This is a genomic window from Sulfuricaulis sp. (assembly GCF_049587675.1).
Taxonomy (GTDB): domain Bacteria; phylum Pseudomonadota; class Gammaproteobacteria; order Acidiferrobacterales; family Sulfurifustaceae; genus Sulfuricaulis.
This window is the reverse complement of the sequence record NZ_JBAVEJ010000048.1, coordinates 1-55552: the sequence shown is the minus strand read 5'-3', so window position 1 is coordinate 55552 and position 55552 is coordinate 1. Positions and strand designations below refer to the sequence as shown.

The following is a 55552-nucleotide window of genomic DNA, read 5'->3' as shown; positions in this document are numbered from 1 at the left end:
CGTTTCCTGGGCGAGCGCCACTTGCACGCGCTGCTGATCGTTTTGCGCCTTGATGCCATCCAGTTGCCGGCGCGCTCCGGCCAGATCGCCCTGCCTCGCCAGCACCACACCGATCCGTAACTGCGCCTCGAAATAATATTCACCGGCATCCACCTCGCGGTACCAATGGACGGCTTCCGCGTAACGCTTGCCTTGTTCGGCGACCTGCCCCAGATACAGTCGCGCCTGATCGTTCTCCGGGCGGAGCTCGAGAGCGCGTTTCAGATATTTCTCCGCCTCTTCCAGACGGTTGTTCTGCAGCGATAGCAGGCCCACGGCATAAATAGTGTCGGCATCGTCCGGGGCGTCCGCGGCCACGCGTTTGAACTCCACGAGCGCTTTCTGCCATTCCTTCTGGTCGATCAGGAAACGCGCATAATTGAGCCGGACGTTGGTCGCGCGCGGGTTGCGATCGAGGAACGATTCAAAAAAGGCGCGTGCCTTGTCCGGATCTTTCTGTGAGAGCAGAAGACGCGCCTTGAACAGCGCCGCCTCCTCCCAGTCCGGACGCAGTTTCAGTACCTCGTCGATGGTTGCCAGGGCTTTATCCAGGTCTCCACCACGGACCATGAGATGCGCCATGGCGAAATGCGCCGAGGCACTGCGCGGATTCAGCGCGACCAGGGATTGCATCACATCGATCGCCGCGGCTCGATTGCTGGCACGTCCCAGCACCGCGGCAGCGCGCAGGTAAGCCTGATCCAGGTTGCGGCGGGTTTCCTCCAGGCCGAAAAGCGCCTCGAACTGGCTCTTGGCCTCCGCGACCCGGTCAAGCTCGAGCAGCGCACTGATCATCGCTTCTCTGGCCTCGGCATCGCCTGGCTGCAAATCAATCCACAGTTGCGCCGACTGTATCGCCTCGTCATAACGCTTGGCATAAAGTGCGGCCAGCGTCGCGCGCTCGGCAACACGCGGATCGCGCGTCTCCTGCGCCACCTTGCCGAGGGTTGCCGCTGCCACACCGATCTGGCCCCGCTGACCGGCCATCTCGCCCACCAGGATGTCATAAAGCATTTCCTGGTCCAGGTTGACCTTGGGGAGGGTCTCTTCGGCCTTGGCGGCCGGCGGAGTCGCTTCGTGCGACGGCCCGGTCTGCGCCGTGCCGGCACAGGCCGTCAGCAAGGAAAATGTCAATAAAACCGGGATGACGTTAAAACGGGAAATGATCATATATAGTAGTTCTCGAACAGCTAAAGATGACAGGCTGAGTGTCTTTATGACCGCCGCTGCGCGCGGAGTTTCACCGCACCATCTAAAATAGTCATTACAAGTCTCTATTATCCAGAATAGGTGCGCAACCGGCGAACAGGACTGGTATCGGGATACTATTCAGATTGCGCCTAACGGCGCGGACATATCATGAATTCACTGGTTTTGCTGATCATGGTCGTGGTGGTATTTGCCTTTGGCTACCGCTTCTACTCCAAGCTTCTGAAGTTGGGCGTCTTCCGCCTTGGGGAAGATTATAGTACACCTTCGCCCGACCGGCCTGCCGAGGCCGAATCCGGCGTGTTCGGCCGCCACCTGCTCTTCGGTCACCATGTGGCTTCGCTTGCCGCCGGCGCCGCCATTACCGGCGGCATCACTTCATTAATATGGGGATGGGTTCCGGCTTTTCTATGGGCCGTGGTCGGCACCGTGGTCGCGGCCGGCACTTACGGGCTGGGCGCGCTGTGGTTGTCCCTGCATTATCCCGGCCGCAATCCGGCCGAAATCGCCGCGCGTCTGCTGGGCGCTCCGGCACACGGACTCTTTGCGCTGGTCGCGTTTCTGCTATTGCTCATCATGAATTCGGTCTGCGCCACGCTGGCGGCGCAACTCCTGTCGGCGTTTCCCGCTTCGGTGCTGCCATTCTGGATCGTCACTGCATTGGCGCTGCCCCTGGGAAATTTTCTGCGTGGCAGGGAAGACTTCGAGATTATTCCTGCCTCCCTGATCGCGCTCGCCTTGAGTCTCATGGTCGTGTGGCTGCTCGGCGATTATCCGCTGAGCTTTACCGGAGCGCTGCATCTCGAAACGGCCGAGTCGTATTTCCCGTTCGATGCCACGGTGGTCTGGGTCATGCTTCTGTTCTCCTACGGCTATTACGTCACGCGCCTGCCGATGTGGAAACTGATGCGTCCGCGCGGCTATCTCACCGCGCTGCTGCTGGGGACATCCCTTTTGATTTTTTTCACCGTAGTGATGATCGATCAGCCCAGCCTGGTGGCGCCGGAATTCCACTCAGGCCCCGGCATTCCGGATACACTTCCGTGGCTGTTCGTGACACTCACTTCCGGCGCCGTGGCGGGGTTTCACCTGCTGGTCGCCAATGCCGTCACCGTGCGCCAAATGAAACGCGAAGCCGACGCACGCTATATCGGTTACGGCGGAGCCTTGGCGCTGGGGCTGCTGGCATTGAGCGCCATCATCATCGGGAGCACCGGACTGCCGAACGTCCAGGACTGGAACCAGCGTTACACGTCATGGGAAACATTCATGGATTTGCACGCTGTCCCCGAACTATATATCAACGGATTTGCGCGTCACGCTGCGGGACTGGGATTGGACATGGAGTTCGCACGCTCGCTCATGGCAGTAGTGGTTATCGGCCTGCTTGTCGCAACTCTGGAGGCCGGGCTGCGCGCACAAAAACAGCTGCTCTCCGGGTTGACCGAGCGCTATCCCGCTTTCATCCCGGGCAATGAAAAAGCTTTGATCGCGACAGCCGTCGGTTTGTCGGCTCTGCTTGCGCTGCATGACGGTCATGGCCGCGGCGGGCTCGCGCTATGGCCGCTCTTCGGCGTGACCGACCAGTTCCTTGCCATTCTCGGATTCGCCTTGCTGGCCGTGGCACTGCGGCACCTGGAACGACCTGTGGCGGCGGTGATCGTGCCGCTGGTTTTCCTGCTGGTTGCCGCCAATTGGGGGCTGGGCGTGCTGATGATGCAGTGGTGGTCGGACAATCGCTGGATATTGCTCCTGCTGGCCATCCTATTAATAACCACGGAACTCGGGGTAACATTCCTGACCCTTAACGCATTGAAGTCGCCGCGGCCGCCCCAAACTTGACAGCGGACCCTGATGGGTCAAAATCGCAGGCAATAGCGCCTATTACCCGGTTTTCTGCATGCACCTGCTCGCCTTTGGTATCAATCATCACACAGCGCCGGTCGATATCCGCGAGAAGGCGGCGTTCGCCACCGACAAGCTGGTCAACGCCTTGCATGAAGTGACCGGCAGCGGCGGCGTCAGCGAGGCGACGATCGTCTCCACCTGCAATCGCACCGAGCTCTATTGCGGGCTCGAGCCTGCGCACGACGAACAGGTCATCGAATGGTTCTGCCACTATCACCGACTGAACCGCGGCGACATTCATCCCTATCTTTACCGTCATCCCGACCAAGAGGCGGTAAAGCATGTGTTCCGCGTCGCGGCCGGGCTCGACTCCATGATCCTGGGCGAACCGCAAATCCTCGGACAAATGAAAGAGGCCTTCGCGACCGCGCACAAGGCCGGCGTCACCGGAAAAATCCTGAATCGCCTGTTTCAGCAGACCTTCACCGTCGCCAAACAGGTGCGCACCGACACGGCGATCGGCGCGAGCGCGGTCTCGGTCGCCTCAGCCGCGGTGCGCCTGGCCGAGCAGATTTTCAACAAGCTCTCGGAACAGACGGTGCTGATGATCGGCGCGGGCGACATGATCGAACTCTGCGCGCGCCACCTCAGGGATCACGATGCCGGTCACATGATCTTCGCCAACCGCACCGTCGAGCGCGCGCAACTGCTGGCCGGCCAGTTCAACGCCGAGGGCATTTCGCTCGCGGAAATGCCGACACGTCTTGCCGACGCTGACATTGTCATTGCTTCCACCGCCAGCCAGCTACCCATCCTCGGCAAGGGCACGGTGGAACGGGCCCTGAAAGCGCGCAAGCACCGTCCGATGTTCATGCTGGACATCGCCGTGCCGCGCGATATCGAGGCTGAGGTCGGCGAACTCAATGACGTATATCTCTACACCATCGATGATCTCAAGGAAGTGGTGCAGGAGAACATGGAATCGCGCCAGGAGGCCGCGCGCGATGCGGAAAAGATCATCGATACCCAGGTCGTGGATTTCATGCACTGGGTGAAATCCCTCGATGCCGTGCCCACGATCCGCGCGCTCCGTGAATCGGCCGATGCCCTGCGTGAGGCCGAGGTGGAACGCGCGCGCCGGCGCCTCGCCCACGGCGAGGACCCGGCGAAGGTTATCGAACAGCTTGCGCGCGCGCTGACCAACAAATTCACCCACGCCCCCACCGACGTTCTGCGCAAGGCGGATCATGACGGCAACGGCGCCCTGCTCGAGGCCGCGCGCCGCCTGTTCGGCCTCCACGAAGAGTAAGGATGAACCCCTCCATCGAAACAAGGCTCACCAGCCTTGCGCAACGCTTTGAGGAAATTGAACGGCTGCTCTCCGACCCCAAAGTCATTGGCAAGCAGGACCAGTTCCGCAAGCTGTCGCAGGAATATTCCGAAATCAATCCGGTGGTGAAGCTGTATGGCGATTACCGCGCGGCCCACGAACAACTGGAAGCCGCGCAAGCCATGCTCAAGGACGAAGATCCGACCATCCGCGAGATGGCGCAGGAAGAAGTCGCGGAGGCGCGGCGGCTTATCGAAAAACTTGAAGCCGAGATCCAGGCGCTGCTACTGCCGAAAGACCCGAATGACAACCGAAACATCTTTCTCGAAATCCGCGCCGCCGCCGGTGGCGATGAATCGGCGATCTTCGCCGGCGACCTGTTCCGCATGTACAACTATTACGCCACCAACCACGGCTGGGACGTGGAAGTGATGAGCCAGAGCCCCGGTGAACACGGTGGCTACAAGGAAATCATCGCCCGCATCGCCGGGAAAGACGTGTACTCGCGTCTCAAGTTCGAGTCCGGCGCGCATCGCGTACAGCGCGTCCCCGAAACCGAGGCCCAGGGACGCATCCACACCTCGACCTGCACGGTCGCGGTGCTTCCGGAAGCGGAGGAAGTGGACGCCATCGCTCTCAACCCGGCAGAGCTCAAGGTCGATACCTTCCGCGCCTCCGGCGCCGGCGGCCAGCACGTGAACAAGACCGATTCGGCGATCCGCATCACGCACCTGCCGACGGGCATCGTGGTCGAATGCCAGGACGAGCGCTCGCAGCACAAGAACCGCTCGCGCGCCATGTCTATCCTGTCCGCGCGCCTGCTCGAGGCCGAGCAGCGCAAACAACGTGAACACGAGGCCGCCACGCGCAAGAGCCTGGTTGGCACCGGCGACCGATCGGAACGCATTCGCACCTATAACTTTCCGCAGGGGCGCGTGACTGACCACCGCATCAATCTCACGCTGTACAAACTCGATCAGGTCGTGGAAGGCAAGCTCGATGACCTCATCGATGCGCTGCGCAGCGCCGATCAGGCCGATTTGCTGGCGACGTTGAATGCCTGAACATGAAACCCGCCGCCCTGCATAAAATGCCTCCGACGATCAGTGAAATACTGCAAACCGCCACGCGTGAACTGCAAGCAACCAGTTCCACGCCGCGGCTCGATGCGGAAGTGCTTATCATGCACGCGTGCGGCTTCGACCGCAGTGGACTCTTCACGCGTGGCCATTTCGCGTTAACTGGCGAACAGCAGCAACGGCTTGAAGCGCTGCTTGCGCGGCGCAAGCAGGGAGAGCCTATCGCTTATCTCACTGGTATGCGCGAATTCTGGTCCCTGGAGTTCAACGTATCGCCTGCCACCCTGATCCCGCGTCCGGAAACCGAGCTGCTGGTGGAAAAGGCGCTGGCGTTTATTCCACGAGACGCCGAATGGACCATCGCCGATCTCGGCACCGGCTGCGGCGCGATTGCGTTGGCGCTGGCGAAGGAACGTCCGCGATGTCACCTAATTGCCACCGACATTTTGCCGGCGGCGCTCGAAGTCGCGCGCACAAACGCAGCAAAGTTTGGCCTGACCAATATTGAATTCCGTGAAGGCAGCTGGTTCGAACCTCTGAACGACATGCGGCTGGATATGATTGTGAGCAACCCGCCATACGTGCGCGCCAATGATCCGCATCTGGATCATCAGGGGGACGTGCGCTTCGAACCTGAACAAGCCCTGGCCGCCGGACCTGAGGGACTCGCTGCCATTCACCAAATCGCCTTGTCCGCCCGCGAGTACCTGAAACCCGCTGCATTGCTTATATTCGAACACGCATGGGATCAGGCTGCCGCCATCGACCAACTTTTGCATCAGCTCGGCTATCGTAATATCGTTTGCTATCCGGATCTGGGCGGGCGCGATCGCATTACCGCATGTTGCCTCTAATCCAGCCGAATCTGCCCCATTGATTTGCCATGGATGACAAACAACTCCTGCGCTACAGCCGTCATATCCTGCTCCCGCAGGTGGGCATCGACGGTCAGCAAAAACTGCTCGATGCACGCGTGCTCATCGTCGGGCTCGGAGGATTGGGTTCGCCGGTGGCGATGTATCTCGCCGCGTCGGGCGTGGGGCATCTCGTCATCGTCGACCGCGACCGCGTGGAACTGTCGAACCTCCAGCGTCAGATCGTCCACACCACGAATGCCATCGGTGTCGATAAATCGGCATCGGCCCGTCAAACGCTACAGGCACTCAATCCCGATATTCAGATCACAACCTTCAATAAAACCCTCCCTGCGGATGAACTGATCGAACAGGTGCGACAGGCGGATGCCGTCGTGGATGCGAGTGACAATTTCGCCACGCGCTTCGGCCTGAATCGCATATGTGTGGAGCAGAAAAAACCGCTGATCTCCGGCGCTGTGATTCGCATGGAAGGCCAGGTCACCACTTTCCGTGCCGATCTTCCCGGCAGCCCCTGCTATCGCTGCCTGTACAAAGACATGGATGAAATCGCCGAGACCTGTTCCGAAACCGGCGTCCTCGCGCCGGTGCCCGGCATCATCGGCAGCATCCAAGCCACGGAAACGCTGAAAGTCCTGACCGGGGTTGGTCAGTCGCTGAATGGACGCTTGCTGATTCTCGATGCCCAGACGATGGAGTGGCGCGAAATGCGGCTGCGCAAGGACCCGCTATGCCCGGTGTGCGGAGAGATATGAGCGTTGTCCGCCTACCGCGGAGCATCGTCAACCAGTTACTGCAGCTCGCGCAGAAATCGCCGGAAGAGGAAATCTGCGGTCTCATCTCCCGCGACCAACGTGGTTTCAAGAAATGTTATCCCGTCGTCAATGTCGCCGACGACAAAAAGCACTTCTTCGCGCTCGACCCCAAGGGACAGATCGAGGCCATACGCAGCATGCGCGAGCAAGGCGAAGAACTTGGCGCTATCTTTCACTCCCATCCCGACTCTCCGCCACTGCCCTCGCTCGCGGATATCGAGCAGCATGAATATCCCGGCGTGCTTTACCTTATTATTTCACTCGGCAAGAAAGGAGTGCCTGAAATGCGGGGATATCACATCCACGGCCGCGAGGCCGGAGAAGTCGTCATCACCCTACTGGACGACACGCCCCAGGGAAGCTCTGAATAAGCTCGAATCCGTTCGCCCTGAGCTTGTCGAAGGGGAGCGAATTCGAGCGTAATTAATGGATTTGCCGTTCATGCTTCGACAGGCTCAGCACGAACGGGAACTTGTTCCGCGCTTCCCTGGCAGCCGCCACCTCGGCGGCTATACTCCTTTTTAATGCCGCCTGCCGGCTGACGAAGGAGAAATCATGTCGATCGCCACTTTTGTCTTTTTGGGCATTTTTGCCGCGCTGTTCTTGTATGCCGTCACGATGTACAACAATTTCGTCCGGCTCAAGAATAATGTCGCCCAAGCGTGGTCGAACATTGACGTGCTGCTCAAGCAACGTCACGACGAGCTGCCGAAGCTGGTCGAGGCATGCAAGCAATACATGCAGCACGAACGCGGCGTACTGGAAAAAGTCACGCAGGCGCGCGCCGCCGTGCACAGCGCGCGCGAAGCGGGAGACGTGGCTGCCGTCGGGGCTGCCGAGACCCAGCTGCGGGCAGGGCTCATGAATCTCTTCGCGGTGGCGGAGAATTATCCGGAACTGCGCGCCAACGAGAACTTCCAACACCTGCAAAACCGCATCTCGCAGATCGAGGCGCAAATCGCCGACCGGCGCGAGTTCTACAATGATTCGGTCAACGCCAACAATGTCCGCATCGAGACGTTTCCGGACAATGTGATCGCCACGCTGTTCCGGTTCGAGCCGAAGTCGCTGCTTAAATTCACGGAAAGCGAAACCCGGGACGTGAACGTCAAGGCGCTGTTCAGCACCTAGAATATGTCGTCGCCCAGTCCACTGGCCCAGTGGTTCGCTGGGCTGGCTCACAGCATCCATCAAAGCGATCCGGCCGCCATCGGTCTCGTGGTGATGGTGCTGGCCGCCGGATCCGCCTATTGTTCCTGGCGCACGTGGCGTCATGTGAGCAACATCCGCCTTATCGAAGACACGCCAACCTGCAAAATCCGTTCAGCCCCACAGGGATACGTGGAATTAGAAGGTCTCGGCAAGCTCATGGATGGCCCGCCGATCATCGCCAAACTCTCCGCCCTGCCTTGCGTCTGGTTTCGCTACAAGATCGAACAACAGGTCAAAACCTATAACAAAGGCCATACGCAAACACGCTGGGAAGTCATCGACCGGGGCGAAAGCACCGAAACCTTCTGGCTGCAGGACGATACCGGCCGCGTGGTCATCGATCCTGAAGGCGCGGACGTGACCCCACGACACAAGGACAACTGGCGATCCAGTTCCAGCGTGGGTGGCATTGCCCGTCGTCCAGCTGGTGTCTCCAGCTTTTTCACATCGGACATAGGTAGCGGCACATATCGCCTTACCGAGGAACGTATCAATTCCGGCGAACGGCTCTACGCGCTCGGGCTTTTGAAAAGCGTGAGCAGCTACATCAGCCAGCCGACCGTGGACGAAGACGTGCGCGAAATGCTCAAGGACTGGAAGAATGACCAACCCACGTTGTTGCAGCGCTTCGATCTCGACAAGGACGGAAAAATCGACGAAAAGGAATGGATGCTGGCACGTTCTCAGGCGCGGCGCGATGTCATGAAAAACCGTCAGGAGCAAGTTATCCATTCCGCCGATGGCCTCAACGTGCTCGGCCCGACGCGCGACGGGTTACGGCCGTATATCCTGTCGGCCTTCACGCAAACGGAATTGACCAAACGTTACAAGCTTTGGGCGGCGTTATACGCGGGAGCATGTTTTATTCTTGGCCTGGCGGCGGTTTGGGTTTTCAACGCGAAGTTTATGTGATTATTTTAATCGGGATTATGCGCCAGCAGGCGGATCGTTTTATTTGTTAAAAACACTCTTCCGCAACATTTCCCACTGCCGCTCCCATCCCGCCACCGGCGACGACTTGAATTCGCTGCGAACAAAGCGGGTAATCGATCCCTCCACGACGGCAAGCAGAAGCACGGCGACGTCGTTGACCGGCAGGTGCAGATTCTCGTTGACCTCGGCCTCACGCAGTATCTGTTTCATCTGGGTTTCGATGCGCTCGTAGATCTGCGTCACGCGTCTGCGCAAGCGCTCGGTCTCGCCCACCAGCACATCGCCGTACAGCAGTCGCGCCATGCCGGGGTTCTTGCCGGCAAAACCGAGAAGCAGAAACAGGATATTCTGGATGCGCGCCTCGGCGCGGGTTTCTTCCGCGATAATCTTGTTGATTCGGGTGAAGAGCGTCTCTTCGATGAACTCGATCAGGCCCTCGAACATTTTCGCCTTGCTCGGAAAATGGCGGTAAAGCGCGGCCTCGGAAACCCCGACGGCGCGCGCGAGCTGCGCGGTAGTGATGTGTTCACCCTGATTGGCCTGAAGCATGTGCGCCAGCGTTTCGAGAATCAGCTGACGTCTTTCGCCACGGCGCGGTCGGGCCATGGTTCAGTCCTTTTCCCGAACGACTGTCAGGCGAGCGAAACAAATTTCGCGGGCGTAAATTTCCTTGGTTGTATGCAAATTCACGGCGGTCAGGATTTGATGAGCGTACCGACGCCTTCGTTGGTGAAAATTTCCAGCAAGACTGCGTGCTCGACACGCCCATCGATAATATGCGCGGATTTCACACCGCTGCCAACCGCGTCGAGCGCATAGTTGACCTTGGGCAGCATGCCGCCATGAATAGTCCCATCGCCGATCAAGTCCTTCACTTGGTTGATGGAAAGGCCCGTAAGCAGCTTGCCTTCCTTGTCCAACACGCCGGTGGTGTTGGTGAGCAGTATGAGCTTCTCCGCCTTGAGCGTGATTGCCAGCTTTCCGGCCACGACATCGGCATTGATGTTATACGTCTGTCCGTCCTCGCCCACGCCGATGGGGGCGATCACCGGGATGAAATCACCGGTGTCCAGCAGTGCGACCAGCCGCGGATCGATGCTGCTGACCTCGCCCACGTGCCCGATATCGATAATCTCGCTCGGCAGGTTCTCTTTCGTGGGCAGTTTCTGGAGTACCATTTTTTTGGCACGAATGAGACCGCCATCCTTTCCCGACAGCCCGACGGCCTTGCCGCCGTGCTGGCTGATGAGATTGACGATTTCCTTGTTGACGAGCCCGCCAAGTACCATTTCGACCACGTCCATGGTCTCGCGGTCGGTGACACGCATGCCCTGGATGAATTCACTTTTCTTGCCGATTTTCTCCAGCAGCTTGCCGATCTGCGGCCCTCCGCCGTGCACTACCACGGGGTTCATGCCAACGAGTTTCATCAGCACCACGTCGCGCGCGAAACTACGTTTCAGGTTCTCGTCCACCATGGCGTTGCCACCGTACTTGATGACGATGGTCTTGCCCTGGAAACGCTGAATGTACGGCAGGGCCTCGGTCAGGATGCGCGCGCGGTCGGCGGCGGATTGAGGTGTCAGCGGCATTTTTTTCCTGTTATAGCGACGGGAGCGATATATACGGAGGGAAAAGTTAGCGCATATTCACGCCAAAGTCAGCATATGCCGGACCTAAAAATAAGAAAGGCCGCGTAAGCGGCCTTTCTCTCTCCGGGAACCCTCCCGGTAATAGCGGAGTTACGCTACATCCACTGTAATCTTCTTGGGCTTCACTTCCTCGGCCTTGGGCAGGATCAGTTCCAGTATCCCGTCCTTGTAACTGGCCTTGACGGCTTTCTCGTCGATCTGCGTGCCAAGCCTCAGACTGCGAACGAACTTGCCATAACGGCGCTCCTGGCGCAGCACACGCTCGCCTTCCTTCTCTTCCTTCTCGCTCTTGCTCTCGCCGGTAATGGTCAATACGCCATTCTCCAGCGTAATGCTGACATCATCCTTGTTCACGCCCGGCATTTCCGTCTTGATGACATACGCGTCATCGCGTTCCTTGACGTCCATCGCCGGCGTCAAATCCTCGCCGGTTGCCTCTTCGACCCAGCGCATCGGGCTCAAAAATCCTTGGAATACACGGTTAATGTCGTCATCCCACAGACCCCAGCGGTTCAGTGGGGCCCGGTCTTCGCGTCGCATAAGCCTGTTCATCATGATCATCTCCATACAATTAATCGGGTTGCCAGCAATTTCTGGACTGGGTCAAAAACCCATGTCCTTCCTGCTGTATCGCGTTTTTAAATGGGGACAGCGGAGGTAATTTCAAGAGCGGAAAAAATATTGAAAAATCAACAAACCACAAACGCAGCGGTACCGTCAGCTACAGGATATAGCGTGTGAGATCTTCGTTGCCGATAAGGCTGCCGAGGTGCTGGTCCACATAGGCCGCGTCCACCACGGTTTGTTCATTGCCGCGATCGGCGGCTTCAAAAGAAACGGTTTCGAGCAGGCGCTCCATGACGGTATGCAAGCGCCGTGCGCCGATATTTTCGGTGCGCTCGTTCACCTGCCACGCCACCTCGGCGATGCGGCGCACGCCGTCGGGCTGGTATTCGAGCACGTGTCCTTCCGTCGCCAGCAGCGCACTGTACTGCTCGGTGAGCGAGGCATCCGGCTCGGTCAGGATGCGCACGAAATCCTCGGCGGTGAGCGGATCGAGCTCGACGCGGATGGGAAGCCGTCCCTGCATTTCCGGTATCAGGTCCGAGGGTTTGGACAGGTGGAACGCGCCAGAGGCAATAAAAAGAATATGGTCGGTCTTGACCATGCCGTACTTGGTCGAGACCGTGCAGCCCTCCACCAGCGGCAGCAGATCGCGCTGCACACCCTCGCGCGAAACATCCGGGCCGCGACCTTCGTTGCGGCCGACGATCTTGTCGAGCTCGTCGATGAATACGATGCCATGCTGCTCGACGCGCGCGAGCGCCCCGCCCTTGATATCGTCGTCGTTGACCAGGCGTGCCGCTTCCTCCTCGGTCAGCAGCTTGCGCGCATCGCGGATTCTCAGTTTGCGCGGGCGGGCGCGCCGGCCGCCCATGTTCTGAAACAAGCTTTGCAGCTGGCTGGTCATTTCCTCCATGCCGGGTGGCGTGATGATTTCGACGCCCATGGCCGGCGCGGAGAGCTCGACCTCGATCTCCTGATCGTCGAGCAGGCCTTCACGCAGTTTCTTGCGGAACATCTGGCGCGCCGCTCCGTCGGCCGGGCGCGCGGTCTCGCCCACGGCAAAACCCATCTCGCGCGCCGGCGGAACCAGGATATCCAGAATCCGGTCCTCGGCGGCGTCTTCGGCGCGCGCGCGGACCTTGGCCATCTCCTCGACACGCGTCATCTTGACCGCCATGTCCATGAGGTCGCGGATGATCGAGTCGACGTCGCGACCGACATAACCCACTTCCGTGAACTTGGTCGCCTCGACCTTGATGAAAGGCGCGTTGGCGAGCCGGGCGAGGCGCCGCGCGATCTCGGTCTTGCCGACGCCCGTCGGACCGATCATCAGGATGTTCTTGGGCGTGATCTCGGTGCGCAGCGTTTCATCCTTGACCTGGGCGCGGCGCCAGCGGTTGCGCAGCGCGATTGCCACGGCGCGCTTGGCGGCCGCCTGGCCGATGATGTGCTTGTCCAGTTCCTGGACGATCTCCCGCGGGGTCATTTCCGACATGATCAGCCCTGAAGCTCCTCGATGGTAAGGTTTCGATTGGTATATATGCAGATGTCCGCGGCGATATTCAATGCCCGCTCGGCAATGGCGCGCGCGTCCAGTTCGGTGTTCTCCATCAGGGCCAGCGCCGCGGCCTGGGCATACGGCCCGCCGGAGCCGATGGCGATGAGCCCACCCTCCGGCTCGATGACATCTCCCTGACCGGTGATGACGAGCGAGGCGGTTTTGTCCGCCACCGCCAGCAGCGCCTCGAGGCGGCGCAGAATGCGGTCGGTGCGCCAGTCTTTGGCCAGTTCCACCGCAGAACGCACCAAATGGCCCTGATGTTTTTCCAGCTTGCCTTCGAAACGTTCGAACAGCGTGAAGGCATCGGCGGTGCCGCCGGCAAAGCCGGCAATCACCTGATCCTTGTACAAGCGGCGGACCTTGCGCGCGTTCGCCTTCATGACGGTGTTGCCCATGGTCACCTGGCCGTCGCCGCCGATAACGACAAGTCCGTTGCGACGTACCGATAAAATCGTTGTTCCGTGAAGTGGTTGCAAATCATGCTCCTCTCTCGACATTGATTTTCGGCGATGCCGGGGCTGTGGTGACGAAATATCGCTGGAGAAAAAATGCAATGACCGATCAGACCGCCGGCAACGCTGAGACAGCGCGCGCCGTTTCGCGCGCGGCGGGACGCGGGACCAGAAAACCAAGCACTTGTTCCAGCAAGGCTGTGCGCTCGCTAGCCAGGGGATAAACCGCGTAGACCTGCCGGTCGATCACCGGGGCATCGTCCACGCGGTGCAGACGGCCGGATTGCAGAGATTCACTGGCCATCTGTTCCGCGAGATAAGTCGCCCCGCCGTTGCGCAGGAGAAAAGACTGGGCCATGCGCCCGAGGCCCATGCGCACCGCGGGCGGCGGCATGTCGGGGAAATGGCGTGCGTGGGCGATGGCAAATGAGGTGCCCCAATCGGCCATAATGTAGCCGCAGCCCACGGCTTCGCGCGCGCTGAGACCGGGACGATCCGCCACCATGATCAATTTGATCTGAGTTATTTCGCGCACCTGGAGTTCCGCCATCTGCGGCGGCTCGAACATGAAGCCGATATCGAGCGCACGGTCATGCAGCCGTCGGATCAGCACCTCCGGCCCCAGGGCCTCCGCTTGCAGGGCCACACCGGGTAATTCGCGGTAAATGGCATGCGTCCACTCCTGCAACAAGATGTCCCACAGACTGTAGGAAGCGCCGATGGCCAGCGAAACCTTGTCTTCCTCACCGAGCGCCGTATCCTGACGCGCCCGGCTCCAGGCGTTCAAAATCGACTCGGCATACTTCAGCAGCCGCGTCCCGGCGGGGGTAAGCTGGATGTCGTTACGCGTGCGCGTAAAGAGCGGCACCCCCAGCGTCTCTTCGAGCAAACGGATACGGGCGCTGACCGCCGACTGGGTCAGGTAGAGATTCTCCGCGGTTCGTCCGAAATGACGGGTACGATAGACTTCGAGGAAGGTTTTAAGGAGGTCGATATCCATCTCGTTCCAGCAAATTCTTTTATCGAGTCAATCATTTCATTTCGCTTTATTGGTGGCAAGCCCACCCCTATAAAGATGCCAGCCAAGCCACGCTCGATTTTCAACTGATTGTTTCTGAAAGCCAATCCCGCTTTGCGCTCGCTTCCATCAACCATGTCGATGGATAGCCCGATTTGCTCCGTTTTACGGCAGCGTCCATGGCATTGGCACCGGGTTTCGTGCCGACGCTGTCGCTCCCATCCCTGTTTCCCAGCCTTGTGCGGCGTCGCATCACGCGCTGGCGATCTATCGAGGAGAAATAAGTGCTGAGCCAGAACGAAGAACCTCCGCCAAGCCTGACGGAAAAACATATTACCGACCGCCTCGTGCCCGCGCCGGTACTCACGCTGCACAGCAACGAACTGCTTCCGCGACATTATCTCGCCGTCGAAAATCACCGGCTCTATCCTTTCACGATCGATGCCAAGCCCCTGTTCGACCATTACGTACGGCACATCCCGACACCGCTCTCCGATTACACCTTCGCCAATAACATCATCTGGCTGTCGCAGAAAAGCGGCTTCTATCAGATCATCGAGGACTGCTTCTGTCTCTTCAGCCTGAACGGCCACTGCCTGACCATGCTGCTGCCGCCGCTGGGCAAGCCGGCGCATCAGGTGGCGGCGCTCGACGCCTGTTTTCGCATCATGGACGGGTACAACCCGACAGCCTATCTCAGCGCGGTCGAATATGTGTACCGCGATTTTATGAACCTGCTCGAGGCATCCCTGGATCGCTGGCTCATCGAGCGCAGCCTGCCGGACTACATCTACCGCACGGAAGATCTGGTCCAACTCAGGGGCAATGCCTATAAAACCAAGCGCGGCGAGATCAACCAGTTCCGCCGTGTCCACCCCGATCACCGCCTCGAACGGCTCGGACCGCAACATGAGGACGGCATACGCGGGCTCATCGATACCTGGTTGCGCAACCGCCTTCAGTACATGTCGGGCGATGCCATCGCTGATTTCTTCTACACGGTCGAGCAGGAACGCCGGGCAATCGAGCGCGCGCTGACCCATTACGACACGCTCGGCCTGAAAGGCCTGTGTTTATTCATCAACGAGCGGCTGGAAGGTTTCACCTTCGGCGAGCGCATCACCCCGGATGTCGCCAACGTGCTCGTGGAAAAAACCAATTTCGCCATTCCCGGATCGGCGCAATTCCTGTTCCGCGAATTCGTCAAGGAATTCACCGACTGTACCTTCATCAACGTCGGCGACGACCTGGGCCTCGAAAATCTGCGGCGCGTGAAAATGAGCTACCGTCCGGCGCTGTTCGGCGAAAAAATCAGCCTGCGACGTGCAGGGATGCACGAGTGTCGCGAAAGACAGGACGTCGAGAGCGACCGGGACATCGCGCCCGTCTGAGCTCCGGTTGCCGAACTTGAGAATACGCCGGGCCAAAATTGACGACCTCGCCATGCTGGTGCAGCTCGAGGAACGTTTCCCCACGGACCGACTGAGCCGCACGAATCTCAGGCGTCTCCTGCGACACGGCCATGCTTCCGTGTGGATTTGTGAACAGGACGGCGTGCTTGCCGGAAATGCCGTGGTGCTCTATCGGCGCGGAACGTCCGTGGCGCGACTCTATTCGCTGGTCGTGCATCCGGACTATCTGCGCCGCGGCATCGCCCGGGCGTTGCTGGCGGCCGCCGAATCCGAGGCCGGCAATCGCGGTTGCCGTGATCTTAGATTGGAAGTGCGGCCGGACAATTTGCCGGCGATGCGGTTGTATCGAAACGGCGGCTACGCGGTGACGGGCATAGCCGGGAAATTTTATGAGGACGGGACGGACGCGCTCAGGATGCGCAAAAACCTCGATCCGGTCACGGGAGCGCCTGCCGGGCGGCAACGGCGACGGCGCCCGGCTCCCGCCACGCCCGGCGCCACAGCCTGAATCCCAGCAGCGCCGCGAGAATCGCGCCGTAAATCAGCGGTTCGCGCAGATCGGATTTCACCAGCCACAGATAATGCACGACGCCACCCACGCCAACGAGATATACCAGGCGATGCAGGGCCTGCCAGCGTCGCGCGCCCAGGCGCCGGATCATCGCATTCGTGGAGGTGGCGGCGAGCGGTATCAACATCAGCAGACAAGCGAAGCCGACGGTGATGTACGGCCGCTTGGCAACATCCTTGATAATGTCCGCGAGGACGAAATACTGATCGAGCCAGGCATAGGACAGGAAATGCAGGCAGGCGTAAAAGAACGCGAACAGTCCCAGCATCCGCCGGTAGCGCAGCAGCGCATTCCAGCCAAATAACCTCCGCAACGGCGTAACGGCCAGCGTGACCAGCAAGAACCGCAGCACCCAATCGCCGGTATAGCGGTTGATGGTTTCAATGGGATTAGCACCGAGATCGTTGTTCAACGCCCGATAGACCAGAAACGCCAGCGGCATCAACGCCAGCACAAAAAGCGTCGGCTTAACAAACCATCTGACTATTTGGTTTTTTTCCAAGATGATTTTCCTGGTGGCCCTGGCGTTCTGGCGGTAACAATTCTTAGAAATATTTCTTCAAGTCCATGCCAGCATACAACGACGCCACCTGGTCGGCATAGCCGTTGAACGGCAGCGTCTTGCGCTTGGGCGAAAACAGCGAGTCCTCCCCGATACGCCGTTCACTCGCCTGGCTCCAGCGCGGGTGGTCCACGGCCGGATTGACGTTGGAATAAAACCCGTACTCGCGCGAGTTGGCGCGCACCCAGGTCGTGAGCGGCTGTTTCTCCACGAAACGGATTTTCACGATCGACTTGATACTCTTGAAACCGTATTTCCACGGCACCACGAGCCGGATCGGCGCGCCGTTCTGGTTCGGCAGCACTTCGCCGTAAAGTCCCACGGCCAGCAGCGTCAGCGGATGCATGGCCTCGTCGAGACGCAATCCCTCGACATAGGGCCAGTCGAGCCCCGCGCCCAGCAGCCCCGGACGCTGACCGGGCATCTGCGCAGGATCGAGCAGCGTGGTGAATTCGACATACTTCGCGCGCGAGGTTGGCTCGACGCGCCGGATGAGATCGCGCAGCGGAAATCCCACCCACGGAACCACCATCGACCAGGCCTCGACGCAGCGCAGACGATAGACGCGCTCCTCCAGAGGATGATGCTTGAGCAGATCTTCCATCTGATACACAGCGGGCTTTTTCACGTCGCCCTCGATCGCCACGCTCCAGGGAAAGGTACGGAAATTCCCGGCGCGTTCCGAGGGATCGCTTTTGCCGGAACCGAATTCGTAAAAATTGTTGTAGCTCGTGATGTCCCTGTAGGATGTTGTCTTTTCGTCGAGCGAATACGGACTCTTGCGCAGGTTGGGAAATTTCTGGCCGGCTTCTCCCGGCGCGGGCAGCAGTGTTGTGCCGACACCGGCGACCGCCAGGGCACCTGCTTCACGCAGGAAGCGGCGGCGCTGCTGATAAACCTCTCTGGACGTGATTTCAGACGACGAAATGGTAACGGTTTTTTTTATCAGCATTGTTCCTCGGCAAGCGATCGGGGCAAACCTGACAATATAGACATAACCCTCTCTTAATAGTTCTTCTGCGCCGCCGGTGAACCAATCCGGCAGGGAATAGACTAATTGCCATGCCCGGGAATTTAAGGGAAAGGGAGATGAGGTGAAATACAGGCCAACTATGCGAGTTATCACTCTGATTTTGACGGCCTCGCTGCTGACAAGCCTGTCCGGCATTTCATTAGCCGCCGAGCTTTCCTGTTCCGCGCGCAGCGGGAACACCACGGTGCCATTGCTCGAATTGTACACGTCAGAAGGTTGCAGCAGCTGTCCACCGGCCGACGATTGGTTGTCCTCGCTACGGCAGAGCGGGCTGGTGCCGAACCGGGTCGTGCCGCTGGCTTTGCACGTGGATTACTGGAACGACCTTGGATGGGAAGACAGCTATTCGCAAAAGACGTTCACCGATCGCCAGTATCGCCTGGCGGATCTGAACCGGATGCGCACGGTTTTTACGCCCCAATTCGTCCTGAATGGCCGGAATCTGTCGCGCTGGCACAGCCGGGCCGATAGCGAGATCAAGCGCATCAACGCCACGGCACCGCCAGCCAGAATCACGCTGGTGCTTTCACACCATGCACGCAATATCGGCATCACGGCTGACGCCGAAACGTTAAGTCAGGCGGCACAAACGGATTTGTACCTGGCGGTTTATGAAAACAACCTCAGCCACGACATCGACGCGGGAGAAAACCAAAATCTCACCCTGCATCACGAGTATGTGGCACGGCAGCTCATCGGCCCGGTGCCGCTGAAAGATAACGGCAAGGTCCATTTCGTGCGGGATATTTCGCTGGACAAATCCTGGAAAGCATCCGACATGGGTGTCGTGGCTTTCGTGCAGAATCGCAACGACGGCGCGGTGCTGCAGTCCCTGTCGCTGCCGCTTTGCCGCTGACCGTTCACGGCTCTGGAAAAGAAAAACCCTCCGTGCCTGGGCACGGAGGGTTTTTGCGTTGAACGCTTAGCTAGCGTGTCTGCTTCAGCGCGGCAATGCGCTCGTCCAGCGGCGGGTGCGACATGAACAAGCGCTTGAGGCCACCGCCGGGCGCGCCGGAAATGCCGAAGGCGGCCATCTGATCGGGCAACTGTGCTGGCTCATGCATCGCCTTCAGCCGATTGAGCGCGGCAATCATCTTGTCGCGGCCCGCGAGTTTCGCACCGCCGGCGTCAGCACGGAATTCGCGCTGGCGGCTAAACCACATCACGATCATGCTCGCGAGGATGCCGAGCAAGATTTGCGCGACCATGCTGCTGACGAAGAAGCCGATGCCCATGGAATCGCGATCGTTCTTGAGAAGCACGCGATCCACGAAGTATCCGACCACGCGAGACAGCACGATCACAAAGGTGTTTAACACGCCCTGGATCAGCGCCAGCGTCACCATGTCGCCGTTCGACACGTGCGTGATTTCATGGCCCAGCACCGCCTCCGCCTCGTCCTTGTCCATGGCATTCAGCAAGCCGGTGCTGACCGCCACCAGCGCTGAATCGCGGCTCATGCCGGTGGCGAAGGCGTTGACATCCGGGGCCTCGTAAACCGCCACTTCGGGCATGCCGATGCCGGCCTGCTTGGCCAGACGCCGGACGGTTTCGATGAGCCACTGCTCGGTGCTGTTGCGTGGCTGTTCGATGACTGTCGCACCAGTCGCCCGCTTGGCCATCCACTTGGACATGGCGAGTGAGATAAACGATCCGCCGAAACCGATCACCGCGGCAAAGATCACTAACGCCTGCAGGTTGAGTCCTCCCGGCATTTCCTGAATGCCCAGCACTCTGATCAGGATGCTGGCCGAGATGCTGAGGACGAACAGAACGGCGATGTTGGTCGCTACAAACAGCAAAATGCGCTTCATGGATTTAGGATTCTCCTGTTAAAAAACAGTGGCATATTCGGAAACTTAGATGGGGCCGATGCCTTGCAAGTTCAATCCCCGGCAAGAATCCTCACCAACAATCGTAGCGACAGGACGCCATGCATTGGATATATTAATGAAGAGGAAGCTCCCGGGCAATGCACGTTGACCTGACACTTGCCGCCGCGGCAATTTATGCCACCAGGACACCGCGCCCGCGCCGGGCATGACAAGATGCTCAACGAAAAATCTACCGATCCGCAGCACCGCGAAGCGCTGGTCTCGATGACCGCGCTCTACTTCATCGAGGAAAACGCGCTCCTGCGCCCGGAATTGCTGGAGGAAGCCAAAAAAAGCTTGCAGGCACTGTTCCTGCACACCAGCGGCGAGGAAACCATGCTGCGCAAACTCATCGAGATCCTGAAAACCACGAAGCAGATTCATCAGTCCTTCGCCAGCATCTCCAACGTCCTTTCCGGCATCACCCGTGGCGCGCAAACCGTGAGCAACAAGGTAGCCACGTACAAACAGGCCCTGGCCACGATGACCCTCAGTGCCGAAGAAAATGCCGCCTTCGCCGGACCGTTCCTGTCGTTTTCACAAACACTGCTGCACAAGATCGATGCTTTCGACAACAATATGCGCCAGTACGTGGAGTTCAAGGAAACCGAGGCGCGCTATGCCAGCATTTACCGCATCGCCATGGAGGCGCGCGAGCGCCTGAAACTGCGCCTCGCCGGCGTGCTGGGCTCACAGACGCGCAGCGATGTCGAAACCCGGATTCGGCAGAACGTCGTCTCCTCCTTCGACTACAGCGAGTCCGAGAGCAATCTTCAGTTCGCGCAACGCGACGCTCACAACAAGGAAGAAGAAATCATGGCGCAACTCGAGGACATCCGTGTGATGTGCCAGATGGCCAAAAACCCCGCGATGCGCAACAAGACCGACGACTCCTCCAGCCCCACGATATCGTCGTATTCGGTGTTGCCCGCCACCAAGACCCCGAAGCCGAGGGCGGACTACGACGACGTCTTCGCGCTGTTCTCCCAGGCACTGCGCCAGCACCCGCGCCTTTTGCAACTCAAGGACATCGTGCTGGAGCTGTTCCGGCTGTATCAGAATTCCTACGGGATGTTCCGCCTGGACTGCGACCGCCTCAGCAAGGCGATGGAGACCATGTTCGACAACTCCGAAGCCTACTTCGAGACCAAAGAGGAGGACAAGGATATCCGCAATAAACGCGAGAAACTCATGATGATCGAAGGACTGATTCCCTTCCTCGAGCACGCGGCTGTTCTGACGACCGAAAACGAGACGGAAGATTACGGCAGATTCTCCCGCCGGCTTTCGAGCATGATTTCGGAGAAAAAGACGGCGTGGGTAAACGTCACCGAACTTTTATTGCGCGCCAAGGTTCAGGCCGAAGCCGAACTCAGCACCCGGCTCTAGCGTTTCCCCGTTAATTTCTCAAGTATCATCGTTGATACGTCCGACGCTGTTTGTTCAGCGAAGAACGCCTCCGCAGCGCCAACAGATTTCAAACGCCGGCGGATTCATCTCGCCGCAGGCGGCGCACCGTGTCGTGTCCGGCGAGGAAGGGGTCTGCTCGAACTCGACCACGATCCGTCGCGCCCGCGCCTCGTCCGCCTCCTCCATGATCCAGATCTCGGGATAGGCATGCGTGAACGGGATCTCGCCCAGTCCGCCCTGCGCATGCTCGTTGAGCACACGCGCCTCGATGCCGGCATGCGCCAGCCGGTGCAGGAGCAGATGCGCCTCCGGCAAATTCGCCGCGGTATACAGCCTGAACATGGCTGGGTTTATTGATCCGGCACGTTAACGCTGCCACGGAGGCACAGAAGCATTTGTACCGTGCGTTCCTCGATTCGGGAGGATTCGTGCCGAATCAATAATGAAAATCCTACGATCCTCGGTTTAGCGAGGCGGCAAGACGACTTGTTCCCCGGCCAAACCCCGGGATTCAGGGCAGTAACTTTACCAACGTGTTGCATACCGCCTCACTAATCCTCCATGCGGAAGCCGACCTTGATCTTGACCTGCCAGTGCGCGATTTTGCCGTTCACGAGATGGCCGCGGGTCTCGGCCACCTCGAACCAGTCTAAATTGCGCAGGGTCTTGGCGGCACGGGCGATGGCGCCCCGGATGGCTTCGTCCGAACCCTGGGGGGACGAACCCACCAGCTCCACGACTTTATAGGTATGTCCGCTCATTCCTGAATTCCTCCAGTTGGTGTATGGGCCATTCATTGTGACAGCTTCTCCCCGTCCTGTCCGCCGCCTGTGAAAAATGGTTAACCGAATATTGTCATTTCCTTGGGGGTAGGATTATTCTGACCTACAATTACGTCATATAAGCTGTTCTGCCGATATTTCGCAGAACGGCAAAATGGCGGGAAGCCGGCGGGTTAAAAAATATGAAAAGAAAACTCGACGTTCAGCAGCTCAAGGTGGGGATGTTCGTCTGCGATCTGGATCGTCCGTGGCGCGAAACGCCTTTTCTGTTCCAGGGTTTCGAAATCCGCGGCGAGGACGAGATCCTCGATCTGCAACGCTACTGCCAGTACGTCTACATCGATACCCCCGAGCTTTATCAGATACCGCCGCCGCGGAAACCGGCGGAAAAGGCCGTCGTCGAAGAAGCGCTGAACCACAAGAAAGTCGAGCGCGATCTGCTGATCAAAATCGAAAGCCATCCGCTGATAAAACCCGTCTATCACGACCAAACAAGCCTCGAAGAAGAAATCGAAGTCGTCCGCGAAATCCATCGCGAAACAAAGAATCTCGTTTACTCCATTCTGGAGGATGTGCGCCTGGGCAAAAACCTTAACAGCGTCGGCGCCAAAAAGGTCATCGGCGAGATGGTGGAAAGTATCATTCGCAACCCGGACGCATTGACCTGCTTCGCGCAATTGAAAAAGAAAGACGAGTATACCGCGCAGCACAGCATGCGCGTCTGCGTCCTGGCGCTGTCCTTGGGACGGCACTTGGGACTGGAAAAACAGGAACTGAATACGCTCGGCCTCGGTGCGCTGCTGCACGATCTCGGCAAGATGAAAGTGCCGAATGAGATACTAAACAAGCCCGGCCCGCTCAACGACTACGAATACGCCCTGATGAAAAGCCACGTGCCGCGCGGGGTGGAGATACTCGACAACACTTCGGGCATCCCGCGCGCGGCGATCGAGGTGGCGCGCTGCCATCATGAACGCTACAGCGGCAGCGGCTACATTCACGGACTGAAGGGAGATCAGATCGGCCTGTTCGGCATGATCGGCGGCATCGTGGATTGCTACGACGCCATTTCCAGCGACCGCGCCTATCACACCGGTATGTCGGCGCATGCGGCCCTGAAAAAGATGTACGAATGGCGCAACCGCGATTTCCATCCTGGTCTCGTGGAACAGTTCATCCAGTGCATGGGAATCTATCCGATCGGGAGCGTGGTGGAACTCAACACGGGTGAGATCGGCGTGGTCGTCACCATGAACCGCATGCGTCGCCTGAAACCCCGCGTGGCACTCGTTCTGCAAGCCGACTACTTCCCGCTTCCGGGAGCCAGAACCGTGGATCTGATGAATTACAATACTCGCGACGGGCGCCCGTGCGAAATCGAACGCGTTCTGGAATCGGGCGCGTACGGCATCAATCCGGTACAGTATCTCCCGGTCACCGCGGCAATCTGAATATCGCTGTACTCAGACCGTCAGCATCCGTGGCGCGGTTTCCTCGATATACATGGATGCCTCCTGCCAGCCGTTCAGCACGAACTGAATCGCCAGCGCCGCGAGAATCACGCCCAACACCCGGCTCACGACATTGGCACCGGTCTCGCCCATGAACGCCATGATGCGCACGGAAAACAGCAGTGACACCAGCGTCAGAATCAGCACCACCAGAATCACGGCCAGCACGGTACCGATGACCATCGGGTCGGCGCCCTGCTCGCCCACCATGAGGAGCACCGACGTCAGCGCGCCTGGACCGGCGATCAGGGGGATCGCCAGGGGAAATACCGAGATGTCCTTTTTCGCTTCCGCCTCTTTCTGCTCCCGCGCCGTCGGAGAACGCACCCCCGAGGGGCGGGCGAAAACCATGTCCACCGCCAGCAGGAACAACAGCAGACCGCCCGCGATCTGAAACGCCGGCATGCCGATGCCCAGCGCATTCAGCAGGGCATCGCCGGCAAGCGCGAAAACCACGAGTATCGCTCCCGCGATGAGGGTGCCGCGGATAGCGGTACGGCGCCTGACATCCGGTGACTCTCCATGCGTGAGCGCCGCGAAAATCGGCGCGATGCCCACGGGGTCGACGACCACCAGCATGATAATCAGCGAATCCACGAACAGTTCGAGCATGGCAGCGTCTCACGTCAAGAATAAGTCTAACTTTACCTCCAGCGGAGGCATCTTCAAAACAACTCATAAAGAAAGCGGCAACAAGCAGGAATCGGGGGAAGACTGGCAAAAAAAAACCGCCGTCCAATACCAGACCACCAGGGAGAAGTGGTGGCCGTGCGGAGACACCGGACGGCGGTTTGCCCTACTGAGGCCTAAACACGCGTAACTTCGCAAACATGACTGGCTGATTCAATGATCTAGGTCAAGAAATGGATGAGTTGTAACGATAGAATAAATCTAAATGTAAGGAGAGTGTCATGACGATAGGAAAAGTCTGCAACCGCGAAGTTGTCTTCATCCACGCACAAGCATCGATTCCGGAAACCGCTCGCCTGATGCGTGAGTACCACGTTGGCGATCTGGTGGTGATAAAGGAAAAAACAGGTAAACGCGTTCCTGTCGGCATCGTCACCGATCGCGATATTGTCCTCGAGGTCATCGCCGAAGGCGTGGGCATGGATGACGTCAGCGTAGGCGACATCATGAGTAACAACCTGGTCACCGCGCAAGAAAACGACGGTCTCCTCGAGACCATCAAGGTTATGCGCGCCAAGGGCATTCGGCGCTTGCCCGTAGTCAATGACGACAACGAACTGGTGGGGATCCTGTCAGTGGATGATCTTATCGACCTGCTTTCGGAGCAGATCGTCGATCTCGCGCGGCTGATCGCACGTGAGCAGGGCCGGGAGAAAGCAGTAAGGAAGTAAACCGCACGCTGCCGATCTTACTGGCTCATCTTGAGGGTAACTCCAAGCCCCCAGTCGGGACTGCCATCGGCGAAGCCCGCAATCACGTACCCCGTAAGCCGGGTTTTCGCCTCCAGCTTGCTGCTCAGAAATAGCGTCAATTCCGACTGTCCATCCACGCCGGGTAGCGGCGCCTGCTCCATATACAGCTCCACACCAGCGGCGCGGGTAGCATCGAGCCGGTGGGATGCTCCCACCGATCCGAAAAAGACATTGTCGTAATCGACTCCCGGCATATCTCCCAGCACCTTGTATCCCGCAGTACCGAAGAGCGTGTTATTGCCGTACGTCCTATCCGCCGCCAGATGAACCGAAAAATCATCCTCGCCCGTGCCCAGATTATCTTGCTCATCGGCGGTGCCGAATTTGATATAGCCACCCAGACTCACGCGCCAGCCGGCATCGCTCTGCGCGATTACATGCGAAGCCACCAGTTCGATGTCGCCCAGCCCGGAATCCGTCTGGGTCCCCTGGTTCGTCGGGTTGGGGTTGGGGCGGGGCGTGCCATGCCTGCCGCCTGACGCCACGACATTGCCGCTACCTTCCATGATAAGGTACGGAACAATCAGCGCCATCATGTAGCGATCCGTTTCGTACCTGAGCGTAACCGGGAAATACCACATCTTGGTGTTGCTGGAAGTCCCGTAATCGCCCGAAGTGTATTCCGCTCCCAGGCTGACGCTGGTCTCCCCGGCGGGAGCCGCCTGCGCCAACGGCATCACGCCACAGAATGCCGTGACGACAAGTACCAGAACCGCATAATCAAGAGATCTTTTCATCGCATGAATACCCGATGCGTGACTTTGAAGGAACATTCCAGGCGCCATCAGCCGCGGGAATGGCATTATGGCATGTAAACAACGTCACGAATCGTTGACCCCGATCAAAAAACAGCGCATGGCAGTCAAACGGCGGAAGCCAGCCGATGCTCGTGACGCACGGATTCCGGCAGCCGGCGACCGTCCTGATTTTGTCGAACCGGTCATGCGCAATAATCTTCCGATGCAACGATTCCTGAATCGCACGCGCTTCAGAGATACGAGTTGGCCCTACTTGTTTACGATGCATTCTCAATTACCGGGATTTGCCTTTTCCCGGACCGGTGGCTATTGTATTCGGGCATAATGACCCATTCAGATCAGGGGTGTGTTGCCAGACACCATGCTCTCGTCGGGACGTTAAATTTTTTAATTACACGAATCAGGGGTGGAAAGAAATGTACCAGTGTCCTCATTGCGGGCAACCGGCAATCTCTGCGCTTAGAAAAACCATATTAGGGCCGGGCGTCCCTGTCGCCTGCCAGTCCTGCGGAAAAACCATAAAAATCACCTACCCGGCCTGGATGAAGGCCGCCCTGCCGGGGGCGCTGGTCATGGTGGCCGCGCTGTTTTTCGAATCCAACCTGCTCGTTTACGGACTGAGCACCGCCGGTCTGGCGCTGATGATCGCGCTACATCTGCTGTGGGTGCCACTGGTCAAAGAGGAATAAGCGCGGCGATTCGTCGCGCCGAATAACACTGGTATTTCATCAGGTATTCCTGTATTGTTCGCGTCGGCTGAATGGTCCAGGCAGCGGTAACGCCCGATCCAGCCATAAGTTCATCGCTCTCTGACCCACCTTCTGGTTTCAGTTTCCCTGAGATTTCAGCATTATTGATCCGGTATTGATGTAACCGGAACGAAGGTAACCTGTAATAGCTTTCTTAGGTTTTCGCAGTACCGGATCAATAATAAAACCTCTTAAGATTGCTTGTTATTGCGGCGGCATGGCGTCTTTGTTCGAGACACGTCCCTGTTTATCTGGGATCACACCTCAGACATTGATGCCGCCGCAATAACCGGTTGGCGACGATGTGTTCGCGCCAGCAGTTTTGTAACTGCCGTTGCCTTTAACGGGTAAACGGTTGCGCTTTTCTGCACGCGCTATTTATCTCAATCTAAGGAAACAACGTGACTTTTGAAAAACTGACTTTACACCCGTCCATCCTCAAGGCGATCACCGAGAGCGGCTACACCACCCCGACACCGGTCCAGATACAGGCGATACCGCAAGCGCTCGAAGGCCATGACCTCATGGCCTCGGCCCAGACCGGCACCGGAAAGACCGCGGCGTTTGTGCTGCCCTCGCTGCATCGGCTGAGCACGCCGTCGACCAAAAATTCCCGCGGCCCGCGCGTGCTGGTGCTTACTCCGACGCGCGAACTAGCCAATCAGGTGACGGCGGCGGCCATCAAATACGGCAAGCACCTGCGCTTTCGCATCGGCAGCGTCGTCGGCGGCATGCCCTACCCGCCGCAGATGCGGCTGCTGTCCCAGCCGCTCGATATCCTGGTGGCGACACCCGGGCGCCTGCTCGATCACATGGAACGTGGACGCATCGACTACTCGCGCCTGGAAGTACTAGTGCTCGATGAAGCCGACCGCATGCTGGACATGGGCTTCATCCACGCCGTGGAGAAGATCGCGGCGGCCACACCGGCCACCCGCCAGACGCTGCTGTTTTCCGCCACGCTCGAAGGCAACATTGCCAAGCTCGCTGGCCGTCTGCTGAAAAATCCCAAGCGCATCCAGATCGCCACGGCACAGGAACGGCATGAACACATCGAGCAGCGTTTGCATCATGTCGACGACGGCGCGCACAAGCACCGCCTGCTGACACATCTGCTGGATGACAGCAACATGGACAAGGCGATCGTGTTCACCGCCACCAAGCGCGGCGCGGACCGCCTGGCCAAGACGCTGCATGCCAAGGGACATCCGGCGACGGCGCTGCACGGTGACATGAATCAGAATCAGCGCAACCGCGCGATCACCCACCTGCGTTCTGGCCAAGTGCGTCTGCTGGTGGCGACCGACGTCGCGGCGCGTGGCATCGACGTCTCCGGCATCACGCATGTCATCAACTTCGATCTTCCCAAGAATGCCGAAGACTACGTGCACCGCATCGGCCGCACCGGCCGCGCTGGCGCCAAAGGCATCGCCATTTCGTTCGCCGCTCCGGACAATTTCCAGCAATTGCGCGACATTGAGCGTTATACCCGCCAGACCATCCAGGCCCATGTCATTCCCGGGCTCGAGCCGACCATCCGTCCGCGGCAACAGACCTCCTCGGGTCACCGTCGAGGCGGGCCGTCCGGCCACCAAGTACGCCGTCAGGACGGTGCGCCGCGTCATTTCAATGGGAAAAACGGCGAGAATCGTCCACGGCACAGTCAGGGGCAGCGTCATGGTACGGGTGGTGCCGGCCGCGGTGCCAAATCGTACGGTTAGCTGCCGCACCACGCTCCTTGGCGGGCCAAAGACTGGGTAACATTCTTCGGGCACTTGGACGCCGGTGAAACACAGGCGTATTATCTGCGACGGATACCGATGCTGGGATATTGAAGTCCATCTTTCCTTATGTCGAGACCAAGGAGCCTGGTTCACGCCCGATCATCCGCCTATCCGGCCGCACGTTTTCAGGGATTGTTTGGAAAATATGCCGCGGTCCACGATGCTTTACCCTTTCATCTCAGGAGTTAAATATGAATATCTTTGTAGGAAATCTGTCGCGCGATGTCACTGAGGAGGATTTGCGGACGGCCTTCAGTGCCTTCGGACAAGTCAGCAAGGCCACCATTCTTAAAGACAAGTTCAGTGGCGAGCCGCGTGGCTTCGGGTTCGTCGAGATGCCGGCCAAGGCGGAAGCCCAGGCGGCCATCAATGGCATGAACCAGAAAGATCTGAAAGGGCGCGCGTTGAATGTGAATGAAGCCCGTCCCAAGACCGAACGTCCGGGCGGTGGTGGTGGCGGTGGTGGCGGTCGCGGCGGTTTTGGAAATCGTGGTGGTGGCGGCGGCGGTGGTGGCTGGGGTAACCGTGGTGGTGGTGGCGGCGGTGGCGGCGGTGGACGGCGCGGTTACTAGGTCTCCTGATCGGCCTACCCAACCTGGTAGGTTCTAGCGACTTAATCAACCGACATCATAGCGGGGCAATGCCAGACGATGGCTTGCTCCCGCGAGTCAGTATTTCAATATCTCTGAGCCTGACATGCGGCATATGCCATGGGATTTTTCTTTCATGATCCTAATGATCTTGCGACATCCCACAACTGACTCTTTACCCATAATGAAGTTACCGCGCGTAAAATAGTCGGGAATTTTATTTCAACCGACACGGCTCGGACGGCGTTAGTGGAGTCGATCCATGTCTGATCAGGAAAATAATGGCGCGCTGTTGCTGACCCTGAACCGTGCCGCGCGCCTGGTCGGCGTCTCGCGCGGGGCGCTCCAGAAAAGAATAAAAGACGGCGAATTGCCGACCTTCGAGGGCATGGTCAAGCCCGAGGACCTGTTGCGTGCCTACCCGGACACACAACTGGAAGACGCTGCTGTTCTCGAACGCTTTACTCACATCAAGGATGATGCCTTTGCGCACCGGGTTCGCGAGCGCCTGCTGCCGGAGCCCGAAGTACTGGCCGAGCGCCTTGCTGGCTTGGGACGCGAACTGGCGCAAGCCAAGGTGCTGGTGGAACACTACAAGACCATAACGGACTGGCTGTACGACAAGTTCAGCGAGCACGAAAAATCCGGCGGGCAGGAAATCAAAGGCATCATGGGTCCGCTCAAGCTGTGGCTGCGGCACGAACTGGAAAAGGAATCGAGCATCGATCATCTCCAATCGCTCGTCGTCAAGGAGAGCTTTCTAAGGCTAATGACCGCGACTGTCCGCCTGCTTCCCAACCGCCGCGAATTCTTCGTGGAGGGTTCTGATTCCATTCTCGATGCCGCACTGCGCGCCGGCGTTTCATTGCGCTACGGATGCAGCAATGGCAATTGCGGCCTGTGCAAGGCAAAAGTGGTATCCGGCAAGACGCTGCCGGTGCGCCATTACGACTACCTTTTGAGCGAGGCCGAGAAGAATCAGGGCTATGTACTGCTTTGTTCGCATACGGCGGTATCTGATCTGGAGATTGAAACGAGCGAAATCGAGGGTCCCCGGGATATACCGGCGCAGGAGATCGCCGCGCGTGTGAAAAAAATCGAGCGGCTCGGCGATGACATGGCGCTGTTGCACCTGCAAACGCCACGCACCAAGCGGCTGCAATTCCTCGCCGGCCAGTCGGCGACGCTCGAAACCGGCAATGGCGCCGAGGCGGAATATCCGGTGGCCAGCTGCCCGTGCGATGACCGCAACCTCCAGTTTCACATCCGTCGCGTCCCGGGCGAGCGTCTCTCTGAATACGTGTTCCGCAGGCTCAAGAACGGAGATATCGTCAGCCTCACCGGGCCCCAGGGCGAATTCACGCTGCGCGAGGACTCGCCGCATTCGCTTATTTTTCTCGCCTATGGCAGAGGATTCGCGCCGATCAAGAGTCTCATCGAGCATGCCATGGCGCGCGACGTGGCCGAATCCATGCATCTGTACTGGCTGGCCGGGAAAGACGGTCATTACCTCAACAACCATTGCCGTGCGTGGGCCGATGCGCTGGACAATTTTCGCTACACGCCTCTGGAAGCCGAACCGGCCAAATACGGCACGGCGCTGAAACAAGTCGGCAAGGAGCATCCCGACCTCGCCGACTTTGACGTCTATGCCGCCGGGCCCGCGCCGTTCCTGACGGCGGTGAAGAAATTCCTGCGTGACCGCCAGTTCCCCGAAAGCCAGCTCTTTACCAACCGTGTTGACGGATAAGCGTCAGAGATTGTCGATCATCAGCGGCGCAATGGCATCGGCGGGCGTAAAGCCAAAAACCCGCGAATAAAAATAGAGTTCGGTTTCGAGCGCACGCTGGATATTATCCGCGCGTCGAAAACCATGCGACTCGCCCGTCAAGGGCATGTACGCCACCGGGATGCCTTTCGTGCGCAGGGCGTTCACCATTTTTTCTGTCTGATCGGGCGGCACGACCTTGTCCTCCAGACCCTGAAAGAAAATCACCGGGCATGACAACCGGTCCAAGTGATGTATCGGTGAACGGTTGCGATACAAATCCTGTCGCAGTGGATACGGGCCGATCAGCCGGTCGAGATAGCGTGCCTCGAACTTGTGCGTGTCATGGGCGAGTGACTCCAAATCGCTCACACCGTAATAGCTGGCACCGGCGCGAAAAAGATCGTGGAAGGTCAACGCGCACAGGGTCGTGTAACCGCCGGCGCTGCCGCCGCGAATCGCGAGACACGCGGCATCCGCCAAGCCGCGTTCCACGAGATAGCGCGCGCCCGCCAGGCAATCCTCCACGTCGGCGACGCCCCACTTCCCCTCGAGCTTCAGCCGATAGTCGCGGCCGTAGCCCGTGGATCCGCGGTAGTTCACGTCGAGCACGGCAAACCCGCGGCTGGTCCAGTACTGAAGCTTGAGATTTAGCGCGCTCGAGGTGGCCGACGTCGGCCCGCCGTGACTCAGCACCAGCAGCGGCGGCTTCGCGCCGGCCGGTGCACGGAAATCACGGTTCGCGGGTGGATAATAAAACGCATGCGCTTGTTCTCCGCCAGAGACCGGATAAGTCAGTGCTTGTGGTGTCGCGAAATAGCTGGCTTCGGGCACCGCGGTGCTCGATGAACGCAGGATTTCATACCGGCGGGTCGTGAGATCGAGGTGCACCACGGCGGGCAACATCGTGGGTGACGCCGCGACAAAAACGGCTTTGCCATGATCCGCTGCGACACCGCCGATGTCGCTAAACGGCGTTTCGACGATGCCCATCCGGCGCGTTTCGGTATCGATCAGCGCCAGGCGCCATGTTGTCTCGCGGTTGAACGCGCACACGATGCGCCGCTCCGAGGCAAAGGCATAGGTGGACATGCCGAATATCCATTGTGGCTGGCCGAATTCCGCTTCCATCGGCGCCAAGGCCTCTATCTGTCCGGAACGGAATCGGTACAGATTCCACCAGTGGCTGCGGTCGGAAACAAAATAAAGCATGCCGTCCGGTGCAAAGGCCGGTTGAAAAACCGATTCGTCGCGGCTCCCGGCGACACGCCGCTGGTTACTGAGTGACCCATTCGACGCGATATCCGCCAGCCACAATTCAGTACCATCCCACGGCATGTCCGGGTGGTTCCACGTCAGCCAGGCAAGCTGCGCGCCATCCGGACTCAGGCGCGGGGAAGCATAGAAGTCATGCCCCGAAACCAGGCTGACCGGCTCGCCGCGGCCATCGAGATTAACGGCCACGATCGTATTGACCGGCTCGCCGCCGGCGCGGTGATCTTCGCACACGCAAACGAGGCGCTGACGCCGCAGGTCGATTCCCGCGTCGGCGTAACGCCGGCTGTCTTGCGGGGTAATCGGCTGTGGCACGTCTTCGGGTGGGAGACGATACAGACGCTGATCACCGTCGTTGCTGAAATAAATTACGCGATCGGCGACGGTAAACGCGCCGCCGCCGTATTCATGCACGCGGGTCCGCGCGCTGAACGGCGCGGGCAGAACTTCGGTGGTCACGCCATCGCGAAGCCGCACGATGGCATGGCGCCCGGCCTCCGCCGGGCGCATCTCACTCCAGTAAATATCCTGACCATCGAGCGCGATCTGGCCGAGGCCGATCGAGCCCGATGCAATCTGTTCCGCGGTGATCGGCGAGGACCAGGAGCCGTACGGCGCGATTTTCGGCGCGGCGCTCACGCGCCGATGTGCACGACGATACGGCGCGCTCCGCCGCGATGCCGGTGCTCCCAGAGATAAACCCCCTGCCAGGTGCCGAGCGCGAGCCGCCCCTCGCTAACGGGGATGGATATCTGTGTCGCCGTCAGGGCCGACTTGATATGCCCCGGCATATCGTCGGGGCCTTCGTTCTGGTGGGTATAAATCGGATCGTTTTCCTTGACGAGCCGGTTGAACCATTGTTCCAGATCATGCTTCGCCGACGGATCAGCGTTCTCCTGAATCAGCAGGCTCGCCGAGGTATGTTGCACAAACAGTGTGCACAGACCCTCGCGCACGCCGCAATCGCGTACCAGTGCATCAATCTTGTCGGTGAATTCATGCAGGCCTTGTCCGGGCGTGGAGACAGTGAGATAACAGATCATGTGGATTTACCGGCGGTCGCTATGGCCGAGATCTTTCCCCGGCGCGATACGGTCGCGGATGAGCTGCTTGATCTCCTTGGGTTCGGGATAACAACCGGCCTGTTTCTTGTTCCACAGTTGCTCGCCGTTCAGCCGCACCTCGAATATGCCGCCGGTGCCGGGTACCAGCGCCACCTCGCCAAGCTCGTCGGCGAAGCTCATTAGCAGTTCCTGCACCATCCACGATGCGCGCAGGATGAAGCGACATTGGCTGCAGTATTCGATTTCAACACGGGGTTTGCGGGTGCTCATGTCGGACCGTCGGGTGCAGAAAAATTACGCGTTTCAGTATAAGCATCCGCCGGCGGCTTGTCGCGCCGCGCGGAAAAACCGCTTGAACCGGGTAATGAAAAATCGTCTTGGGCGGAGACGCCGAAATACGATATAGTGGCGCGTTCTTTCCATCCTTTCAGAGGACCCCCACATGAAGGCAGCCAACGGCATGGTCGTTTCCATGCACTATACCCTTACCGACGACAGCGGTGAGACACTCGATTCCAGTCGCGGGGGCGAACCGTTCAACTATCTGCACGGACACAGCAACATCATCCCGGGTCTCGAGAAAGCACTCGAAGGCGCCCAGGCCGGTTTCAAATCCAAGGTCACCGTGGCGCCGACAGAAGGCTACGGCGAGAAAAACCCGGAAGCGGTTTTCGAAGCACCGCGCGAACATTTTCCGCCTGATATGAAACTCGAAGTCGGATCACGCGTCTATGCGGACGGTCCAAACGGGCCCATCACCCTCACCGTGGTCAATCTCACGGAAACCGGCGCGGTCCTCGACGCCAATCATCCGCTGGCCGGCAAGACCCTGCACTTCGACGTTGAGATCACCACGGTCCGCAGCGCCACCCCGGAAGAACTCGAGCATGGCCACGTGCACGGCGAGGGTGGCCACCAACACTGACTCCGGGGTCAGTCCAGGGGCGCGCCAGAAGGCTTGCGCGTGAAAATTCACAACGGTACGGGCAGGTACCCTGCATCTTGACCGAATCAGGCGAGGCGCTCGGGCTTCTCGTCCGACAGCCCGAGCACCTTGGCCGCCACCGTAAACGCTTCCTCGCAAAAAGCATCGATGTCAGCCCAACGGTCCGACGATTCGATTTCTTCAATCAGGCCATGGGTGATGACCCGCAGCCGGTGCGAACCTTCGTGTGCACGGCTCCGGGGATTCTTCTCCGCCGTCACGTAAAATCCAGGCTTACCCTCGCCCTCGCGCACGAGTGCGAGGATGTACAGGTATTTCACGGCGTCGCCGCTTTCAATTTCTCCCAGCACTACCCCGGTATACTCGCCGAACTGGTAGCGGCGCTGAGGAATGGCTGTTTGTATTTTGGGCGCCTCCATTGATCCTCTCCCGAAAAGAAACTATTCCGGCTTGCATCATCACGCCGGTCAACGGTATTCAGGGCAATACAAAAAACCGCCACGCTGAATATTAGCAATATTCTGCGTTCCGGGCGGAATCAATCCCGTTCCCGCGCAGAAACTGGCCAATCCCTGCCCCGCGAGAAGAGCGTGGCGACATGACATTTCAGGAACCGCCCGGGTTTTGTATGATGCGGCTGGTTCGCGCCGGGGGCAAACCGTGCAAGCATTACCCAGACCGCAAGGACCGGAAAAATTGGCAACGGAAAAATATTCGTTTACAGCCGGAAACAAATCATAAGCAGCCGTACCGGCGAGACCGGGACGGACGCTTTATAAATAACAATCGCACCACAGGAGGAATAATTATGACTAACCGTAAATCTTGGAGACTGGGCGTTGTCTTGCCGCTGCTTGCCGCGCCGACGCTTGCATTCGCCGCGGAAGCGCCGACGCTTAACATGGCCAACACGGCCTGGATGCTGATCTCTTCCGTGCTCGTGTTGTTCATGACGATACCCGGGCTGGCCCTGTTCTATGGCGGACTCGTGCGCACCAAGAACGTGCTTTCCATCCTGATGCAATGTTTCGCCATCACCTGCATGGTATCCATCATCTGGGTACTGTTTGCGTACAGCCTGGCCTTTGGCGACGGCAACGCCTGGCTCGGTGGGATGGGCAAGTCGCTAATGGCCGGCGTCGGCGTGAATACGCTCAAGGGTGATATTCCCGAGACCGTGTTTGCCATGTTCCAAATGACGTTTGCGATCATCACGCCGGCGCTCATCGTGGGTGCTTTCGCCGAGCGCATGAAATTCTCTGCCATGATGCTCTTCAGTTTGTTCTGGCTGCTGCTGGTCTACGTCCCGGTCTGTCACTGGGTCTGGGGCGATGGCTGGCTGCAGAAACTCGGCGTGATGGACTTTGCCGGCGGCACGGTGGTGCACGTCAACGCCGGTGTCGCCGCGCTCGTGGCGGCGCTCGTGCTTGGCAAGCGCAAGGGTTTTCCGGAAACGGCGATGCCGCCGCACAACCTCACCATGACCGTGATCGGCGCCTGCATGCTGTGGGTTGGCTGGTTTGGCTTCAATGCCGGTAGTGCGCTCGCCGCCAATGGCACCGCTGGCATGACCATGTTGGCGACTCACCTCGGCGCCGCCGCCGGTTCGCTGACGTGGATGTTCTGCGAATGGATCCGTTTCGGCAAACCTTCCGTGCTCGGCATTGTCACCGGCATGGTCGCGGGACTGGGCACCATCACGCCGGCCTCGGGTTTTGTCGGCCCACTGGGCGCGCTCGTGATCGGTGTCAGTGCCGGGCTGGTATGCTTTATGGCCACCAATTACATGAAGCGTTCACTGCACGTGGACGATTCGCTCGACGTGTTCCCCGTGCATGGCGTGGGCGGTGTTCTCGGAACCACATTGACCGGTGTATTTGCCGCCACGACGCTGGGCGGTGTCGGCTTCGCCGAAGGCATGACCATGGGCAAACAGGTGTTGACCCAAATCACCGGTGTTCTCGTCACCGCCGCCTGGTCGGGCGCGGTCTCGTATTTACTCCTCAAACTGATCGACGCCATCGTGGGACTACGTGTCTCGATCGAGCATGAGACGGAAGGTCTCGATACCGTGCTGCACAACGAGACGGGGTACAACCTCTAAAGAGCCGCAAACATAACAAATTTCACCTTACGAAATTCATTGTAAAACCACGTGAAAAACCAAGTCTGCGGCCCTCGCGGGTGATGACATCGGCTGTACACGAATATGAAACTCGTTATACTGATTCCGCAGTCATGTGCTGCCGTTTGTTGTCATGTTGGTGTTTGCGGGCTCCGCAGTATGTCCTGGCGAAATTTCCACCATCACAGCACGTATGAAATTTTCATAAATTAAATAATTGAGTGGGGTTATTCGCCATGCATAGGGGTACTGTAAAGTGGTTTAACGAGGCCAAAGGATTTGGTTTTATCGCTCCCCAGGACGGCACCGCCGATGTGTTTGTGCACTACTCCGTGATCCAGGCCGAAGGCTACAAGAAACTGGCCGAGGGACAGCGGGTGGGGTTTGAAAGTCAGATGGGACCGAAAGGTATCCAGGCTACGGTGGTGAAACCGCTCGCCTGACGCCAACTGATCGATGATTGAACGGCCGGATCACCGGTCAAAAAAAAACCCCGGCATCATGGCGGGGTTTTTTGTTTAGCGAAACGGAAATGCAGCGTCAGCGTTTGCCGATGCTGCCGGTGTCAAAGTTCACCTTTTCATTTTTTCCGAGTTCACGATCAAGCGCCCAACCACCGGCACGGTTCCGGAAAAGATAAGCGGTTTTCATCGCTTCACCGGCCGGTTCCAGCTTGTAACGTGTTTCGCACACACCGATTTTGAATTTATCACTGAACTGCGTGGTGAAGCCGGGCTCATAAATGCTTTTCTTGGGATATTTCTTCTGAATGTCCGCCTCGAACTTCTTGGCAGCGAGATAAGTCAACAGCTTCGCCGGAGTGTCCTTCGGCCCGGGGACGTGCAAGGGATGAGCCTCGTCGAGTTGGTTGGCATTAAGGGTTTTTGCAATCTTCCAGGAACCGCCGTCCTTTTCAAACTGGTACCGCTGAATCTGTGACGTTCCGCCACCGACTCTATACTCGACCTCGAGGTAACCGGTCATGTTCGGCGAGTCAGGTTGGGTATAACGCCCGTCACGCGAGGCGATAATATCCATCGTGTTGCTCGGGTCGCCCTTCAGCAACTCATGAAACGCAAGGTATTGCAGCGTGTCCACTGAATCGGCGGCGAGATCGGGCTTGCCATTGACGATACGGAATCCCTTGATATCAGCCTCGAATGTACCGGCGACATTGCTTTTCACTTCATCCGGCAGACTCAGGGAAATCTTGCCCGGGAGTTTTTTGTCCTTCTCCTGGCCAAACTCGAGCACGAGGGTATATTTGTCGGTAAACTTTTGCTCCGAAGGTGCATTCTGTCCGTCTTCTTTCCAGGCCAACACGATCTGCGGGGCGCCTGTCCCGGCCGGACCAGTGACCTTGAAATTTTTTCCTGCCGGAACCTCCCACGGCGGCGTGGAGAGCATCAGCCTGACTTCGAGATCGGCGCTCGCGTCTTTACCCAGACGCAACGTTAGGGTGCCATTTTCGATGCTGCTGCTTTCAACGACAAACGGCTTGCCGTGAATTTGGCCCTTGGCGGGCAATGCGGGAATCGCGGGAGCGTCGGCCTTGGCCTTGACGTCGACCGGCGCCGACGCGATACCGGACTTCCTGTCCGCCGCCGGCGCTTGCGATTTGGCCGCGGGTGCGCGCGTGGTGGTCGGTTTGCTCTCAAAGAAACCGGTGATGAAGCCGAAGTCGAGTCCGCCGCCACCCTGCTGCATGAAATAGGCGCCTGCACCAACCGCGATAAGCACCACCAAAACGACTATCTGGATCAAGGATTTTTTGTCGAGATTCATTTTCAGATTCAGAGCCATGGAACACCTGCCTGTGATTTCCAAGTAACGCTAAGAATAGTATGCCCGGCGCATTCCGCCAACAGTTTTTCGCCGGGAAATCCGTCATTTCGGCGCCCCAACGGTCAGAAACCGAAGTAAAGCCCCAGACCGGTGTAGCGCAGGGGTTCACGATAAAACTGGCCATTGGGCGAATGACCACTGAAATGCTCCAGCATCAGGCGCACTCGCCGCGAAGTGCTGCGTTTGAACTCAAAGCCCACCTGGTAGGAGCGGCTGCTGCCCCAATCGAGTTCCTCGGAAGCGCGCACATCCACCGCGGCGACGAGGTCAAACTTGCCGGCCGCACGTGGCAGAAGGTATTCGGAGCCACCATGCACCTGCTTGGGGGCGAGTTCCGGCTCCGAATGCACCAGATACCCGCCACCGCCATAAACACGCCACCGCTCCCATTCATAGGAGACGAGTCCTTCCAGTTCCTCGTAACTCAGGTTCACCCGGTTGACGCTCGGATTGCCGAGAATGAACTCATCGCCGAGATGCGAACTCTGATGATACAACCGTACCAGATACGACCACGGGCCGCGACGGTAACTGATCGGCAAGCCGAACCAGTAGTCCGCATTGATGAGATCGCTCGATGGCGCATCGAGATTGAACAACGCGAACACCGCGGCCTGGATTCCGATCTGAGAGCTGCCGTATTCTCCGAACAGACCCGTCGCCAGACCGAAATATTCTCCGACCGCCACGCTGGACGCGGCGAATTCCCGGTCGTTGCTACTGCTGTAGTGCTGATAGCTCATTGAAAAACGCGGTTGGCGCGGATCGGCCAGCAACGGCGCGAACAGCTCCGTCTCCGGTAGTGCATGTATATCGACCGGCGCCGGCGCTGCCGCGTCCGATTCCGGCGTGGAAGAAGACTTGTCACAATCCGTGGATAACGCCCAAAACACGGTTTTGACCTGTCCGGATTTGGTGAGCAGATATGTGACATCACGCTTCTGGGATGGACCAAGGCAGGTGCGCGAAGTCAGCGTGACGCCCGCATCCGGCTTGACCGCCTGCACGCGAAGCCCCAAACCGGGATAACGGCTATCCAGCAGCGCGTCCACATAGCCGCGCAAGTATATGTCTTGTTCGCTTGCGGAAACATATGGGCACGCACCCAGGACTAACACGGCCATGAACCAACGCCACCTGACAGTACGGAACAGGATGGGCATAACCTGCCACGGAAATTTCATGCCGGGATTTTACACGTTTCGCCGCCGGTAAGTGACGTGGTGACTGGAGAAATCCGGCACCGGGGATTTATCCACCGGCATGTGGCTTGTGGTGTCATAGGCCTGGTCGGGGACCATTTGTCATCCCGTGCTCCAACGAGGTAGGATAATGGCGTCCTAATGGAAGTTAATGAGCGCTATGGACAAGGGCATTCAGAAAAACAAGGTTGTCTCGCTCAACATCCCCATCCTGACGGACGGAGCGCATGGTGTTGATATCTCCCAGACATCAACGCGTGTTTCTTCACTCGACCGGTGGATTACGCGCAAGCTGCTTGACCTGCTCGGCCATCCCCCGCTTGCTTTCGTGTTATGGAATGGCGAGGAAATTTCATCCTCCACCGCCACACCGGACTCGCGCGTGCATATTCGCGACAGCGAAGTATTGCATCAACTACTCATGAATCCCACCCTGCATTTCGGCGATCTCTACAGCACTGGTCGCATCGATATCGATGGCGACCTGGTCGAGTTTCTCGAAACTGCCTACCGTGCAGCAGCGTCTTTGCCGAAATATCATAAACTCATGGCCGCGCAGACATGGCTCTTCAATCGTACGCGCCCGAACCGGATCACCGATTCACGCGACAACATCCATCATCACTACGACATCGGCAACGACTTTTACGAACTCTGGCTCGATAGCGAGGCCATGCAGTATACCTGCGCTTATTTCCCTTCGGCGGATCTCACGCTTGAGCAGGCGCAGCGCGCCAAAATGGATCACGTCTGCCGCAAGCTCCGGTTGAAGCCGGGCGACCGGGTGGTGGAAGCCGGCAGCGGCTGGGGCGGATTCGCGCGCCACATGGCGAAACACTATGGTGTCCTGGTTACCTCATATAACATTTCACATCAGCAAATCGTTTATGCCCGCGAGAAGGCGAAGGCCGAGGGACTGGACGGGAAGGTGGTGTATATCGAGGAAGATTATCGACTTATCGCCGGTGAATACGACGTTTTTGTCTCTATCGGCATGCTCGAGCATGTCGGGCGGAACCATTACCGTGAACTGGGCGATGTCATCCATCGCTGCCTCGCACCGGACGGACGTGGATTGATTCATTCGATCGGTCGCAACAAGCCCGAACCGATCAATGCCTGGATCGAAAAGCGCATTTTTCCCGGCGGCTACCCGCCCACGCTGCGCGAGATGATGGACATCTTCGAGGCGCACGAATTTTCCGTGCTCGACATCGAAAACTTGCGCCTGCACTACGCCAAAACGCTCGAACATTGGCTCTCGCGCTTCAATCAGCATGCGGAGAAAATCGAACGGATGTATGACAGTGCTTTTACGCGCGCCTGGCGGCTTTACCTTGCCGGTTCCACCGCCGGCTTCACCGCCGGCACGCTGCAGCTGTTCCAGGTCTTCTTCACGCGCGGCACCAATAACGACATCCCCTGGTCACGGGCGCACCTGTACGAGAATATTTAATTTAGCCACAGAGTGATCCTTGGAGTATCTTTTTCTCTGTAACCTCCGGGCAACTAATAATAATGCTTCAGGTCCTTGCGTCGCCGGCTGGCGCGCTGAACCACCACGCCGCGAACCGAGTAATTCTCCACCATCTCGACGGTCGGATAGGCGTCGTTCAGTGCCTTGAGGAATTTTCTGCCCTCTTCCACAACGAACTGGCGGAACGTGGTCTCGCCCCGGTAGTCGATAACGACATAGGCGCCATTGATTGGCGGCATGGCCGGATCCACGATAATAATGTGGCCGTCCAGAAATTCAGGAGCCATGCTGTCGCCAATGACTCGCAGGGCATACGGTTCGGCATCGGCACAGCTCGTTATTTCCGCATGCACCTGGTTGGCCTGCTGGGCGGGGATGATCGGAATGGTCTTTAATTTGTCGGCCATGGGCCGTCTCCGGAATTGAAATATTGCGTCACCGCTACCGTCCGTGAATCTCCCGAGAATACGGAATAATGCTCTTCCTCCACGGACGGACGACTCTATTCTAAGTCATTTGCCGGCGCGTTGGTAAGACAGGGAGCTAACACCCACATCACGTCAGGGGTAACCGCCGGATACCGAGGCACTGTGCGCTACGAGGAGCGTCGTATCACGGCTTCGACAAAAGCCACGTTCAGCAGATCGGTATTTATGATTTCCGGCAGAAAGTGACGGACCTTGTAGAGTTTCTCCGCCTGACGGCAAGCGGCGCGCTCAAGGCGATCGCGTGTGAGGCGCGAGAGATTGCAGTGTGTCAACAGGTTTGGCGCCTGCCAGTCGTGATAATCGTGAACAAGTTTTTTCTCGCGCTCGTCTTCCCATTCCTCGCGCAACAACATCTCGGGGAACGCTTTCCGTTCCAGCTGACGTCCGATCTGTCCGGGATCGAGACGGCTGCCGTGCAGACCGGTGCCACTGCCGTCGCTGGCGCGCCGGAACCACTGCGCGCGTTCCAGCGGCCCAGCGGCCTTCTGCACACAGCGGTTCAGCACTTCACGGTGCGGAATGTGCGATACCGGATCGCCACGGCCGACGCCCGATGACAGGCTCGGGGCCATGAAACTGTCATCGCCCACAAGCGCCGCGTGCCAGACGCTGTCCGCCACCCGCGGCGGCGTGATTCGTTCCAGGGTGCTGGTCAGGATCGCGAGCGGTTGGCGCTGCTTCGCATCCAGCAACCACAACTCAATGTTGTCCGCCGGCGCGAATGGAAAAGGTGGATGATTTTGCATGGCCGCGATGAATTCACGGGTGCGCTCGGTCTCGACCAGATTGCCACTGCCATCGGCGCGCCACACGGCATGGCTGGAAAGGCGCGAACGAAGGTTGAGGAATTGCACCCGCCATGTCATTCCGTCAGAGGTGATCGCCCGGAAGCCAGCCGTTTCCGCGACCTGCACGGTCCCCTGATAAGGCGAGAGCCGGCGCATGCTGTAAAAATGTACGTCGTTCATGCCGGGGTTTTCTTGCGCGCGCGCGGATGAGCCTTGTCATACACGCTCGCCAGATGCTGGAAGTCGAGATGAGTGTAAATCTGCGTGGTGGATATGTTGGCGTGTCCGAGCATTTCCTGCACCGCGCGCAGATCGCCGCTCGATTCCAGCACGTGACTGGCGAACGAATGACGCAGCATGTGCGGATGCACCGGCACTTCCATCCCCTGTTTAGCCGCCCGCAATCGCAACCGATTTTGCACCGCGCGTCCGCCGATTCGCTGTCCCCGGCGGGTCACGAACACCGCCGGCTGTTCCGGGCCGGCAAATTTGCCGCGCACTGCCAGCCATTCACGCAGGGCGTCGCGCGCCTTCGCGCCCACCGGCACGTCGCGAACTTTCCTGCCCTTGCCCGTTACCCGCACAAGGCCACTGGACAAATCGAGTTCGGCAAGATCGAGATTCACCAGTTCCGACAGGCGCAGGCCCGAGGAATACAGAAGTTCGATCAGCGCCCGGTCGCGCCGCACAAGCGGATCGCGGGCATCAAAAGTCATCAGTCGCGCGGCCTGATCGGTCGTGAGCGTTCTGGGTAGACGGCGCGCGGACTTGGGTGCAGTAACACCGCTGGCGGGATTGCGCGTGACTGCCTGTTCACGCAACAGATAACGGTAGAAACTGCGCAGCGCGGAGAGCGCACGCTGGATGCTCTTGCCGGAAAGCCCCTTGCGGTGCATCGCCGCCACCCAGCCGCGCACCTCGGCGATGTTCAGGCCGTCCCAGTCCGCAATGCCGCAGCTGTCGCAATACGCCATGCACTGCGTGAGATCGCGCCGGTAATGGATTGACGTGAGCGGCGAAAGACGGCGCTCGGCGCCGAGATGAAGCAGAAACTTTTCCAGAAACTGGCGGGCGTGTTCGTGCATCGGCGGCACGCGCCCCGGCTTATCCGTGATGCCTGGCAAGACTGTGCGTCAGCAGTTCGCCCAGCCGCGTGAGATAGACCGTGCCCATACCCGGATGGAAGCGGTGCGGGTCCTGCGTGCCCAGGCCCAGGACACCATGGGGATTCTTCTCGCCGAGCGGAATCAACGCGCTGGACTTGATCTCGGAGGCGCGTCCGCTGAAGAGGTAGCTCATCAGGCTTTCCTCGAACTTGCCGCCGCAGATCGGCTTGCCGGAACCGAACTGCTGCAACAGCGCGCCCAGGCGCTTGTCGTCTTCGGGCACCAGCTCCGGGTGACCGCCGACGGCTGGCCGTCCCTGTACCAGGATTACGACGGCATCGAGCTTGAACTCCTGCCGAAGCAAATCGTAAGTGGTATCGAACACGTCATCGAGCGATGTGCAGCCGATCATGGCGGTGGCATAGCGATGCACGCGGCCGCTGAGCACGTCGTTCTCACGCGCGTTGTTGACCAGCTCGCGCAACTGGCGCTGCAGCGCCTGGTTCTGCTCGCGCAACACCTGCACCTGACGCTCGATGAGCGACACCGCCTTGCCGCCGGTTTCGTGCGAGAGCTGTAGCCGCGACACGGCATCGGGGTGGCGCTGAAAATAGTCGGGGTGATCCTCGAGATAACGGGAAACCGCTTCCTCCCAGGAAAGCTCCGTCTGCAATTCACCGCTGGGTAATTTTTTTGTCATAGCCGATCCAGGTCGATAGTTCCTTCGAATACCGTCACCGCCGGGCCGGTCATCCACACCGGCTGCCCTTCGCCGGCCCAGGACACGCGCAGCGTGCCGCCGAGCAGCTTCACGTCAACCTTATCATCGAGCAGCCCCCGTTGGCGACCGGCAACCACCGCGGCACAGGCCCCGCTCCCGCAGGCCAAGGTCTCGCCGGCACCGCGCTCGTAAACCCGCAGGCGGATGTGCCCCCGGTCCACGACCTGCATGTAACCGGCGTTCACACGCTGAGGAAAACGCGGATGCCGCTCGATCAGCGGGCCCTGCGTATTCACCGGCGCGTTGTCCACCTCCGGCACCACCTGCACGGCGTGCGGGTTGCCCATGGAGAGGACGGTCACGCTCACTTTCCTTCCGTTCACCTCCAAATCATAGACGTTTTCACGCATGCCTGCCTGAAACGGCACCTCGGCGGGATCGAGCCGCGGCACACCCATGTTCACGGTGACATTCCCGTCCGGCTCCAGCCGCGGGTAAATCATGCCGGAAATCGTCTCCACCGCGATTTCGTCCTTGGCCGTGAGCCGTTTGTCGCGGACGAAACACACGAAACAGCGCGCGCCGTTGCCGCACTGCTCGACCTCGCCCCCGTCGGCGTTGAAAATCCGGTAACGAAAGTCCGCGCCGCTGGCCGTGGGCCGCTCCACAACCAGCACCTGGTCGCAGCCGATGCCGAAGTGACGGTCGGCAAGACGGCGAATTTTTTCCGGCGTCAGAACGACCGGGCGCGTGACACCGTCGAACACGACGAAGTCGTTTCCGGCGCCGTGCATCTTGGTAAAGGGGGCTGACATGGCGCAAGCTTACCGGTTGCCGCGCATCAAATAAACTGCGGTCAACAGGATGCTCACGGGTGTGGCACCGGCCCGAAGAAACGAAGGTAGTCCTGATAAATACAACGGTTCATGACAACTTGCATCCCGGCGGCGCGGGCACGCAGAGCCGCCGGGATGTTCACCACGTCGAGTTGCAGCCAGATCACTGGAAGCTTGAGCGTCAGGCATTCATCGACGATCTTGTCCACATATTCCGGGGCACGAAAAACATCCACGAGATCGATCTTGTCCGGTACTCCTTCCAGCGTTGCGTACGCCTTCTCGCCCAATACCGAATCCACCGCCGGGCGTATCGGCACGATCCGGTAACCGAAATGCTGCATGTGCAAGGCGACCCGATGGCTTGGCCGGTTGGGCCGCGGCGAGAGGCCGATCATGGCAATGGTGTGCACACGCACCAGCAGTTCCCTGATCACCTCGTCCGGAGGATTTTGGAAAGAGTTCACGGGCTATAACGGGAGCTGACCGTGCACGACCACATGCCGGTCGCCCACAGCCTCTACGAGTAAACAGGAGAGATTGGCCTGTGCCAACTGCGCGGCGATTTCCTCGGGGCGATAGGCCGCGAGCAAGGAATTGGAAAAATCCCGCCTCAGGACTTCCGGCTCGTTGCCGGAATATTCCTGCACCAGACGGCCAGCTTGTGCGCGCGTGTCCGGCCGGTATAAATCCATGATGAACACCGCCGCACCCGGCGCGGCACAGTCCACCACCGCACACCACAACACCTGTGGATCGGATAGATGATGCAACAGACTATTGCTGATCACGGTATCGAAGGCATGTCGTGCCAGTGTCGTGTCGGGCAAACGCCGCTCGCGCAGATGAACACGATGATCCAATCGTGCGCGCGTGATCGCGTCCCTGGCCAGCGCCAGCATCGCCGGAGCGCCGTCCACGCCAGTCAATTCACACCCGGGATGGGCGCGGGCGAAACGGATCGTGACATCCGCCGCGCCGCAGCCCAGATCAAGCACGCGGCGTGGACGGTGACGCGGAAAGAATTGCGCGAAACGTTCGACGAAGGCCTGGTGCGGTTCTGAAAAATCGGCGCCGGCATAGGCGCGCGCCTGGTCCGGATCGTCCATCAGTTCCGGTTCGGGAATACGCTCGATGAATTTCACGGGAGGACGCGAACGCCGCCGGTCACTTCTTCCCCGGCAACAGGGATTCAGGCGCCATGAGTTCAGCGACGGTCTCGCGCCGGCGCACGACGTGGAACCGGTTTCCATCCACCATCACTTCGGGAACCCGCGGACGGGTGTTGTAGTTAGAACTCATCACGGCGCCGTAGGCGCCGGCGGAAACCACGGCCAGCAAATCACCGGCCTCAATGCCCAGCGCGCGATCGCGCCCGAGAAAATCGCCGCTCTCGCATACCGGTCCGACGACATCATAGGTACGCAAGCTGCGCGGCTGGTCCACGGCGACCGGCGTAATATCGTGCCAGGCATCGTAGAGCGCGGGACGCAGCAGGTCGTTCATCGCCGCATCGACCACGGCGAAGTTCCGTTCCTCGCCGAGCTTGAGAAACAATACACGCGTGAGCAGCAGTCCGGCATTGCCGACTATGGCGCGTCCGGGTTCAAAGATCAGACGCAACTTCTGGCAGCGCGCGTCCTTGGGCTGCAAGCGGTCGAGAATCGCACGCACATAGTCGGCGGGCTCCGGCGGCTGCTCCTCGTTGTATCGAATACCGAGCCCACCGCCGAGATCGAGATGCTGCAGGGCAACGCCGCGCTCGAGCAGCGTGCCTGCCAGGCCAATGACGCGATCCAGCGCCTCGAGCAGCGGTGCCATGTCCGTGAGCTGCGAACCGATGTGGCAGGCAATGCCCACGATGCGCAAGTTCGGCAGCGACTGCGCGCGCATATATGCCGCCTCGGCGCGCGCAATGTCGATCCCGAATTTGCTCTGCTTCAGTCCTGTGGCGATATAGGGATGCGTGGCCGGGTCCACGTCCGGGTTGACGCGCAGCGCCACCGGCGCCGGCCTGCCGAGTTTCCCCGCCACGTCGTTCAGTATTTCCAGCTCCGCCTCGGATTCCACGTTGAAACAGTGAATTCCCGCCGCCAGCGCACGGCGCATCTCCTCGGGCGTCTTGCCGACGCCGGAGAACACGACCTTGGCCGGATCGCCGCCGGCCGCCAGTACGCGCTCGAGTTCGCCGCCCGAGACGATGTCGAAACCTGAGCCCAAACGCGCAAGCAGGTCCAGCACCGCCAGATTGGAGTTGGCCTTGACGGCGTAGCAGACGAGATGGTCGCGCCCGGCCAGCGCGGAATCGAAGGCACGGAAGCGCTCCTCGATGGCGGCGCGTGAATAGACATAACAGGGCGTGCCGACATCGGCGGCGATATCGGCGAGACGCACGTTCTCGGCGTACAGTTGCCGGTCCTGATAGGCAAAGGGATTCATGATGGAGCGGTGTAATTATTTCGGCGGTTGAACTGGCGCGGGCGTGATCACCTGCCCGCCGGTCTTCCCGGACGCACTGGCGGCGTCATCCGGCAGATACAAAGGTCCCTTCTTGCCGCAAGCGGCAAACAGCGACAAGGTCAACGCAATACCCGCCAGCAACAACAGACGTCTGCAACCAACTGACGGAAAATGACACAGAGGGAAGTTCATGGCGTAAGCTTACCTTGCCTGTTTGCACCACATCCAGTGGCAGCGCGGCGGCTAGACTCTCACAAGCGTAATGTCGTGATTGACCAGCTCGGCCCTGATCTCATCCCAAGTCAGCAGGCCAACACAGGGCATGGCGCCGGTCTCTGATACGCCGCGTTCGACCCATTTGCGGATCAGCGCCACGGCCGGACTGCACTCGATTGCCGGGCCGTTGGCATCGCGCGCGATCAAGGACGCCGTATGCTCGATATCCTGGCCTTGCTTGCGGCCGCATACCTGCACCTGCAGGCCGCCGGCCACGCCGCCGAAGCTGCGGAACAAATGTCCGGTCGCGGCCAACCCGGGCGCCCAGTTCGAAAGATTCTTTATCCAGTTCCAGCGCCGCATCCGGCCGAGAATCGCGAGGCCGTAATTGAACAGGGCCAGTTCGAGCCCGGCGCGGAAAGTCACCGTTTGTGCGCCATAACGCGCGGGAAAAATGTCGAGGTCCGGCACATCGCACAAGTACACGCGCCGCTTCCCGACCGGTCTGGGGAATCGCACCGCCTTCGACTCGCTCCAGCCAAAGGCATAACGCCAGCGGCCCTGATCCTTCACGCGCAGGGCTACGCCGGTATAGCTGAGTATCGCGCGCAGAGTAGCCACGCCGAGCGGATTTTTGTTGCCGGGTGAAAAGCTGACGTGGATTTCATTAATGTGGTCGAATTCGGGGACGAGCATATCGGCCAACGCCGTCGACACCGCGGGCACAGAACTCGCGCCACTGACGATGAGACATTCCTTCTGCTGCGCGCGACGCTGCAGGCGGGTGATACCCTCGACATAGGCGCGGCCATCGGCGAGATCCACGTAGTGGACACCCATGCCGGCGCAGGTTTCGGCGACGGTATAGTCGCGCCCCTGAAACGGCCCCACGGCATTGACCACCGCGAACACGCCGTCGAGCGCGCGCCGCAGGCTCGCGGGGTCGTTGGCGTTGACCACCAGACAGCTGACATTGGCGCCCGAGAACTGTGTGTCTTTTGGCGGACGGAGGCCGCCGATGATGCACTCGGCCGACGGTATCGCAGTGACCGCCCGGCTGATGCGCCGGCCGAGTACGCCCTGTCCTCCCAGAACCAGAATTCGCTTTCCCATGATTGGCGGCGATCATATCAGATGGCCTGTTCAGCCGTACCCTCCTCCGTTAACATGCAGTTCGGAATCAATCCCGGCCTGACCCCATGAACGAATCGGAATTTGACAAAAAAGCCACCGACACCCTGCTGACCATCGAACAGGGGATCGAGGAAAGCGGCGCCGACATCGATTTCGAGGCGGCCGGCGGTATCCTGACGCTCGAATTCGCCAATGGCACGAAGATCATCATCAACAAGCAGGGTGCGGCCAGACAGATCTGGGTCGCCGCCAAATCCGGCGGCTACCACTACGGCTTCGTTGACGGCCAGTGGATCAACGATCAGGGTGACGGGGAACTGATGCACGAGCTGTCGCGATTTATTCGCGAGCAGTCGGATGAAGAAGTTAATCTCGGCTGAGTATCACTCCCAGTTTCCTTCCATTGCAGTAATTACTCCGGGCTCACCGCACTTGGGACAGTTCACGCGGCGAGTGTCATCGGGCAGCATGGTGAGCGCATCGTCGTAACACTGACTGCAGCACGGAATCTTGTTTTCGTAGATCCAGGCGCTTCCGATCGTGTTGCAGTGATGGCAGCGGTACAGCCCGAGAAACGGGAACTCGTTCTTGCCGCGGCCGATGCCAATGCTCGGTTCCTCGTACTGGCAGAATTTGCACTTGAAACCGACAAAACTGCCCACGGCTGACCTCGCTGTCATTTCTTTTTCGGAAAAACAATCCGCGCCACGTCCTGATAATGACTCGCGAAATGCGTCTTGATGCCTTTGCGGATATGCGCCGGCAGGTCTTCGAAATCGCCGCGATTCGCCTCAGGCAGGATCAGCTCGTTAATCTTCACGCGGCGCGCGGCGATCACCTTCTCACGGATGCCGCCCACCGGCAACACCTGCCCGGTGAGCGTTATCTCGCCGGTCATGGCCAGCGGCCGCGCGATTTTCCGGTCGCGCGCGAGCGACAGCAACGCCGTCGCCATGGTGACGCCGGCGCTCGGGCCGTCCTTCGGCGTCGCCCCGGCCGGCACATGCAGATGCACGAAGGCCTTCTCGAAATAATCCGCTTTCGCGCCGTAGTCCTTGCAGTGCGACGAAATGTAGCTGTAGGCGATCTCGGCCGATTCCTTCATGACGTCTCCCAACTGGCCGGTTAGTTTGAAGCCGCGCGTGGCCTGATGCACGCGCGTAGCCTCGACATCGAGGGTTGCCCCACCCATCGGTGTCCACGCCAGTCCCGTGACCACGCCCACGCCGATTTGCGGCTTTTCCGGGCGGAATACCGGCTTACCCAGGTATTCCTCGAGATCTTTTACGCCCACGCGAATCGGCGTTTTGGTGCCGTTCAGAATCTTCACCACGCTCTTGCGCGCGATCTGACCGAGACGTTTTTCCAGATTGCGCACGCCGGCCTCGCGCGCATAAAGCTCGATAACTTCGCGCACAGCGTCGGTTTCAATTTTGAGCTGGCCGGATTTCAGGCCCGCCTTCTCGATCTGGCGCGGCAGCAAATGATGCTGCGCGATCGCTAGCTTCTCGCTCGTGATGTAACCGGAAAGCCGGATGATTTCCATGCGGTCCAGCAGCGCCGCCGGAATGGTGTCGAGCTGGTTGGCGGTGGAAACGAACAGCACCTTGGAGAGATCGAAGCGCACGTCCAGATAATGGTCGAGAAAATCCACGTTCTGCTCCGGGTCGAGCACTTCCAGCAGCGCCGACGCCGGGTCACCCTGGTAAGACGCCCCGATCTTGTCGATCTCATCCAGCATGATCACCGGATTGGCCACGCCCACGTCCTTGATCGCCTGCACGAACTTGCCCGGCATGGCGCCGATGTAGGTTCGGCGATGGCCCTTGATCTCGGCCTCGTCGCGCATGCCGCCGAGCGAGAAGCGATAGAACTTGCGTCCCAGCGCGGTCGCGATGGAGCGGCCGATGGAAGTCTTGCCAACGCCGGGCGGGCCGACGAGCAACAGGATGGAGCCGGCAATTTCGCCCTTCATGGCGCCCACGGCGAGAAACTCGATGATGCGGTCCTTTACGTCCGCCAGTCCATCATGGTCGCGGTCGAGGATTTTGCGCGCGTGCTTGAGATCGAGCTTGTCTTTCGAATATTTTCCCCACGGCAGTTGCGTCAACCAGTCGAGATAATTGCGCGTCACGCCGTACTCCGCCGAGCCGACCTCGAGTACCGAGATTTTTTCCATTTCTTCGTCGATGCGCTTCTGCGCTTCCTCAGGCAACGTAAGGTCCTTGAGACGCGTACGGAACTTGTCGAGCTCGGCGGTGCGGTCATCCTTGGCGATGCCCAGTTCCTTCTGGATTGCCTTCATCTGCTCGCGCAACAGGAACTCGCGCTGGCGCTTCTCCATGCTTTCTTCCACGTTCTTGTGGATCTGCATCTGCGCCTTGGCCACCTCGACTTCTTTCTTGAGCAGCACCAAAACCTTTTCCATGCGCTCGCGGATATGGGTTTTCTCCAGAACCTCCTGCAGTTCCTGCTTGTCGGAGGTCGTGAGGCTCGCGGCGAAATCCGCCAGCCGCGCCGGGTCGTCCGGCCCGAAGCGGTTCAAGAAGTATTTGAGTTCTTCGCCGTAAAGCGGATTGAGCGGCAACAGCTCCTTGATGGTGTTGATGACCGCCACCGTGTATGCCTTGATCTCCGGCATGTCCTTGTAGCTGGTCTCGGGGAAATACTGCGCGCGCACCGCGAACGGCCGTTCACGCGACACCCACGAGTCGATGCGGAAACGCTGCATGCCTTCAACGAAGATTTGCAGCTTGTCATCCATCTGCACCACCTTGTGAATGCGGCTGGCGGTGCCCATGGTGTAGAAATCATCGGGTCCGGCGGTTTGCGGATCGTCACCGCGAATCAGCACCAGGCCGACATACTGGTGCCCGGCTTCGACCGCCGCTTCCAGCGTACGCTGCCACGGTTCACGATCCACCACGAGCGGCACCATCTGTGCGGGGAAGAACGGGCGGTTGGCGACGGGGAGAATGTGCAGCAGACCCGGCAGCACGTCGGACGGGCGCGCCAGTTTGCCACCTTCGGTTTCCATGGCGGCGGGGTTTTCGGTTACGTTTTCGGCATCCATTTTTAGTGGTTCTTCTTGGCTCGGCATGGTTTCCTCAGTGGGGCCGGAAAACGCCGATTCAAGTATGTTCGCTCGGTGACTGGCCTGTCTCCACATAAGCCGGAAGGGTTGTCAGACGCGTATCCGGCACGCCTGCTCCCAGCGTGAAGTGATAAAGGCTCTGGTAGCGCCGGTCCCGGAGGCCGAGCACCTCATGCACCGGGTCGTCGAAGTAGCATCCAATCCCGGTGGCCTGGATGCCGTGTGCCTCGGCCTCCAGATAAAGCAGCTGCCCGATAACACCACATTCCCAGTAAAGCCTGCGATAAAACCACGGGCCGTGGGCCCGGAGCGGCTGCTCGAACTCGGCCAGCATCGCCACAGCGAACGCGCCGTCGGCGGCGATCTCCTGGTGACAGCTTACGCACTCGGCTAGTTTGCGGCAGTCGCCGGCCGTCAACGCATATATAGGTAAAGTTTCGGGACATCCCTCCAGCCCGGTCCAGTCAAATTCACGAGCGAACGCCTCCTGCATTTCTTTCTTCTTGGCGGGGTCGCGTATCAGAAGATAAAGTCCAGGCGGGACATTCTGCACGCGGTGCACGAACAGCAGCAAATGCACTGTGGACGGCCAAGGGAGCGCGTTGAAGGGAAACCGGCGTGTGTCGGGCAGACAGCGTTGCAACATCGATAAGAACGCCGCGCGTGAAACATCCGTCTTTCCATCCATCGCCACAGCGCTGCGGCGACGGTGCACCAGATGCCGTAGCAGCACCGAGGCATCAGCGGAATCCGGCTCTATCCATTGCACTGACGTCGCGGCATGATAAGGTGCAACGCCACCGGCCTTGCGGGTTGCCGCATCCACTTCATCGATGATCGGCCAGGAACGATGATCGGGGCTCAGGATATTCGGCGAGCCGCTCCATTCGCCTTGCTCAACAGCTTGAATCGCCGCACGCGGGAGCGTGCGCGCAAGGCAAGCAGGGGTCTGTGGATACACGGCGAGCAAACACTCCGGCCGTTCGGCTTCGGGCCCATGCTCGCGCGACAAACCGAGGAGCGCGGCGATGGCCTCATCGCCCAAATCATCCAGCAGCGTTGCCTTCCACCCAAGCGCGGCCGCGGCAAAACCGAGCGCGGCAATCGCGTGACCGGTGTCGTGTTGGCAGTAGCGAAACGCACGGCTGCCGTATTTCCACGCCTCGCGCCAGTAGATGGATGACAAGCCGACGATCAAGGATTGGGGCGGAAGATCGGTAACCAGATCGCGCCATATATCGAGCGCAAAACGAGTGCGCACCTCGAGTGCGTGAATCCGTGGCGCATAATGGCAGACCACGGGCGTATCGAGCAGACCCGAAACCGGGCCGCTGATCAAGCAGGCTTCGGTCGGATGCAGATTGCCGCTCGAGGGATTGACGCGCAGCGCCCAGCGGCTTTGGTCCGCCTGTTTCCAGGCGGACAAGGCCAGGCTGTCGAAAAGCAGACGCGAGACGGTTTCGCGAGTGAGCGTCGCCGGTTCAACGCGGTCTTCGATCAATGCACGCGCATAAGCCGGACCATCGGCGCGTGGAAATTTGTCGAGCGGGACTACTTCGCAACCGGCATAGCGCCGGAACGGATCGGGCTGCGTTGCCCAGTCAAGAAAACCCGGGCCGGGTGCATAGGCATTGAAGTGATGCTTGGTGGCGTCGTGGTAGGCGAAGACTTTTTCCAGACTGGCGGACATGACAGCGGATTGTAACGCCCCCAGCCGTCAGGGTCCGCTCCATGAGTAAAGAACATCACACCGGCAACCCGGTCGGGTCGCCGGTGTTGGCTGGACTGCTAGCGTTTTTTCTTCTTCGCGGCCGCGAGATCGCGCTTGAGCTTGTCGCGCTCGGCCTTGAGCTTGGAGACTTCCGCCGCGTGCGCATCCGCCGTGGCCTGCAGCTGCTTGGCCTTGGCCTGCATTTCGTCCGCCTCCTTGCTCTTCTCGGCAAGACTTTCCTTGGCGCTGGCAAGGTCTTTTTCCAGCTGGGTCACTTTGGTATTGAGTGCTTCGATTTCCTTCTTACCGCATCCCACCGGGCCGGCCACGACAAATGCCGCCAGGATGGCCCACAGCACGTAACGCTTCATACACGCTCCTGATAGATTGACTATTATTGATAGAGGCCTGTCCGCCACGCAAAACCCCGCGGCGCGGCGAAGCTGATGATACGCGGCGCCGGGGGTGAGTCAATGCATGGCAAACCGGTCTCCTTTTCGGTGCGAGCGTGTAACGGAATTTACCGTGCCTGCAACCGGTCAAAGCGTGACAGGAGGTTTTAATGATGCGGCTGCCTTCGCTCTATCAGTTCTTCCGCCACCAGGTGGGTCATGGCTTTCACCGTCACGGCATCACCGAACCGGCCACAGTGGATTACGTCAGCGACATCCTGACCCGGTTCGCCCAGGTGCGGCAGTTATACGCGCTGCGGGACGCCGGCGACCGGCCGCTGGAGTATATCGTGGACATGCTCGAAACCTGGCACACGGCGCAAGGCGGGGCGGGAAAACCCGGCCGGGGGCGCTTCATTCTGCGGCATCTCGGGGAATACACCCTGTTCATGAGCGGACTTTTCCGTGACCGGCTGCGCCGGCGCGGCGAGCTCGATTATTACCTCGCGCACGGAAGCACCGCTTACTGGCGCTGTGCCGATTACGAAGTGAATCCCCGGCAACGGCAGGTGTACTGGCACTTGCATCAGGATTTCGGGCGTATCTCCGGCACGCTGGATAACATGCGCCGCGAGCAGTTCCCGCTCCCGACTTCCGCGGAGAGCGTGTTAACCGCCTTTTGGCGGGTTTGACGCCAGTACTAGCGGCGACCCGGACCGGACAGTCCGGCCCGTCGCTCTCGCATCAAGCGGCGATCTTTCATCTGTGGGTCCCAGCGCAAGATACCGCGCCGGTCAAGCTGCTCCCGCCGGCGTTCGGCCTTGCGGCGGTCACCGTGTTCAAGAAAATCATATGGAACATTGTTGTAATTCTGCACCGCGCCCACCCCACACTCCGACAAACCGAACGGTCTCAGCCGCTTCTTTGTTGCTAATGTAACATTCCCTACCGGTCAATCCCAACCGACCCTCGCCACCCCGTCAACCTCCGGGGGCATCATGCGTTGTTACAAGGAGTTGCAGGGCGGTTTCGCCCGGGCGCTGGTGAGGATGCCGGTGAAGGCTGATGATAGCGGTCCAACGCCGGCGCCTGATGTCATGGCAGAATGATGACACGGACAGGGTGGCCGGCCGAAAAAACATTAATGAGGATTCTCCGCTGGAGCCCACGCAAGCCCTGGATCGATTTCTCGCCGGTGTCGAGCGACGCGCGTTTCTGACGGCACGGTTCGCCCTCGGCAATGCCGACGATGCGCTCGACGTCATGCAGGACGCGATGCTGCAGCTGGTCCGGAGCTACGCCAACCGCGGCGAGCAGGAATGGGGGCCGCTGTTTCATACCATCCTGCAAAGCCGCATCAGCGACTGGCGCCGGCGCGCCAAAGTACGCAACCGGCTGCGTGTCTGGTTCGGTGGCACGGAACAGGACGATGACAGCGATCCGCTGCAGAACATGGTCGATAACCGCAGCCCGGACCCGCCGGGGCAGTTGCGGGATAAACAGGCGATGGCGGTGCTGGAGACAGCGATACACAAACTGCCTCCGCGGCAGCAGCAGGCTTTCATGCTGCGGGTGTGGGAGGGTCTGGACATCGCGCAGACGGCACGCGCGATGAAGTGTTCGGAAGGCAGCGTCAAAACGCATTACTCGCGCGCGGTGCACGCCCTGCGCGAAAAACTGGAGGACCATCTGGAATGATGGAAACCGAAGACAAATTTCTGAACGCCGCAAAACGCGCGCTGGAGGTCGCCGAGAAAAATCTCGACGCTGGCACCGTCGCGCGCCTGCGCACCGCGCGCCGCGCGGCCATTGACCAAGGCCTGCGCCGGCCATCGC

General features: G+C 59.4%; 59 protein-coding genes and 1 pseudogene (1 of these 60 cut by a window edge). 26 read left to right on the top strand and 34 right to left on the bottom strand.

Annotation, left to right across the window (positions count from 1 at the left end):
- Window positions 1-1209, bottom strand: partial view of a tetratricopeptide repeat protein gene (locus WB402_RS02325; RefSeq protein ID WP_424205301.1) — the 5' portion only. 522 nt of this gene lie to the left of the window's left edge; only the first 1209 of its 1731 coding nucleotides appear in the window; it begins with the start codon at window positions 1207-1209; the stop codon falls past the left edge of the window.
- Between the two features lie 189 nt (window positions 1210-1398).
- Here WB402_RS02325 and WB402_RS02320 point away from each other — a divergent pair, with 189 nt between their 5' ends.
- The 8 genes from WB402_RS02320 to WB402_RS02285 all read left to right on the top strand — a co-directional run bounded on the left by WB402_RS02320 (window position 1399) and on the right by WB402_RS02285 (window position 9319).
- Window positions 1399-3090: a carbon starvation CstA family protein gene (locus tag WB402_RS02320; protein ID WP_424205300.1), complete on the top strand. Its 1692-nt coding sequence runs from the start codon at window positions 1399-1401 to the stop codon at window positions 3088-3090.
- A 58-nt stretch (window positions 3091-3148) separates the two neighbouring features.
- Window positions 3149-4405 carry a glutamyl-tRNA reductase gene (gene hemA / locus WB402_RS02315; RefSeq protein ID WP_424205299.1) on the top strand — a complete coding sequence of 419 codons (1257 nt, stop codon included), beginning with the start codon at window positions 3149-3151 and terminating at the stop codon, window positions 4403-4405.
- Between the two features lie 2 nt (window positions 4406-4407).
- Window positions 4408-5490 carry a peptide chain release factor 1 gene (gene prfA, locus WB402_RS02310; protein ID WP_424205298.1) on the top strand — a complete coding sequence of 361 codons (1083 nt, stop codon included), beginning with the start codon at window positions 4408-4410 and terminating at the stop codon, window positions 5488-5490.
- A 2-nt stretch (window positions 5491-5492) separates the two neighbouring features.
- Entirely contained in the window at window positions 5493-6359 is an 867-nt protein-coding gene (gene prmC, locus WB402_RS02305; RefSeq protein WP_424205297.1) for a peptide chain release factor N(5)-glutamine methyltransferase, read from the top strand.
- Window positions 6360-6388: 29 nt separating this feature from the next.
- Window positions 6389-7135 carry a HesA/MoeB/ThiF family protein gene (locus tag WB402_RS02300; RefSeq protein WP_424205296.1) on the top strand — a complete coding sequence of 249 codons (747 nt, stop codon included), beginning with the start codon at window positions 6389-6391 and terminating at the stop codon, window positions 7133-7135.
- Window positions 7132-7566, top strand: coding sequence for a Mov34/MPN/PAD-1 family protein (locus tag WB402_RS02295; RefSeq protein ID WP_424205295.1), 435 nt, complete (start codon window positions 7132-7134; stop codon window positions 7564-7566). Before WB402_RS02300 ends, WB402_RS02295 begins: the two co-directional genes overlap by 4 nt.
- A 184-nt stretch (window positions 7567-7750) precedes the next feature.
- The gene (locus tag WB402_RS02290) at window positions 7751-8326 is read left to right on the top strand and encodes a LemA family protein (RefSeq protein WP_424205294.1); all 576 of its coding nucleotides are present in this window, start codon (window positions 7751-7753) and stop codon (window positions 8324-8326) included.
- Window positions 8327-8329: 3 nt separating this feature from the next.
- Complete coding sequence (locus WB402_RS02285; RefSeq protein ID WP_424205293.1) at window positions 8330-9319, top strand: GIDE domain-containing protein; 990 nt, start codon at window positions 8330-8332, stop codon at window positions 9317-9319.
- A gap of 39 nt (window positions 9320-9358) precedes the next feature.
- On the opposite strand, the gene slmA is transcribed toward WB402_RS02285, so the two are convergent.
- The 6 genes from slmA to WB402_RS02255 all read right to left on the bottom strand — a co-directional run bounded on the left by slmA (window position 9359) and on the right by WB402_RS02255 (window position 14572).
- Complete coding sequence (slmA, locus tag WB402_RS02280) at window positions 9359-9946, bottom strand: nucleoid occlusion factor SlmA (RefSeq protein WP_424205292.1); 588 nt, start codon at window positions 9944-9946, stop codon at window positions 9359-9361.
- Window positions 9947-10035: 89 nt separating this feature from the next.
- Window positions 10036-10932 (bottom strand): acetylglutamate kinase, encoded by an 897-nt coding sequence (gene argB / locus WB402_RS02275; protein WP_424205291.1) that lies wholly within the window; start codon window positions 10930-10932, stop codon window positions 10036-10038.
- A gap of 150 nt (window positions 10933-11082) precedes the next feature.
- Entirely contained in the window at window positions 11083-11547 is a 465-nt protein-coding gene (locus WB402_RS02270) for an Hsp20/alpha crystallin family protein (protein WP_424205290.1), read from the bottom strand.
- A gap of 166 nt (window positions 11548-11713) precedes the next feature.
- On the bottom strand, window positions 11714-13054 hold the full coding sequence (hslU, locus tag WB402_RS02265) for an ATP-dependent protease ATPase subunit HslU (RefSeq protein WP_424205288.1): 1341 nt from the start codon (window positions 13052-13054) through the stop codon (window positions 11714-11716).
- Between the two features lie 2 nt (window positions 13055-13056).
- Complete coding sequence (gene hslV / locus WB402_RS02260) at window positions 13057-13596, bottom strand: ATP-dependent protease subunit HslV (RefSeq protein WP_424205287.1); 540 nt, start codon at window positions 13594-13596, stop codon at window positions 13057-13059.
- 85 nt (window positions 13597-13681) lie between these two features.
- Window positions 13682-14572 (bottom strand): LysR family transcriptional regulator, encoded by an 891-nt coding sequence (locus WB402_RS02255; protein WP_424205286.1) that lies wholly within the window; start codon window positions 14570-14572, stop codon window positions 13682-13684.
- A 302-nt stretch (window positions 14573-14874) separates the two neighbouring features.
- Here WB402_RS02255 and WB402_RS02250 point away from each other — a divergent pair, with 302 nt between their 5' ends.
- Both WB402_RS02250 and WB402_RS02245 read left to right on the top strand, forming a co-directional pair.
- Window positions 14875-15981: a DUF2156 domain-containing protein gene (locus tag WB402_RS02250; RefSeq protein ID WP_424205285.1), complete on the top strand. Its 1107-nt coding sequence runs from the start codon at window positions 14875-14877 to the stop codon at window positions 15979-15981.
- Between the two features lie 16 nt (window positions 15982-15997).
- Window positions 15998-16510, top strand: coding sequence for a GNAT family N-acetyltransferase (locus WB402_RS02245; protein ID WP_424205284.1), 513 nt, complete (start codon window positions 15998-16000; stop codon window positions 16508-16510).
- Here the strand turns inward: WB402_RS02245 and WB402_RS02240 are convergent.
- Window positions 16440-17015 (bottom strand): sulfite oxidase heme-binding subunit YedZ, encoded by a 576-nt coding sequence (locus WB402_RS02240; RefSeq protein WP_424205345.1) that lies wholly within the window; start codon window positions 17013-17015, stop codon window positions 16440-16442. The two genes, WB402_RS02245 and WB402_RS02240, sit on opposite strands and share 71 nt — an antisense overlap.
- A gap of 103 nt (window positions 17016-17118) precedes the next feature.
- On the bottom strand, window positions 17119-18087 hold the full coding sequence (msrP, locus tag WB402_RS02235; protein WP_424205283.1) for a protein-methionine-sulfoxide reductase catalytic subunit MsrP: 969 nt from the start codon (window positions 18085-18087) through the stop codon (window positions 17119-17121).
- Between the two features lie 160 nt (window positions 18088-18247).
- Between msrP and WB402_RS02230 the strand changes: the two genes are divergently transcribed.
- Window positions 18248-19024 (top strand): DUF1223 domain-containing protein, encoded by a 777-nt coding sequence (locus WB402_RS02230; RefSeq protein ID WP_424205282.1) that lies wholly within the window; start codon window positions 18248-18250, stop codon window positions 19022-19024.
- Between the two features lie 70 nt (window positions 19025-19094).
- On the opposite strand, the gene htpX is transcribed toward WB402_RS02230, so the two are convergent.
- The gene (gene htpX / locus WB402_RS02225; RefSeq protein ID WP_424205281.1) at window positions 19095-19982 is read right to left on the bottom strand and encodes a protease HtpX; all 888 of its coding nucleotides are present in this window, start codon (window positions 19980-19982) and stop codon (window positions 19095-19097) included.
- 195 nt (window positions 19983-20177) lie between these two features.
- Here htpX and WB402_RS02220 point away from each other — a divergent pair, with 195 nt between their 5' ends.
- Window positions 20178-21431 carry a hypothetical protein gene (locus WB402_RS02220; RefSeq protein ID WP_424205280.1) on the top strand — a complete coding sequence of 418 codons (1254 nt, stop codon included), beginning with the start codon at window positions 20178-20180 and terminating at the stop codon, window positions 21429-21431.
- 54 nt (window positions 21432-21485) lie between these two features.
- On the opposite strand, the gene WB402_RS02215 is transcribed toward WB402_RS02220, so the two are convergent.
- Both WB402_RS02215 and WB402_RS02210 read right to left on the bottom strand, forming a co-directional pair.
- Window positions 21486-21794 (bottom strand): DUF2007 domain-containing protein, encoded by a 309-nt coding sequence (locus tag WB402_RS02215; protein ID WP_424205279.1) that lies wholly within the window; start codon window positions 21792-21794, stop codon window positions 21486-21488.
- A gap of 209 nt (window positions 21795-22003) precedes the next feature.
- Window positions 22004-22213 carry a dodecin gene (locus tag WB402_RS02210; protein WP_424205277.1) on the bottom strand — a complete coding sequence of 70 codons (210 nt, stop codon included), beginning with the start codon at window positions 22211-22213 and terminating at the stop codon, window positions 22004-22006.
- Between the two features lie 203 nt (window positions 22214-22416).
- On the opposite strand from WB402_RS02210, the gene WB402_RS02205 reads away from it, so the two are divergent.
- Window positions 22417-23685 carry an HD-GYP domain-containing protein gene (locus WB402_RS02205; protein WP_424205276.1) on the top strand — a complete coding sequence of 423 codons (1269 nt, stop codon included), beginning with the start codon at window positions 22417-22419 and terminating at the stop codon, window positions 23683-23685.
- A gap of 12 nt (window positions 23686-23697) precedes the next feature.
- Here WB402_RS02205 and WB402_RS02200 read toward each other — a convergent pair whose 3' ends face one another.
- Window positions 23698-24357 carry a MarC family protein gene (locus WB402_RS02200; RefSeq protein ID WP_424205275.1) on the bottom strand — a complete coding sequence of 220 codons (660 nt, stop codon included), beginning with the start codon at window positions 24355-24357 and terminating at the stop codon, window positions 23698-23700.
- A gap of 299 nt (window positions 24358-24656) precedes the next feature.
- Between WB402_RS02200 and WB402_RS02195 the strand changes: the two genes are divergently transcribed.
- Complete coding sequence (locus WB402_RS02195) at window positions 24657-25106, top strand: CBS domain-containing protein (protein ID WP_424205274.1); 450 nt, start codon at window positions 24657-24659, stop codon at window positions 25104-25106.
- Window positions 25107-25123: 17 nt separating this feature from the next.
- Here WB402_RS02195 and WB402_RS02190 read toward each other — a convergent pair whose 3' ends face one another.
- A complete protein-coding gene (locus WB402_RS02190; protein WP_424205273.1) occupies window positions 25124-25924 on the bottom strand; it encodes a transporter in 801 nt (266 codons plus the stop codon).
- Window positions 25925-26487: 563 nt separating this feature from the next.
- Between WB402_RS02190 and WB402_RS02185 the strand changes: the two genes are divergently transcribed.
- From WB402_RS02185 to WB402_RS02170, 4 genes are all read left to right on the top strand, one after another.
- Window positions 26488-26634, top strand: a complete 147-nt coding sequence (locus WB402_RS02185) for a hypothetical protein (RefSeq protein ID WP_424205272.1) — start codon at window positions 26488-26490, stop codon at window positions 26632-26634.
- Window positions 26635-27095: 461 nt separating this feature from the next.
- The gene (locus WB402_RS02180; RefSeq protein ID WP_424205271.1) at window positions 27096-28415 is read left to right on the top strand and encodes a DEAD/DEAH box helicase; all 1320 of its coding nucleotides are present in this window, start codon (window positions 27096-27098) and stop codon (window positions 28413-28415) included.
- Window positions 28416-28669: 254 nt separating this feature from the next.
- Window positions 28670-29050: an RNA recognition motif domain-containing protein gene (locus tag WB402_RS02175; protein ID WP_424205269.1), complete on the top strand. Its 381-nt coding sequence runs from the start codon at window positions 28670-28672 to the stop codon at window positions 29048-29050.
- A gap of 280 nt (window positions 29051-29330) precedes the next feature.
- A complete protein-coding gene (locus WB402_RS02170; RefSeq protein WP_424205268.1) occupies window positions 29331-30818 on the top strand; it encodes a 2Fe-2S iron-sulfur cluster-binding protein in 1488 nt (495 codons plus the stop codon).
- Between the two features lie 3 nt (window positions 30819-30821).
- Here WB402_RS02170 and WB402_RS02165 read toward each other — a convergent pair whose 3' ends face one another.
- Genes WB402_RS02165 through WB402_RS02155 form a run of 3 tightly spaced genes read right to left on the bottom strand, consistent with a single transcriptional unit; the run spans window position 30822 to window position 33445 of the window.
- On the bottom strand, window positions 30822-32750 hold the full coding sequence (locus WB402_RS02165) for a S9 family peptidase (protein WP_424205267.1): 1929 nt from the start codon (window positions 32748-32750) through the stop codon (window positions 30822-30824).
- Window positions 32747-33154, bottom strand: a complete 408-nt coding sequence (locus tag WB402_RS02160; RefSeq protein WP_424205266.1) for a secondary thiamine-phosphate synthase enzyme YjbQ — start codon at window positions 33152-33154, stop codon at window positions 32747-32749. Before WB402_RS02160 ends, WB402_RS02165 begins: the two co-directional genes overlap by 4 nt.
- A gap of 6 nt (window positions 33155-33160) precedes the next feature.
- The gene (locus WB402_RS02155; protein WP_424205265.1) at window positions 33161-33445 is read right to left on the bottom strand and encodes a SelT/SelW/SelH family protein; all 285 of its coding nucleotides are present in this window, start codon (window positions 33443-33445) and stop codon (window positions 33161-33163) included.
- Window positions 33446-33617: 172 nt separating this feature from the next.
- Here WB402_RS02155 and WB402_RS02150 point away from each other — a divergent pair, with 172 nt between their 5' ends.
- The gene (locus tag WB402_RS02150; RefSeq protein WP_424205264.1) at window positions 33618-34100 is read left to right on the top strand and encodes an FKBP-type peptidyl-prolyl cis-trans isomerase; all 483 of its coding nucleotides are present in this window, start codon (window positions 33618-33620) and stop codon (window positions 34098-34100) included.
- Between the two features lie 86 nt (window positions 34101-34186).
- Here WB402_RS02150 and WB402_RS02145 read toward each other — a convergent pair whose 3' ends face one another.
- Complete coding sequence (locus WB402_RS02145; RefSeq protein ID WP_424205263.1) at window positions 34187-34540, bottom strand: hypothetical protein; 354 nt, start codon at window positions 34538-34540, stop codon at window positions 34187-34189.
- 246 nt (window positions 34541-34786) lie between these two features.
- Here WB402_RS02145 and WB402_RS02140 point away from each other — a divergent pair.
- From WB402_RS02140 to WB402_RS02130, 3 genes and pseudogenes are all read left to right on the top strand, one after another.
- Window positions 34787-34900: pseudogene (locus WB402_RS02140) on the top strand (P-II family nitrogen regulator); the annotation flags it as partial.
- A 29-nt stretch (window positions 34901-34929) separates the two neighbouring features.
- Window positions 34930-36225, top strand: a complete 1296-nt coding sequence (locus WB402_RS02135; protein ID WP_424205262.1) for an ammonium transporter — start codon at window positions 34930-34932, stop codon at window positions 36223-36225.
- A gap of 257 nt (window positions 36226-36482) precedes the next feature.
- Window positions 36483-36689 (top strand): cold-shock protein, encoded by a 207-nt coding sequence (locus WB402_RS02130; protein WP_424205261.1) that lies wholly within the window; start codon window positions 36483-36485, stop codon window positions 36687-36689.
- A gap of 97 nt (window positions 36690-36786) precedes the next feature.
- Here the strand turns inward: WB402_RS02130 and WB402_RS02125 are convergent, their stop codons facing one another.
- Both WB402_RS02125 and WB402_RS02120 read right to left on the bottom strand, forming a co-directional pair.
- On the bottom strand, window positions 36787-38049 hold the full coding sequence (locus WB402_RS02125; protein WP_424205260.1) for a hypothetical protein: 1263 nt from the start codon (window positions 38047-38049) through the stop codon (window positions 36787-36789).
- A gap of 104 nt (window positions 38050-38153) precedes the next feature.
- The gene (locus WB402_RS02120; protein ID WP_424205258.1) at window positions 38154-39155 is read right to left on the bottom strand and encodes a DUF1207 domain-containing protein; all 1002 of its coding nucleotides are present in this window, start codon (window positions 39153-39155) and stop codon (window positions 38154-38156) included.
- A gap of 289 nt (window positions 39156-39444) precedes the next feature.
- On the opposite strand from WB402_RS02120, the gene WB402_RS02115 reads away from it, so the two are divergent.
- Window positions 39445-40749 (top strand): class I SAM-dependent methyltransferase, encoded by a 1305-nt coding sequence (locus WB402_RS02115; protein WP_424205256.1) that lies wholly within the window; start codon window positions 39445-39447, stop codon window positions 40747-40749.
- Between the two features lie 53 nt (window positions 40750-40802).
- On the opposite strand, the gene WB402_RS02110 is transcribed toward WB402_RS02115, so the two are convergent.
- The 10 genes from WB402_RS02110 to WB402_RS02065 form a co-directional block, all read right to left on the bottom strand.
- Entirely contained in the window at window positions 40803-41177 is a 375-nt protein-coding gene (locus tag WB402_RS02110) for a S24 family peptidase (protein ID WP_424205253.1), read from the bottom strand.
- A gap of 188 nt (window positions 41178-41365) precedes the next feature.
- Window positions 41366-42226 carry a hypothetical protein gene (locus WB402_RS02105; RefSeq protein WP_424205251.1) on the bottom strand — a complete coding sequence of 287 codons (861 nt, stop codon included), beginning with the start codon at window positions 42224-42226 and terminating at the stop codon, window positions 41366-41368.
- Window positions 42223-43131, bottom strand: a complete 909-nt coding sequence (gene xerC, locus WB402_RS02100; RefSeq protein WP_424205344.1) for a tyrosine recombinase XerC — start codon at window positions 43129-43131, stop codon at window positions 42223-42225. Before xerC ends, WB402_RS02105 begins: the two co-directional genes overlap by 4 nt.
- A 19-nt stretch (window positions 43132-43150) precedes the next feature.
- Entirely contained in the window at window positions 43151-43852 is a 702-nt protein-coding gene (locus WB402_RS02095; RefSeq protein ID WP_424205248.1) for a DUF484 family protein, read from the bottom strand.
- Complete coding sequence (dapF, locus tag WB402_RS02090; protein ID WP_424205247.1) at window positions 43849-44688, bottom strand: diaminopimelate epimerase; 840 nt, start codon at window positions 44686-44688, stop codon at window positions 43849-43851. Before dapF ends, WB402_RS02095 begins: the two co-directional genes overlap by 4 nt.
- A 53-nt stretch (window positions 44689-44741) precedes the next feature.
- Window positions 44742-45176 (bottom strand): CoA-binding protein, encoded by a 435-nt coding sequence (locus WB402_RS02085; RefSeq protein WP_424205245.1) that lies wholly within the window; start codon window positions 45174-45176, stop codon window positions 44742-44744.
- 3 nt (window positions 45177-45179) lie between these two features.
- Window positions 45180-45818: a class I SAM-dependent methyltransferase gene (locus WB402_RS02080; protein WP_424205343.1), complete on the bottom strand. Its 639-nt coding sequence runs from the start codon at window positions 45816-45818 to the stop codon at window positions 45180-45182.
- A 58-nt stretch (window positions 45819-45876) separates the two neighbouring features.
- A complete protein-coding gene (gene lysA, locus WB402_RS02075; protein ID WP_424205243.1) occupies window positions 45877-47148 on the bottom strand; it encodes a diaminopimelate decarboxylase in 1272 nt (423 codons plus the stop codon).
- Window positions 47149-47163: 15 nt separating this feature from the next.
- Complete coding sequence (gene lptM, locus WB402_RS02070) at window positions 47164-47361, bottom strand: LPS translocon maturation chaperone LptM (protein ID WP_424205241.1); 198 nt, start codon at window positions 47359-47361, stop codon at window positions 47164-47166.
- Between the two features lie 51 nt (window positions 47362-47412).
- Window positions 47413-48498 (bottom strand): saccharopine dehydrogenase family protein, encoded by a 1086-nt coding sequence (locus WB402_RS02065; protein ID WP_424205239.1) that lies wholly within the window; start codon window positions 48496-48498, stop codon window positions 47413-47415.
- A gap of 86 nt (window positions 48499-48584) precedes the next feature.
- On the opposite strand from WB402_RS02065, the gene cyaY reads away from it, so the two are divergent.
- Complete coding sequence (cyaY, locus tag WB402_RS02060) at window positions 48585-48899, top strand: iron donor protein CyaY (protein WP_424205238.1); 315 nt, start codon at window positions 48585-48587, stop codon at window positions 48897-48899.
- A 3-nt stretch (window positions 48900-48902) separates the two neighbouring features.
- Here cyaY and WB402_RS02055 read toward each other — a convergent pair whose 3' ends face one another.
- From WB402_RS02055 to WB402_RS02040, 4 genes are all read right to left on the bottom strand, one after another.
- Window positions 48903-49199, bottom strand: a complete 297-nt coding sequence (locus WB402_RS02055) for a hypothetical protein (protein ID WP_424205236.1) — start codon at window positions 49197-49199, stop codon at window positions 48903-48905.
- Window positions 49196-51619, bottom strand: a complete 2424-nt coding sequence (gene lon / locus WB402_RS02050; protein WP_424205235.1) for an endopeptidase La — start codon at window positions 51617-51619, stop codon at window positions 49196-49198. Before lon ends, WB402_RS02055 begins: the two co-directional genes overlap by 4 nt.
- A gap of 31 nt (window positions 51620-51650) precedes the next feature.
- Window positions 51651-53303, bottom strand: a complete 1653-nt coding sequence (locus WB402_RS02045) for a nitroreductase family protein (RefSeq protein WP_424205232.1) — start codon at window positions 53301-53303, stop codon at window positions 51651-51653.
- Between the two features lie 98 nt (window positions 53304-53401).
- A complete protein-coding gene (locus WB402_RS02040; protein ID WP_424205230.1) occupies window positions 53402-53695 on the bottom strand; it encodes a hypothetical protein in 294 nt (97 codons plus the stop codon).
- Window positions 53696-53886: 191 nt separating this feature from the next.
- Between WB402_RS02040 and WB402_RS02035 the strand changes: the two genes are divergently transcribed.
- Complete coding sequence (locus tag WB402_RS02035; RefSeq protein WP_424205229.1) at window positions 53887-54408, top strand: hypothetical protein; 522 nt, start codon at window positions 53887-53889, stop codon at window positions 54406-54408.
- A gap of 373 nt (window positions 54409-54781) precedes the next feature.
- A complete protein-coding gene (locus WB402_RS02030) occupies window positions 54782-55414 on the top strand; it encodes an RNA polymerase sigma factor (protein WP_424205227.1) in 633 nt (210 codons plus the stop codon).
- Window positions 55415-55552 lie beyond the last annotated feature (138 nt).

Bases quoted from the DNA above. Each gene is read 5' to 3' on its own strand.
- WB402_RS02295 (WP_424205295.1), top strand. From the start codon at position 7,132: ATGAGCGTTGTCCGCCTACCGCGGAGCATCGTCAACCAGTTACTGCAG.
- dapF (WP_424205247.1), bottom strand. From the start codon at position 44,688: ATGTCAGCCCCCTTTACCAAGATGCACGGCGCCGGAAACGACTTCGTC.
- WB402_RS02135 (WP_424205262.1), top strand. From the start codon at position 34,930: ATGACTAACCGTAAATCTTGGAGACTGGGCGTTGTCTTGCCGCTGCTT.
- WB402_RS02110 (WP_424205253.1), bottom strand. From the start codon at position 41,177: ATGGCCGACAAATTAAAGACCATTCCGATCATCCCCGCCCAGCAGGCC.
- prmC (WP_424205297.1), top strand. From the start codon at position 5,493: ATGAAACCCGCCGCCCTGCATAAAATGCCTCCGACGATCAGTGAAATA.
- lon (WP_424205235.1), bottom strand. From the start codon at position 51,619: ATGCCGAGCCAAGAAGAACCACTAAAAATGGATGCCGAAAACGTAACC.
- htpX (WP_424205281.1), bottom strand. From the start codon at position 19,982: ATGAAGCGCATTTTGCTGTTTGTAGCGACCAACATCGCCGTTCTGTTC.
- WB402_RS02205 (WP_424205276.1), top strand. From the start codon at position 22,417: ATGAAAAGAAAACTCGACGTTCAGCAGCTCAAGGTGGGGATGTTCGTC.
- hemA (WP_424205299.1), top strand. From the start codon at position 3,149: ATGCACCTGCTCGCCTTTGGTATCAATCATCACACAGCGCCGGTCGAT.
- WB402_RS02160 (WP_424205266.1), bottom strand. From the start codon at position 33,154: ATGATCTGTTATCTCACTGTCTCCACGCCCGGACAAGGCCTGCATGAA.
- WB402_RS02270 (WP_424205290.1), bottom strand. From the start codon at position 11,547: ATGATGAACAGGCTTATGCGACGCGAAGACCGGGCCCCACTGAACCGC.
- WB402_RS02255 (WP_424205286.1), bottom strand. From the start codon at position 14,572: ATGGATATCGACCTCCTTAAAACCTTCCTCGAAGTCTATCGTACCCGT.
- prfA (WP_424205298.1), top strand. From the start codon at position 4,408: ATGAACCCCTCCATCGAAACAAGGCTCACCAGCCTTGCGCAACGCTTT.
- WB402_RS02045 (WP_424205232.1), bottom strand. From the start codon at position 53,303: ATGTCCGCCAGTCTGGAAAAAGTCTTCGCCTACCACGACGCCACCAAG.
- WB402_RS02030 (WP_424205227.1), top strand. From the start codon at position 54,782: ATGATAGCGGTCCAACGCCGGCGCCTGATGTCATGGCAGAATGATGAC.
- WB402_RS02105 (WP_424205251.1), bottom strand. From the start codon at position 42,226: ATGAACGACGTACATTTTTACAGCATGCGCCGGCTCTCGCCTTATCAG.
- WB402_RS02290 (WP_424205294.1), top strand. From the start codon at position 7,751: ATGTCGATCGCCACTTTTGTCTTTTTGGGCATTTTTGCCGCGCTGTTC.
- xerC (WP_424205344.1), bottom strand. From the start codon at position 43,131: ATGCACGAACACGCCCGCCAGTTTCTGGAAAAGTTTCTGCTTCATCTC.
- WB402_RS02195 (WP_424205274.1), top strand. From the start codon at position 24,657: ATGACGATAGGAAAAGTCTGCAACCGCGAAGTTGTCTTCATCCACGCA.
- WB402_RS02320 (WP_424205300.1), top strand. From the start codon at position 1,399: ATGAATTCACTGGTTTTGCTGATCATGGTCGTGGTGGTATTTGCCTTT.
- hslU (WP_424205288.1), bottom strand. From the start codon at position 13,054: ATGTCGGAAATGACCCCGCGGGAGATCGTCCAGGAACTGGACAAGCAC.
- WB402_RS02240 (WP_424205345.1), bottom strand. From the start codon at position 17,015: ATGCCGCTGGCGTTTCTGGTCTATCGGGCGTTGAACAACGATCTCGGT.
- WB402_RS02145 (WP_424205263.1), bottom strand. From the start codon at position 34,540: ATGGAGGCGCCCAAAATACAAACAGCCATTCCTCAGCGCCGCTACCAG.
- argB (WP_424205291.1), bottom strand. From the start codon at position 10,932: ATGCCGCTGACACCTCAATCCGCCGCCGACCGCGCGCGCATCCTGACC.
- WB402_RS02055 (WP_424205236.1), bottom strand. From the start codon at position 49,199: ATGACAGCGAGGTCAGCCGTGGGCAGTTTTGTCGGTTTCAAGTGCAAA.
- WB402_RS02220 (WP_424205280.1), top strand. From the start codon at position 20,178: ATGCCACCAGGACACCGCGCCCGCGCCGGGCATGACAAGATGCTCAAC.
- WB402_RS02285 (WP_424205293.1), top strand. From the start codon at position 8,330: ATGTCGTCGCCCAGTCCACTGGCCCAGTGGTTCGCTGGGCTGGCTCAC.
- WB402_RS02080 (WP_424205343.1), bottom strand. From the start codon at position 45,818: ATGGACGATCCGGACCAGGCGCGCGCCTATGCCGGCGCCGATTTTTCA.
- WB402_RS02185 (WP_424205272.1), top strand. From the start codon at position 26,488: ATGAAGGCCGCCCTGCCGGGGGCGCTGGTCATGGTGGCCGCGCTGTTT.
- slmA (WP_424205292.1), bottom strand. From the start codon at position 9,946: ATGGCCCGACCGCGCCGTGGCGAAAGACGTCAGCTGATTCTCGAAACG.
- WB402_RS02150 (WP_424205264.1), top strand. From the start codon at position 33,618: ATGAAGGCAGCCAACGGCATGGTCGTTTCCATGCACTATACCCTTACC.
- WB402_RS02215 (WP_424205279.1), bottom strand. From the start codon at position 21,794: ATGTTCAGGCTGTATACCGCGGCGAATTTGCCGGAGGCGCATCTGCTC.
- WB402_RS02190 (WP_424205273.1), bottom strand. From the start codon at position 25,924: ATGAAAAGATCTCTTGATTATGCGGTTCTGGTACTTGTCGTCACGGCA.
- WB402_RS02200 (WP_424205275.1), bottom strand. From the start codon at position 24,357: ATGCTCGAACTGTTCGTGGATTCGCTGATTATCATGCTGGTGGTCGTC.
- WB402_RS02210 (WP_424205277.1), bottom strand. From the start codon at position 22,213: ATGAGCGGACATACCTATAAAGTCGTGGAGCTGGTGGGTTCGTCCCCC.
- WB402_RS02095 (WP_424205248.1), bottom strand. From the start codon at position 43,852: ATGACAAAAAAATTACCCAGCGGTGAATTGCAGACGGAGCTTTCCTGG.
- lysA (WP_424205243.1), bottom strand. From the start codon at position 47,148: ATGAATCCCTTTGCCTATCAGGACCGGCAACTGTACGCCGAGAACGTG.
- WB402_RS02170 (WP_424205268.1), top strand. From the start codon at position 29,331: ATGTCTGATCAGGAAAATAATGGCGCGCTGTTGCTGACCCTGAACCGT.
- WB402_RS02155 (WP_424205265.1), bottom strand. From the start codon at position 33,445: ATGAGCACCCGCAAACCCCGTGTTGAAATCGAATACTGCAGCCAATGT.
- WB402_RS02065 (WP_424205239.1), bottom strand. From the start codon at position 48,498: ATGGGAAAGCGAATTCTGGTTCTGGGAGGACAGGGCGTACTCGGCCGG.
- WB402_RS02300 (WP_424205296.1), top strand. From the start codon at position 6,389: ATGGATGACAAACAACTCCTGCGCTACAGCCGTCATATCCTGCTCCCG.
- WB402_RS02175 (WP_424205269.1), top strand. From the start codon at position 28,670: ATGAATATCTTTGTAGGAAATCTGTCGCGCGATGTCACTGAGGAGGAT.
- lptM (WP_424205241.1), bottom strand. From the start codon at position 47,361: ATGAACTTCCCTCTGTGTCATTTTCCGTCAGTTGGTTGCAGACGTCTG.
- WB402_RS02115 (WP_424205256.1), top strand. From the start codon at position 39,445: ATGAGCGCTATGGACAAGGGCATTCAGAAAAACAAGGTTGTCTCGCTC.
- WB402_RS02130 (WP_424205261.1), top strand. From the start codon at position 36,483: ATGCATAGGGGTACTGTAAAGTGGTTTAACGAGGCCAAAGGATTTGGT.
- WB402_RS02035 (WP_424205229.1), top strand. From the start codon at position 53,887: ATGATGCGGCTGCCTTCGCTCTATCAGTTCTTCCGCCACCAGGTGGGT.
- cyaY (WP_424205238.1), top strand. From the start codon at position 48,585: ATGAACGAATCGGAATTTGACAAAAAAGCCACCGACACCCTGCTGACC.
- msrP (WP_424205283.1), bottom strand. From the start codon at position 18,087: ATGCTGATAAAAAAAACCGTTACCATTTCGTCGTCTGAAATCACGTCC.
- WB402_RS02125 (WP_424205260.1), bottom strand. From the start codon at position 38,049: ATGGCTCTGAATCTGAAAATGAATCTCGACAAAAAATCCTTGATCCAG.
- WB402_RS02040 (WP_424205230.1), bottom strand. From the start codon at position 53,695: ATGAAGCGTTACGTGCTGTGGGCCATCCTGGCGGCATTTGTCGTGGCC.
- WB402_RS02230 (WP_424205282.1), top strand. From the start codon at position 18,248: ATGCGAGTTATCACTCTGATTTTGACGGCCTCGCTGCTGACAAGCCTG.